At 41.6% G+C, this 55595-nt stretch carries 43 protein-coding genes, 1 tRNA gene and 1 riboswitch (1 of these 45 running past the window's edge); of the genes, 19 read left to right on the top strand and 25 right to left on the bottom strand.

Annotated features, from left to right (window positions below):
• Positions 1 to 185, top strand: a 185-nt coding sequence (locus tag B4A24_RS12180; protein WP_293945257.1) for a hypothetical protein, incomplete at its 5' end; no start/stop codon positions are given.
• Positions 186 to 263: 78 nt separating this feature from the next.
• Here B4A24_RS12180 and B4A24_RS12175 read toward each other — a convergent pair.
• On the bottom strand, positions 264 to 2903 hold the full coding sequence (locus B4A24_RS12175) for an alpha-L-rhamnosidase (protein ID WP_293945256.1): 2640 nt from the start codon (positions 2901 to 2903) through the stop codon (positions 264 to 266).
• A gap of 233 nt (positions 2904 to 3136) precedes the next feature.
• Positions 3137 to 3232, top strand: a riboswitch (TPP riboswitch).
• 59 nt (positions 3233 to 3291) lie between these two features.
• Here B4A24_RS12175 and thiS point away from each other — a divergent pair.
• From thiS to B4A24_RS12135, 8 genes are all read left to right on the top strand, one after another.
• The gene (gene thiS, locus B4A24_RS12170; RefSeq protein WP_172394380.1) at positions 3292 to 3498 is read left to right on the top strand and encodes a sulfur carrier protein ThiS; all 207 of its coding nucleotides are present in this window, start codon (positions 3292 to 3294) and stop codon (positions 3496 to 3498) included.
• A 46-nt stretch (positions 3499 to 3544) separates the two neighbouring features.
• Positions 3545 to 5359, top strand: a complete 1815-nt coding sequence (thiC, locus tag B4A24_RS12165) for a phosphomethylpyrimidine synthase ThiC (protein WP_293945254.1) — start codon at positions 3545 to 3547, stop codon at positions 5357 to 5359.
• Positions 5356 to 5967, top strand: coding sequence for a thiamine phosphate synthase (locus B4A24_RS12160; protein WP_293945252.1), 612 nt, complete (start codon positions 5356 to 5358; stop codon positions 5965 to 5967). Before thiC ends, B4A24_RS12160 begins: the two co-directional genes overlap by 4 nt.
• The gene (gene thiE / locus B4A24_RS12155) at positions 5931 to 6551 is read left to right on the top strand and encodes a thiamine phosphate synthase (protein ID WP_293945250.1); all 621 of its coding nucleotides are present in this window, start codon (positions 5931 to 5933) and stop codon (positions 6549 to 6551) included. Before B4A24_RS12160 ends, thiE begins: the two co-directional genes overlap by 37 nt.
• The gene (locus B4A24_RS12150) at positions 6548 to 7318 is read left to right on the top strand and encodes a thiazole synthase (protein WP_293945249.1); all 771 of its coding nucleotides are present in this window, start codon (positions 6548 to 6550) and stop codon (positions 7316 to 7318) included. Before thiE ends, B4A24_RS12150 begins: the two co-directional genes overlap by 4 nt.
• A gap of 10 nt (positions 7319 to 7328) precedes the next feature.
• A complete protein-coding gene (gene thiH / locus B4A24_RS12145; protein ID WP_293945248.1) occupies positions 7329 to 8453 on the top strand; it encodes a 2-iminoacetate synthase ThiH in 1125 nt (374 codons plus the stop codon).
• Between the two features lie 4 nt (positions 8454 to 8457).
• Positions 8458 to 9168: a HesA/MoeB/ThiF family protein gene (locus B4A24_RS12140; protein ID WP_293945247.1), complete on the top strand. Its 711-nt coding sequence runs from the start codon at positions 8458 to 8460 to the stop codon at positions 9166 to 9168.
• Between the two features lie 143 nt (positions 9169 to 9311).
• The gene (locus B4A24_RS12135; protein ID WP_293945246.1) at positions 9312 to 10553 is read left to right on the top strand and encodes a YaiO family outer membrane beta-barrel protein; all 1242 of its coding nucleotides are present in this window, start codon (positions 9312 to 9314) and stop codon (positions 10551 to 10553) included.
• On the opposite strand, the gene B4A24_RS12130 is transcribed toward B4A24_RS12135, so the two are convergent.
• The 9 genes from B4A24_RS12130 to B4A24_RS12090 all read right to left on the bottom strand — a co-directional run bounded on the left by B4A24_RS12130 (position 10550) and on the right by B4A24_RS12090 (position 24480).
• A complete protein-coding gene (locus B4A24_RS12130; RefSeq protein ID WP_293945244.1) occupies positions 10550 to 13972 on the bottom strand; it encodes a sulfatase-like hydrolase/transferase in 3423 nt (1140 codons plus the stop codon). The genes B4A24_RS12135 and B4A24_RS12130 overlap by 4 nt on opposite strands.
• The gene (locus tag B4A24_RS12125; protein WP_293945242.1) at positions 13966 to 15033 is read right to left on the bottom strand and encodes a hypothetical protein; all 1068 of its coding nucleotides are present in this window, start codon (positions 15031 to 15033) and stop codon (positions 13966 to 13968) included. Before B4A24_RS12125 ends, B4A24_RS12130 begins: the two co-directional genes overlap by 7 nt.
• A gap of 9 nt (positions 15034 to 15042) precedes the next feature.
• The gene (locus B4A24_RS12120; RefSeq protein WP_293945240.1) at positions 15043 to 15399 is read right to left on the bottom strand and encodes a response regulator transcription factor; all 357 of its coding nucleotides are present in this window, start codon (positions 15397 to 15399) and stop codon (positions 15043 to 15045) included.
• 4 nt (positions 15400 to 15403) lie between these two features.
• Positions 15404 to 19318: a response regulator gene (locus B4A24_RS12115; protein WP_293945238.1), complete on the bottom strand. Its 3915-nt coding sequence runs from the start codon at positions 19316 to 19318 to the stop codon at positions 15404 to 15406.
• A gap of 334 nt (positions 19319 to 19652) precedes the next feature.
• Entirely contained in the window at positions 19653 to 20807 is a 1155-nt protein-coding gene (locus tag B4A24_RS12110; RefSeq protein WP_293945236.1) for a TIGR03364 family FAD-dependent oxidoreductase, read from the bottom strand.
• 18 nt (positions 20808 to 20825) lie between these two features.
• On the bottom strand, positions 20826 to 22166 hold the full coding sequence (locus B4A24_RS12105; protein WP_293945234.1) for a DUF5690 family protein: 1341 nt from the start codon (positions 22164 to 22166) through the stop codon (positions 20826 to 20828).
• A gap of 193 nt (positions 22167 to 22359) precedes the next feature.
• Complete coding sequence (locus B4A24_RS12100; RefSeq protein ID WP_293945233.1) at positions 22360 to 22938, bottom strand: helix-turn-helix domain-containing protein; 579 nt, start codon at positions 22936 to 22938, stop codon at positions 22360 to 22362.
• A 122-nt stretch (positions 22939 to 23060) separates the two neighbouring features.
• A complete protein-coding gene (locus B4A24_RS12095; RefSeq protein WP_293945231.1) occupies positions 23061 to 23885 on the bottom strand; it encodes a glycoside hydrolase family 16 protein in 825 nt (274 codons plus the stop codon).
• A gap of 112 nt (positions 23886 to 23997) precedes the next feature.
• Positions 23998 to 24480: a nuclear transport factor 2 family protein gene (locus B4A24_RS12090; RefSeq protein ID WP_293945229.1), complete on the bottom strand. Its 483-nt coding sequence runs from the start codon at positions 24478 to 24480 to the stop codon at positions 23998 to 24000.
• A 396-nt stretch (positions 24481 to 24876) separates the two neighbouring features.
• Between B4A24_RS12090 and B4A24_RS12085 the strand changes: the two genes are divergently transcribed.
• From B4A24_RS12085 to B4A24_RS12075, 3 genes are read left to right on the top strand one after another with little or no spacing between them, the layout of a single operon-like run.
• Positions 24877 to 25809 (top strand): ring-cleaving dioxygenase, encoded by a 933-nt coding sequence (locus B4A24_RS12085; RefSeq protein WP_293945227.1) that lies wholly within the window; start codon positions 24877 to 24879, stop codon positions 25807 to 25809.
• Positions 25810 to 25843: 34 nt separating this feature from the next.
• Complete coding sequence (locus B4A24_RS12080) at positions 25844 to 26143, top strand: GNAT family N-acetyltransferase (protein ID WP_293945225.1); 300 nt, start codon at positions 25844 to 25846, stop codon at positions 26141 to 26143.
• Between the two features lie 11 nt (positions 26144 to 26154).
• Entirely contained in the window at positions 26155 to 26775 is a 621-nt protein-coding gene (locus B4A24_RS12075; protein ID WP_293945224.1) for an alpha/beta hydrolase, read from the top strand.
• 180 nt (positions 26776 to 26955) lie between these two features.
• Here the strand turns inward: B4A24_RS12075 and B4A24_RS12070 are convergent, their stop codons facing one another.
• Positions 26956 to 28242 (bottom strand): Gfo/Idh/MocA family protein, encoded by a 1287-nt coding sequence (locus B4A24_RS12070; RefSeq protein ID WP_293945223.1) that lies wholly within the window; start codon positions 28240 to 28242, stop codon positions 26956 to 26958.
• 387 nt (positions 28243 to 28629) lie between these two features.
• Between B4A24_RS12070 and B4A24_RS12065 the strand changes: the two genes are divergently transcribed.
• Positions 28630 to 28821 (top strand): cold-shock protein, encoded by a 192-nt coding sequence (locus B4A24_RS12065; RefSeq protein ID WP_077434921.1) that lies wholly within the window; start codon positions 28630 to 28632, stop codon positions 28819 to 28821.
• Between the two features lie 195 nt (positions 28822 to 29016).
• Entirely contained in the window at positions 29017 to 30147 is a 1131-nt protein-coding gene (locus tag B4A24_RS12060) for a DEAD/DEAH box helicase (protein WP_293945222.1), read from the top strand.
• A gap of 74 nt (positions 30148 to 30221) precedes the next feature.
• Here the strand turns inward: B4A24_RS12060 and B4A24_RS12055 are convergent, their stop codons facing one another.
• From B4A24_RS12055 to B4A24_RS12040, 4 genes are all read right to left on the bottom strand, one after another.
• The gene (locus B4A24_RS12055; RefSeq protein WP_422663677.1) at positions 30222 to 31508 is read right to left on the bottom strand and encodes a cation:proton antiporter; all 1287 of its coding nucleotides are present in this window, start codon (positions 31506 to 31508) and stop codon (positions 30222 to 30224) included.
• Positions 31501 to 32280, bottom strand: a complete 780-nt coding sequence (locus B4A24_RS12050) for a cation:proton antiporter (RefSeq protein WP_422663676.1) — start codon at positions 32278 to 32280, stop codon at positions 31501 to 31503. The genes B4A24_RS12055 and B4A24_RS12050 overlap by 8 nt, the downstream gene beginning before the upstream one ends.
• A gap of 406 nt (positions 32281 to 32686) precedes the next feature.
• On the bottom strand, positions 32687 to 33412 hold the full coding sequence (locus B4A24_RS12045; protein WP_293945219.1) for a LytR/AlgR family response regulator transcription factor: 726 nt from the start codon (positions 33410 to 33412) through the stop codon (positions 32687 to 32689).
• Entirely contained in the window at positions 33402 to 34136 is a 735-nt protein-coding gene (locus B4A24_RS12040) for a histidine kinase (RefSeq protein ID WP_293945218.1), read from the bottom strand. The genes B4A24_RS12045 and B4A24_RS12040 overlap by 11 nt, the downstream gene beginning before the upstream one ends.
• A gap of 313 nt (positions 34137 to 34449) precedes the next feature.
• Here B4A24_RS12040 and B4A24_RS12035 point away from each other — a divergent pair, with 313 nt between their 5' ends.
• Complete coding sequence (locus tag B4A24_RS12035; protein WP_172394402.1) at positions 34450 to 34668, top strand: hypothetical protein; 219 nt, start codon at positions 34450 to 34452, stop codon at positions 34666 to 34668.
• A 95-nt stretch (positions 34669 to 34763) separates the two neighbouring features.
• On the opposite strand, the gene B4A24_RS12030 is transcribed toward B4A24_RS12035, so the two are convergent.
• Positions 34764 to 35942, bottom strand: coding sequence for a thiolase family protein (locus B4A24_RS12030; RefSeq protein WP_293945217.1), 1179 nt, complete (start codon positions 35940 to 35942; stop codon positions 34764 to 34766).
• A gap of 384 nt (positions 35943 to 36326) precedes the next feature.
• On the opposite strand from B4A24_RS12030, the gene B4A24_RS12025 reads away from it, so the two are divergent.
• Both B4A24_RS12025 and B4A24_RS12020 read left to right on the top strand, forming a co-directional pair.
• Positions 36327 to 37505 carry an acyl-CoA dehydrogenase family protein gene (locus tag B4A24_RS12025; RefSeq protein WP_293945216.1) on the top strand — a complete coding sequence of 393 codons (1179 nt, stop codon included), beginning with the start codon at positions 36327 to 36329 and terminating at the stop codon, positions 37503 to 37505.
• Between the two features lie 32 nt (positions 37506 to 37537).
• The gene (locus B4A24_RS12020; protein WP_293945215.1) at positions 37538 to 39658 is read left to right on the top strand and encodes a 3-hydroxyacyl-CoA dehydrogenase NAD-binding domain-containing protein; all 2121 of its coding nucleotides are present in this window, start codon (positions 37538 to 37540) and stop codon (positions 39656 to 39658) included.
• 138 nt (positions 39659 to 39796) lie between these two features.
• On the opposite strand, the gene B4A24_RS12015 is transcribed toward B4A24_RS12020, so the two are convergent.
• The 8 genes from B4A24_RS12015 to B4A24_RS11980 all read right to left on the bottom strand — a co-directional run bounded on the left by B4A24_RS12015 (position 39797) and on the right by B4A24_RS11980 (position 49159).
• A complete protein-coding gene (locus tag B4A24_RS12015) occupies positions 39797 to 41248 on the bottom strand; it encodes a bifunctional 2-methylcitrate dehydratase/aconitate hydratase (protein ID WP_293945214.1) in 1452 nt (483 codons plus the stop codon).
• Between the two features lie 146 nt (positions 41249 to 41394).
• Complete coding sequence (prpC, locus tag B4A24_RS12010) at positions 41395 to 42546, bottom strand: bifunctional 2-methylcitrate synthase/citrate synthase (protein ID WP_293945213.1); 1152 nt, start codon at positions 42544 to 42546, stop codon at positions 41395 to 41397.
• A 77-nt stretch (positions 42547 to 42623) separates the two neighbouring features.
• Positions 42624 to 43502 (bottom strand): methylisocitrate lyase, encoded by an 879-nt coding sequence (gene prpB, locus B4A24_RS12005; RefSeq protein WP_293945212.1) that lies wholly within the window; start codon positions 43500 to 43502, stop codon positions 42624 to 42626.
• 415 nt (positions 43503 to 43917) lie between these two features.
• Complete coding sequence (gene prfH, locus B4A24_RS12000; RefSeq protein WP_293945211.1) at positions 43918 to 44538, bottom strand: peptide chain release factor H; 621 nt, start codon at positions 44536 to 44538, stop codon at positions 43918 to 43920.
• 7 nt (positions 44539 to 44545) lie between these two features.
• Positions 44546 to 45937 carry an RtcB family protein gene (locus tag B4A24_RS11995; RefSeq protein WP_293945210.1) on the bottom strand — a complete coding sequence of 464 codons (1392 nt, stop codon included), beginning with the start codon at positions 45935 to 45937 and terminating at the stop codon, positions 44546 to 44548.
• Positions 45938 to 46397: 460 nt separating this feature from the next.
• Positions 46398 to 47711 carry a PDZ domain-containing protein gene (locus tag B4A24_RS11990; protein ID WP_293945209.1) on the bottom strand — a complete coding sequence of 438 codons (1314 nt, stop codon included), beginning with the start codon at positions 47709 to 47711 and terminating at the stop codon, positions 46398 to 46400.
• A 519-nt stretch (positions 47712 to 48230) separates the two neighbouring features.
• A tRNA-Leu gene (locus B4A24_RS11985) sits at positions 48231 to 48310 on the bottom strand.
• A gap of 114 nt (positions 48311 to 48424) precedes the next feature.
• Positions 48425 to 49159, bottom strand: coding sequence for an SIMPL domain-containing protein (locus B4A24_RS11980; protein ID WP_172394412.1), 735 nt, complete (start codon positions 49157 to 49159; stop codon positions 48425 to 48427).
• Positions 49160 to 49252: 93 nt separating this feature from the next.
• Between B4A24_RS11980 and B4A24_RS11975 the strand changes: the two genes are divergently transcribed.
• Positions 49253 to 52081: a S9 family peptidase gene (locus tag B4A24_RS11975; RefSeq protein ID WP_293945208.1), complete on the top strand. Its 2829-nt coding sequence runs from the start codon at positions 49253 to 49255 to the stop codon at positions 52079 to 52081.
• 171 nt (positions 52082 to 52252) lie between these two features.
• On the top strand, positions 52253 to 54442 hold the full coding sequence (locus B4A24_RS11970) for a glutamine synthetase III (RefSeq protein ID WP_172394414.1): 2190 nt from the start codon (positions 52253 to 52255) through the stop codon (positions 54440 to 54442).
• Positions 54443 to 54536: 94 nt separating this feature from the next.
• On the opposite strand, the gene B4A24_RS11965 is transcribed toward B4A24_RS11970, so the two are convergent.
• Positions 54537 to 55595 carry the 3' portion of a TonB-dependent receptor gene (locus B4A24_RS11965; protein WP_293945207.1) on the bottom strand. It continues 1392 nt past the right edge of the window, so the window shows 1059 of its 2451 coding nt (coding positions 1393-2451); the start codon falls outside the window, past its right edge; the stop codon is at positions 54537 to 54539.

The raw sequence follows: 55595 nt of genomic DNA, 5'->3' as shown, positions 1-55595 counted from the left end.
CCGCCCTAGGTACAAGAAAGCCCATCAGTCGATGGGCTTTTCTTGTTATATATCCTATTCCTATTAATTCCCAACTTTCTTCTGATCAGCTTCGCCCTTTCCGGCAATTTTCATCGGGTTCGCTTCGGGATTTCATCGAGAAAATAGCCGGAGGGCCCGATGAAATCCCGAGCAACACTCGATGAAGTGCAGAAGTTGGTGCGAAGTTGGTCAGAACTTAATCCAAAGTCTTTAGCTAGCCAAAAGCCTATAATATGAATATTTTATTTCAATTCCAAATTTAAACGGTTCTGACCCGCTTCCAGGTGGATTGCCTTACCATTGCGCACATTCGCTGGTGGATAAAAGGTTGCTGTGGCATTTGCGGGTATCTCAATCTGATATTCGACTTTGTTTCCTCTCGCTTTCCAACTGGATATAATATTTCCATAGGGCGAATTGTAAGAAACAGAAGACTCCTTGAGCTCCTTCGGAAAAATAGGCTTTAACAGCACATGTTTAAAACCGGCCTGCGACGAATCTGGCAAAATACCGCCTATGGATTTAAAAAACCAGCCCCCGATTTCACCAAACATCATGTGATTGTCAGAGATATCCCGCGTTGCATTTAGATCCCAATTCTCGAGTAAGGTGGTCGCCCCATTGACAATCCACCAGCCCCAGGAGGGATAGGTATCCTGTACCGCAACTTTATATGCCGTTTCCCCATAACCGTTATCCTTCAATGCATTCAGGAGTGCTTTTGCACCCAACACGCCAACATCCAGATGAAAATCGGTCTCTTCTACCCTCCTATTTAAGTTGGCAGCGACTTTGGCTTTCATCGCATCTGGCACCACTCCCCAATATAAAGGTACGCTTAACTCTGTCTGTGTCCCGGCACTGTAGATCCCTTTTGCGGTATCCAAAAATTTGGCATTGATGGCATCTTTGATTTTTTGGCTTAATTGTTCATATTTCTGCTGGTCATCTGTTTTGCCAAACATTTTTGCAGCGGAAGCCAAGATCGTCGCATCCACATAAAAATAGACCGATGAAGTAAGTTCAAGATTAGACTGCGATTTGACTGGCACCCAATCCCCCCGGCCAAAGGTCGTCAATCCAGTAGGACTGATTTCATCCACATAATCCACATAACGTTTGATATTGTCATAGCAGTCAGCCAATAGGCTTGCATCACCGTAAAATAAATAAGTCTGCCAGGGAATAATAGCAATGGTACTTGTCCAGTCCAAGCCATTTGCCGTACCATAACCCCAGCCCCCTGTTGGGATGATATCGGGCAACACACCGTTTTCCTGCTGCTCGTCCCGATGATCTGCCATCCATTTCTCATAGACTGTAATACCGTCAAAATTATAATAAGCTGTTTCAATAGCGAGGTGACCATCCCCAGTCCAGCCATTTTTCTCCCGCTGTGGACAATCGGTGGGATACCCCATCAAATTGGATAAGTAGGCATTATTGGTTGCTTTCCATAATCCATTGATCAACGCAGAGGAGGTTGTCAGCTGGCCAATAGGACGCACATCGCTATGCATAAAATAGGCCGTAACAGCCGACTTATCCAGCACGATCGGCTCACTGCTGCTCACTTCGACGTAGCGGAATCCTTTATAGCCAAACTTTGCCATAAATTCATCCTCTTTCTTACCGCTCAGTGTCAAGATATCGGTTTGAAAGGGTTCCAGCTCTTTATTCCCACGATAATAAACATCTATATTGGACTGATCCAAGCGTCCATTTGCATGCAATCGTTCGCCATGTTTGATCTTGATCACAGTCCCGGCTTTCCCCCGCATCTTGACCTTTGTCACACCGGCCATATTCTGCCCCATATCAAAGACATAGGTGCTGTCATCAATCTTTTTTATTGATTTTGGGTCGTAGGATTTCACCAGGCGTATGGGCACGGTCTGCTGGGAGACAATATTTACGGAGGGAGGATTCCGATACTGAACGGTATGCCACTGTGCATCGTCAAAGGTTGGGGTATCCCAACCCGGTACCTCCAGACGCGCATCGTAATGTTCGCCCGTATAGATATTGTTGTAGCGAATAGGTCCTGCAGCAGTCTTCCAGGTTTGATCCGAACTTATTGTTTCCTCACTGCCATCCTGATAGACAATGCGCAGGTCCAAACAAAATGTTGGACGATCCCGCCAGGGCGCTTTGTCGAAATTCCATACAGCCAGAGGCTGATGATTATACCAGCCATTTCCCAAGACGATAGCGAGTACATTGTCTCCCTGTTGAAGTTGCCGGGTAACGTCTTCCACCACATATAAAGTACGTTTATCAAATCGGGTATACATTGGATCCAGCCTGTGGTCGCCGATTTTTTTGCCATTTACCGATAGTTCATAGAGTCCCGCTACCGCGATGTAAGCACGGGCCGACTTGATTGCTTTGCTTGTTTTAAAAGCTCTTCTAAAATAGGGAGCCGCCTGTTCATGGATATTGTGGTTATCACTGATCCATTTCCCTTTCCAGTTCTCTATCCCCATCATACCTGTTTCGAATGAGGCAATGGTTGACGTACTTGGATGTCCGTCTTTGTCCCAGACCAGGACTTTCCAAAAATACTTTGTCTGCGGTTTCAGTACCGTCCCATTGTAGTGGACCAACATAATAGAATTTGACTGCTTTCCACTATTCCAGCTACTGGGTTTATTTTTCACCAATGCCATTGAATCCGTGTCTACCATAATTTGATAAGCAGATTGCTTTGCTCCCTGTCGTTTATCATCGAGTTGCCAGCTTAGGCGAGGATTTAGTTTATCTACGCCCATTGGATTTGCGAGATGCTCACAGCTGAGGGCAACGGGGAGACATTCTTTTTTCTGCTGTGCATATAGGGCTGTGCCCATACCCAGCATTGTCATCAGTAAAATTTTTCGCATATTTAGTTTATACATATCGACCTTTTGTATCTCCCACAATAGAATTGAATGCATATCCTGAGCAATCATCGATGAATTCAACAAGATTACAAAAGGTGTTAAATTGTTTTAGTCGATTCAAAAACGAATATATTAATTATTTCCAAGATAGTAAACTGTACTGTCGTGTTAGGCGAAGTATTTAAAATTAAAGCTAATGTTTTGGATTTTTCATCAAAATAGTCCTATATTAGTTCCAACTTTAGGGGTGTCTGCATTTGCAGGCTGAGATTTTACCCTTATAACCTGATCCAGATCATACTGGCGTAGGGAAAAGTAAGCCGTCTTTCAAATACATTACTGTATATTGTTGTGGCCATTCCTAAAGTTTTACAAAAAATAAAAAGGAATGGAACTTACAATCAATCATCAAATCCGATTTTTCGACCCCGCACCAAACTCGTTAGCCGATCTTTTACAGGCTGAGCTTTCCGGTAAAACACAAGGTGTCGCCGTAGCGCTCAACAACCAGGTTATTCCCAAAAATGACTGGTCCAAAACCTACTTACAATCTAATGACCAACTCCTGCTCATCACTGCTACACAAGGTGGTTAAACTCATAGCAACATATTCAATTCAATATACCTAATTCCTCATTAACATGACATCAGAAAAAATCACACAGACAGCTTTTCCAAATTCCATTAAGGTTTTTGTTCCAGGAACGCTTTATCCTATCCAGGTCGCCATGCGCCAGATTTCATTGAGTCCCACCAAATTGAGCAATGGACAAATCGAAATGAATCCACCTATCACCATATATGATACCTCAGGGCCTTATACAGACGGGACACAGGAAATTGACATTCGTAAGGGACTTCCGCGTCTTCGCGAACAATGGATCCTGGACCGCGAGGATGTACAGCAGCTGGAAGGTATCAGCTCGACATATGGACAAGAGCGTCTGGCGGATAAAACATTGGACGAACTTCGTTTTACCTACAGCCATAAACCCAAGGTTGCGGCGCAGGGAAAAAATGTGACGCAATTGCATTATGCCAGAAAAGGAATCATTACGCCAGAGATGGAATATGTTGCCATTCGTGAAAACCAACGTATCGAGCAACTCGCCGACAGTACACCCGGTATGGATCATCAGCATCCGGGGGAGAACTTTGGCGCCCGAACAACCGGAAAATATATTACACCCGAGTTTGTCCGTGAGGAAATCGCTGCCGGTAGGGCAATCATCCCCAACAATATCAATCATCCGGAGAGTGAACCAATGATTATTGGTCGTAATTTTCTGGTAAAAATCAATGCCAACATCGGCAATAGTGCGGTCAGCTCCAGCATTGAAGAAGAGGTAGAAAAAGCAGTCTGGGCCTGCCGTTGGGGTGCCGATACCATCATGGACCTGTCTACAGGCAAAAATATCCACGAAACCCGCGAATGGATTATCCGCAACTCACCGGTACCGATAGGCACTGTTCCAATCTATCAGGCGCTTGAAAAAGTGAAAGGCGTCGCCGAAGATCTTACCTGGGAAATTTTTCGGGATACCTTGATTGAGCAGGCTGAACAGGGTGTATCTTATTTCACTATCCATGCCGGTGTCCTACTGCGCTATATTCATTTAACGGCAAAGCGCGTAACTGGTATCGTCTCAAGAGGGGGATCGATTATGGCAAAATGGTGTCTCTTTCATCATCAGGAAAACTTTCTGTATACCCATTTTGAAGAGATCTGCCACATCATGAAGCAGTATGATGTTGCTTTCTCGCTTGGTGATGGCTTGCGCCCAGGCGCTATTGCAGATGCCAATGACGCTGCACAATTTGCGGAACTTGAAACCTTGGGTGAGTTGACAAAGATCGCCTGGAAACATGATGTACAGGTGATGATCGAGGGGCCGGGGCACGTTCCTATGCAACTTATCAAAGAGAACATGGAAAAACAGCTGGAATGTTGTGACGAAGCTCCATTTTACACCTTAGGTCCGCTTACCACAGATATCGCACCGGGATATGACCACATTACCTCAGCTATTGGCGCGGCAATGATCGGCTGGTATGGCTGTGCCATGCTATGCTATGTAACTCCAAAAGAACATCTTGGACTGCCCAACAAAAAAGATGTAAAAGATGGTGTTATTACCTACAAACTGGCGGCACATGCTGCAGATCTCGCTAAAGGGCACCCCGGGGCACAGTACCGTGATAACGCTCTGAGCAAGGCCAGATTTGAATTCCGATGGGAGGATCAGTTCAACCTATCCCTTGATCCAGATACTGCCCGTGAATACCATGACGAAACGCTACCCGCGGATGCCGCCAAAGTAGCCCATTTCTGCTCGATGTGCGGGCCAAAATTCTGCTCCATGAAAATTACACAAGAAATCCGGGATACTGCCGCACAGGGCATGTTGGAAAAATCGCAGGAATTCATCGCTCAAGGAAAGGAAATCTACTTATGATTATTGCGTTGACAGCAGCGGAGGAAGTTGCCTCAGAAATGAATATCATCCATCATCTCTTTGCACATGGGCTTGATCTCCTGCATCTACGCAAATATCATTTTACGGATGAGCAAATGTATCAGTATGTCGCATCCATAGATGCGACATACCATGATCGATTGGTTCTCCACTCCCATCCGTGGCTGTCTGACGCACTTCATATAAACAGAATTCATTTCAATGCGCATCTTCGGCAAAGCGACCCATTCAACAGGCAGCATTTCGGGAACATTTATTCGACTTCGGTCCATCACATCAATCAGTTCAATGCCTTGGATAAAAGATGGAATTACGCCTTTTTAAGTCCATTATTTCCAAGCATTTCTAAAGCAGGTTATGGACAAGAAAATGCCCTTTTGAATCAACTTCCCTTGCGGACCAATTTGGATGTCCGCTTAATTGGGTTGGGAGGAATAACAACCGCAAATTGTCTACTTCCCATCCAAGCGGGAGCCGATGGAATTGCCTTATTAGGCGCCCTCTGGCAGGATACTGACCCTATTCAACAATTTAAAACATGCAAACAGCTATGCTCGAAAAATTACAATATATCTCCCAGGGACTGACACTGACAGACCAAAAGAACAATATCCTTAAAGCATTGGACGCCGGTGCCACCTGGATTCAGATCCGATGGAAACAAGCGGAAGAACCGGAGTTTTCATTACTTGCGAGTCAAATATTACATATTTGCCAACAGTTTGGTGCAAAATGCATTATCAATGATCATGTAAAACTAGCCAAGGAACTGGATGTCGATGGCGTACACCTAGGCTTAACGGATTGCGGTATAGCTGAGGCCCGCCAGTTATTAGGACCATCGAAAGTTATAGGTGGGACAGCAAATAGCTTGGAAGATGTACAACGTCGAATAGTAGAAAAATGTGATTATATAGGACTCGGTCCTTTTAAGCACACGTATACAAAACAAAAACTCAGTCCACTGTTGGGTATAGCTGGATATGAAAATATCATCCAGGAAATCCGGAGGCAGGAGCTTCCTCCTGTTCCGATATTCGCTATTGGCGGGATCAGCAGTCTCGAAGATATCCAACATTTAACACAGATAGGAGTTTATGGTGTCGCAGTATCAGGATTGGTCACTCAAACACCGAACATTATTTCATCCATTAAAAATCTTTTACCATGAGCACATTACAAATAGCAAATCGCAGCTTTGAATCCAGGTTATTTATGGGAACGGGCAAATTCGGTAATTTGAACGAAATGAGCACCGCCGTTAGTGCTTCCGGCTCACAGCTCGTTACCGTTGCACTTAAGCGTATCGATCAGCTCGCGGCGGATGACGAATTAACTGCTGTACTCAACTTAACAAAAATAGACTTGCTTCCCAATACTTCGGGTGCCAGAACAGCGGCGGAAGCTGTTTTAGCGGCTCAACTGGCCAGGGAAGCCCTGGAAACAAACTGGGTAAAACTTGAAATTCACCCTGACCCTCGTTATCTGTTGCCCGACCCAATTGAAACTTTACGTGCGACAGAGGCACTTGCAAAACTGGATTTTGTGGTCATGCCTTATGTTCATGCTGACCCCGTACTTTGTAAACGCCTGGAAAACGCAGGTACTGCAGTTGTCATGCCTCTGGGGGCACCGATCGGTAGCAACAAAGGGCTTCGTACATTGGATTTTCTGGAAATCATTATCGAAGAAAGCAATGTGCCGGTGGTCGTAGATGCCGGAATTGGTGCCCCTTCAGATGCTGCAAAAGCCATGGAAATTGGTGCCGATGCAGTATTGGTCAATACCGCAATTGCCATTTCCAATAATCCAGTGCACATGGCTGAGGCTTTTAAGCAAGCAGTCATCGCTGGACGCATGGCCTATGAAGCAGGTTTGGGCCCCATTACTTCACGGGCAGTCAGTTCAAGTCCGCTAACTTCATTTTTATTCGATTGATCCAAAAACCATGACTGATTTTAAAGAGATACTTGACCAATACAGTTGGGAAGAAGTCCAAACAAAGATCTATGGGACGTCCGATCAGGACGTACGTCGGGCATTAAACAAAGAGCATTTGACACTCAGTGATTTCATCGCCCTTATTTCACCTGCTGCAACACCCTATCTGGAGCAGATGGCCGTCAAGACACAACAGGTCACGCAGCGGCGGTTTGGCAAGACCATACAGCTCTACGCACCGCTTTACCTTAGCAATGAATGCCAGAATATCTGTACCTACTGTGGGTTCAGCATGGACAATAAGATTCGGCGCAAAACACTCAATAATACTGAATTGTTGCTCGAAGCGATGGCGCTTAAATCCATGGGAGTCAACCATGTACTATTGGTCAGTGGTGAAGCAAACAAGACCGTGGAAGTTAATTATTTCCTCCAGGCCATTGCGCTGTTAAAACCACATTTCTCACAGATTTCCATTGAGGTACAGCCCTTAGATCAGGTAGAATATCAATTGCTACAGGCCGCAGGAGTCTATGCAGTGCTAGTTTATCAGGAAACTTATCATCGGGAGGTATACAAGAAATACCATCCCAAAGGCAAGAAATCGAATTTTGATTACCGACTTGACACCCCCGACCGTATCGGGCAGGCAGGCATTCATAAAATTGGATTGGGGGTATTACTCGGATTGGAGGATTGGCGTGTAGACAGCTTTTTCACGGCGGCCCACATTTCCTATTTGCAAAAAAACTATTGGCAAACCCGATATTCAATTTCCTTTCCTCGGCTGCGTCCAGCTGTAGGTTCAGTTGCACCAAATTTTCATCTTTCGGACAAACATCTGCTGCAATTGATTTGCGCTTACCGCTTATGGAATGAAAATCTCGAGATTTCCATTTCTACCCGGGAAAATGAAAGTTTTAGGGATCATATTATCCCCATCGGGGTAACCACAATGAGTGCAGCTTCCAAAACAAATCCTGGGGGTTATGTCGTCGACCCACAAGCGCTGGAACAGTTTGAAGTCAGCGACGAGCGGGATATGGAGACAATAAAAAATCAAATCCGAAAAATGGGCTATTCCCCGGTAATGAAAGATTGGGAAAGTACATATTCAGGACTAATTCGTTAAATGGATGAAAGAGGATCTTATTTTCGAACGCTATAGCCGACAAATCTTTATCGAAGAAATTGGTGTCTCGGGGCAGCGAAAAATTATGAATGCCAACGTACTGATTGTTGGAGCCGGCGGGCTGGGGAGTCCCGTATTGCAATATCTGGCCGCTGCTGGCATTGGTAAGCTTGCTCTGGCTGACTTTGACCAGGTTGAACTCCATAACCTCAACAGGCAGGTGATCCATAGCGAAAAGCAGCTCCATAAAACCAAAGTCAGCAGTGCTGCTGACTTTATGCAACAGCATAACAGTACAATTGATTTCCGGCCCTTACAGCTAAAAATAGATGCTGGCAATGCAGTAGAAATCTTGCGACCCTATGATATCATTGTGGATTGTTGCGACAATTTTGAAACGCGTTATCTCCTCAATGAAACCTGTTTAAGACTCAACAAGCCTTTGGTGTATGGGAGTATATATGGATTTGAGGGTCAATTGGCCGTATTTAATTACAATGGCAGCAAAAATCTACTGGATTTATTTCCGACTGCTCCGCCATCGGAACAAGTACCTAACTGTGATAAAAATGGTGTACTGGGTCCATTGCCAGGGATTATCGGAAGCATGATGGCCATGCAGGTACTTAAAATAGCCGCCGAACTTCCTGTAGATTGTAATCAATTGACACTAGTGGACACTTTAAACTGGCGTTTTACGAAGCTATCTTTCTAAACATAAAGCTTAAACAGTTCCCTAAAAGGCAGGGAGCTCCGCATTTGTGATGAAAATTCTTTTATAAACAAGCATTTGAAAACAATAATTCCTAATATTAGTTTATATATTAGGAAGCTAATATGTCAACTATACAATCTGGAATGAAAAAAGTAATTTATCCATTACTATCCCTCGCTTTATTACCTTTATTTTCAATTGCCCAAGAGACAAAAATCACTGCTGATGATCTCTTCGCCAAAGCACGCAAGGTAGCCTTCGATTCAAAAGATTATCCGCAGGCCATTCAATTATCGAAACAGGCACTCCTACAGGCTCCAGATTATACCGACATCAGTATCTTTCTTGGGCGCCTTTACACCTGGTCAGACAAGATTGATTCAGCCCGTACGCTCTTTCATGAGCTCGATAAGAGAGATACAAAGGATGAAGACTTTTTTTTAGCCTACGCAGCGCTTGAGTACTGGAATGACCAGACTGAGAAAGCAACTCAGCTTACAGACAGGGGGCTAAATTACCACCCAGAATCACAGGATCTACTGTTGTTAAAAGCCAAGATCAACTACAGCGCAAATCACTATGGGGTCGCCGAAAATGCGGTTCACCAATTATTAAAGATTGACCCGAAAAACGCGGAAGCGCGATCATTGGCTAAGAACATTGAGGAATATACCGCTAAAAACGCCATCGGGTTAACCTATAATTTCGTCTATTTCGACAAACAATTTGATCACAACTGGCACATCGTTGGATTGAGCTATAAACGGGCTACCTCTATTGGATCTGTGATCTTTAGAACAAACTATGCCAATAAATTTGCCGCAAACGGTATACAGTTTGAAATGGAAGCTTATCCACGTCTATCCAAGATATTTTATCTCTATGTAGGTGCGGGGTACTCCAATAATGTTGGCATATTTGCAAAATACCGAACTGGCGTCTCGCTGTATGCCAATTTACCAAATAGTTTCGAAGGGGAAGTTGGGTACCGTCAACTCTATTTCAGCGACAATATCTGGATGTATACGGCCTCAGTCGGAAAGTATTATGAGAACTTTTGGTTCAATCTGAGAACCTATCTTACACCTGGTGAGGAAAATATCTCCCAATCGTATACCGGCACAGTACGGTACTACACGAAAGGCGCAAACGATTACATCGGATTTAGTGCAGGAACAGGGTTGAGTCCAGAAGAAAACCGAAATAATCTTTTGAACAACGCTTCCTACAAATTGAAGACTTTCAAAGTTGGTGCCGAATATAATTTTTCGGTCAGGCAAAATAACCTTTTTTCGATCTCCGGTACGTATTACAACCAAGAATTCCGACCAAAAGAAAAGGGAAATCAATTGGACGTCATCCTTGGTTATATCCGCAAGTTTTAGTCTTTCGGCAAAGTACCAAAGTAATTCGTATAAACACTGTCGGGCAGCAGGCGCTTTTGGGTATAAAATAGTTTATTTTTACGCTTAAACAAATCAAAGTGCCTGTACATCTCGTCTTTCATGTTATCCGGAGCGGGGTCTTCATTCAGGTTTCCATCCAGTTTATATAATTGTCCTTCCGAAAGGTGATAATTGCCCCGTACAAAATCGATCAGTTGACTTTTGCTCTGCATCATGGCTATCCCAGTTCCTTTTCCCGAAGTACCTTGATCAAGGCCCTGACCAATCCAGGTCACTTGTTGAGGGGTTTTGATGCCAAAATTTGCCCTATAGTAGGCCAACAATGAAGGAGCAACGTCAAAGTGGCTCACAATATTACGAAAGGTCTTCGCTTGTTTTAGCAATGGCGAATAAATCAATAACGGTACATGATACCGGTCAATTTTATTTTGCAATGGGATTTCAGGCATGGCATGATCGCCTGTAATAATAAAAATAGTATTTGCAAAATCCGGTCTCTTTTTATATGCTGCAAAAAACTTTTCTATCGCATCATCCAAATTTAAGACGGATACAAGTTGTGTCCGGTTTTCCTGGGCCCATTTTTTTTGCATTGGTGAGAAATCCATCGCTGCAATTCGTTGATCAAATAACCGCTCGTAATATCCTGTATTGTTGATCAAGAAAGGATTGTGCGTGGATAATGTCAAAAGCAGATGGAAATACGGCCTTTCCTGTAGCTTCTGTACTTCAAGCAATTTGCTAAACACCGCCTGATCTTCATAACCCCAGCTTTCGCCTCCTTTTTCAGGCAGTTTTTTATAGGGTGGACCAAAAGCATCCTGATCAATAAGCTTATCGATTTTATTATAGTCCATAAATTTTTTCATAAAATCGAAATTGGAATGCCCTCCATAAAAGAACCCCGTACTGAAACCATTGTGTTTCAATATATTAAAAAGATTAAAATGATTAGGCAATGTATCCTGTTCAAGAAAACCATGCACTGCGAATGGCAACGAACCCGTTAGCGTAGGCAAAACAGAAAATGTCCGTCCGGACGAACTTATGTTATTTTCCCAATACAACGATTGTTTTTTTAACGTGCCTATAAATGGCGTAAAATTACCGATGTAGCCATTTTCTGAACTATAAGCATGTCCTAGGCCTTCGATCACGAGGACGACCAGATTTGGAGCTCTTGTTGTTTTCTGTAAATAGGCTCCCAAAAAATCCTTCGTATCTTCCGTTTTCAAAAAAGGGAATTTACGATCCATTTCTTTTGGATCCACATCGTCATCATCTTGATAGAGCGCAGTCAACATTCCGGGATGCTCTTCAGCATAATTTGATAAATTGGATTCAAAAAAATAACGCCACTTGCTTCGACTAACATTGGCCACGAATTCATCCTTTGTAGCAGGAGTGCCCAAAATCAAAGCCGAAGAAATAAAATAGGATACAGCACCCAACGACAGGAGTGCAATCCCTACATAGGCCTTTTTAAAGGTTCGCTTATTGGCAATCCAAAGCGGAATCCAAGTCGTCACAATCAGTAACAAGAGTAAGGCGATATTTTTAAAGCTCAACATGCCGCTGGCTTCCAAAATCTGCTTCATCTCTTCGGAGCTGTAATAAAAGAGATCTGCACCAAGCAGATTTCTTGATTCTCCAAAGTACAAAAACAGGATAAATTGGATGACAACGATAGATGAAAACGAAACAACCAATAGGAATTTGGCCCAAAAACTGCTGAGGAATTGAAACAATAAATACCCGAAACCTACACAGGCTAAAGCTTGAAAAGCAAACAGCAAGTTATCAGCAAGCAGGTATTTACCCGCATCTGCAATTTCTGCAAAACGTCGGCCATACCACCACCATTCCACCCCAATAGATAACATGTATAACACAAAGAAAACCAGCATCACGGGGCTTATACCCTGCAATGCTGAAGCGAATCGCAGACCGATATATTTCCAAATGGACTCGTTTGCCTCTTTTTGCTGAAAACCTTGTCTAGTCATTTCACCCCAGCCATGCTGTTTACGGAAGTAATCGACCACGCCCTGTACACTGGCTTTAACGACAATAGGGTGAAAATATAGCGGCTCAAGTATAGCGGTTGCGATAAGCGTGGAAAGGTCTCGTTTTTTTGTATACACTTGGTGACTAACCAGATCCACTAGGATAGCATAGATCGAATAGAGTACTCCAGCGGCAATTACCAAACCAAATAAGGCGAAGAAAAAAGGCCAATTGATAATACCGAGAATAAAAAAAACCGCGAAAACAATGTAACCTGTAAATTCGACCACTGGCCCCAAAAACTCAAAGAAAAACCAATAAGGCATACTGATCATACCAAAACGGCCATATTTAGGATTAAACATCAGTTTGCGATGCTTCCATAACGTTTCCATGGTACCCCTCATCCAGCGGTTACGCTGTTTACGCAAGACCTCTTTGGATTCAGGCACTTCGGTCCAACATAAGGGATCTGGAATATTGACAACTTTATAGGCTTGCTTTTGCTCTTCCATATAGCGTCGCATCCGAACGACAAGTTCCATGTCTTCGCCCACCGTATTTTTGTCATATCCCCCGCAAGCAAGGACGATCTGACGGTCAAAGGCACCAAATGCCCCAGAAATTAGGATCAGTCCCGAAGCCCTGGACCAAGCCATCCGCCCTAAAATAAAAGCACGGATATATTCCAGCGCCTGTGTGCGTCCTAACCACGATTTTGGCAGGTTGACATCCACGACAGATCCATTAACCACATGACAGTTATTAGCCAAACGTATGACGCCCCCGCAAGCGATAACACGCTTATCTGTTTGTTCCAAAAAAGGCTTAGCTAGTTTTAATATGGCATCTTGCTCAAGAATACAATCTACATCAATACAAACAATGTAATCACCGGATGAGATATTGACGCCAACATTAAGTGCATCCGCTTTACCACCATTCTCTTTATCAACCACGATAAGTTTTTTAAAAGCAGGATTTTTACTTTTATAAATTCCTCTTATTTTCTTGGTCTTAATATTTCCCTGAACAAAAAAGGAAGTTGGCTCGAGCTGATAAGATGCGATCAGTTTTTGTATGGAGTCATCCTTACTGCCATCATTCACAATGATAATTTCCAAGTTATGGTAATAGAGAGACAATAATGACCGAACATTTTCGACAATCGTCATTCCCTCGTTGTAAGCTGGAGCGATCAAGCTAAAAGTAGGTGCATTGGGATTTGTGGCAATAATACTATAATCCGTAAAGGTATTATTATGTTTGTAACGAAATACTGCCCCATAAGCATATAGACCTATCCACGTGTAAATAAGGAATACCGCAGCAGAATAAAGCAAAAATAGCCAAACTAAAATTTCATATACAATATGGGAAAATTCTAACATTTTTTCTCTTGCAAAGCGTGTTTAATAATTTGTTGAAGCTGGTCGTATGTATCTGCCCGCTGCGAAATTTCTTGTAAATAATATCTTTCCCCTAAAACGACGAGCACTTCTGCCGCAGCGATTTTGATAGAGACCTCCTGATGATCCCACAATTGTTGCCTCAAAAACCCTTCACTTTCTCTACTCCTTGCGACCTTCATGGATTTTAAAATTTCGAGCTGAACTTCAATTGGCTGTTGATCAAAGCAGGCTATAAACTGTCCGACCGTCATGCTGTTTTCAATGGCTTGCATCGTTCGTATAGCCTGCACACGAACGGCAGTGGCGCTATGGCTGAGCAATTCATAGATCGCCGTATAATAGGTCATTAATCTAAATTTTCTAATCAAGCGAAGGGTAAATATAACAACGGAGTCATTTTTACTCTTTAACCACACATCCACCTGTAAGTCAGATTGTTCAGGTATTTTATGGATGGAGTATAAAAGACGGAGTTGCTGCCAATCTGATAAGGGTTTATCAAAATGCTCCAAAAACCCGAGACCTTCATAACCCTTAAAGCTCACCATTGCATATTGCGCCTCTTGATAAACGGCCGTACGATCATCATTTAGCTTGGCATTAATTTCTGGAATTGCTGCTTCAACATTCATCGTAGCCAGTTCCCGTATACCACCAGCGACAAGATAATCTTTCCGCTGACGAAGTTTTCGCCAAGCTTCATCTTCTAATTTAAACTGATGAAACAACGAATGAATAGCTTGTTTGGCTGCCCCTGAAAATTTTCGGTCAGAGTCGACCAGCACATTCAAAAAAAGCGTCCGGAATGATGGCTCTTTCAAATGCTTACTGAATGCACTATCCTGTTCGCTATTTCCCTCACCGCCAACAATCGTCTCCATAACCTTATACTCGATAATTTGCTTCCACAAATGACGGTAATGTAAAATTCTATAGCTATAAAAACTATAGGCCAATACCGAAATAATCAGTAGCAATACCAGGATCAAGACGACGATGATCGCCAAGATAAGTTCGTGTAGCGCGATATCATAATGCATAGTTTAACGCTATTTATCTGTTAGCCGTTTTATTCTCAACATCAACTCATTTGGACTAAATGGTTTAACCATAAAGTCGGAAGCACCAAGGTCGAAGGCATCCACAACAACCTCTTCCTGTCCCATGCTCGACAATACAATGACCGGAATCTTTTTTCCGATACTTTTAATAGCTGAAAGAATTTCTATTCCAGAGGCAAAAGGCATCATGATATCAGTCACCACCAAGTCTAAATCCAATTCACTGATTTTTTCGATGGCCTCGCGGCCATTTCTGGTTAAAACTACTTCGTGGCCTTCTTTTATTAATTTGTGTTCTACGGTGCGTAAAATTAACTCGTCGTCTTCGGCAATTAAAATCAACATAGTCCTATCTATTTAAAATTTTTGTAATCAAATCCAACCCGGTCTCCATCTCTTCTTCAATAGCCACAAAGGCTTCTGACAGATCGGTTTCAGACGAAATATTGGTTTCCAATTCTTTCGTCAATTGTGCAAGCTTAATGAGTCCAGCCGTTGAGGAGGTTCCCCTCAATTTATGTAAAAGTTCCTTAATACGCTTCAGGTCATTGTCGCTTTTTACCGCTGCAATTTGTGCTTTGGAGGCAGTAATCTCTTTGATGACCAAGTCAAGGAAGAAGGATAAAAATGCAGGATCATCGCCGGCTTGTTCATTTAAACGCTGCATATCCAAATGCATCGCTAAATCATCTGTTTCTGTTCCTGGTGCTTCAGAAACTTCGACTGATAACATAGCCTGTTGTAACGCATTGAACAAGTCCTGCTGCCGAATGGGTTTAGCCAAAAAGTCAGACATACCAGCCGCTAGACAGCGCTCCCTTTCTCCAGAAACATTACCAGCCGTAATACCAATAATCGGCGTGTTTTGATATTGCTGCATCTGGCGGATTTTTTTAGTTGCTTCGATACCGTCAACTTCCGGCATTTGCACATCCATCAGGATAAGGTCAAAATATTTCTCTTCACAAGTCCGGATCGCTTCTGCTCCGTTTGACACCTCTGTCAAAATTGCATCCGGCATAATACTGGCCATCATTCTTAAATTTAAGGCCATGTTTACGGCGTTGTCGTCAGCCAGCAAAACTTGGATCCCCCTACCGTAAGCATTTGCATTTAGCGATGGATTAGCTTTCGCCTGTCCTATTTCTTCCTTGTTCTGTTGGATTGCTCTGCGCAAGGTCTGATATAATTCGTCCGATTTAATGGGTTTCAGTAGGCAAAACGAGCGTTCTTCCTGTCTAAATGCTGAAATTACCTCGTGTTCTTCAGAAGACGTATGCAATACAATCAATGGAATGCCCTCTCCCTGGTGCCGAAAGAGTTCCTTAATCTTTTCAATGGTTTCAAGTCCAGATAAAATAGGCATATGATAATCCATTAAGATCACATCGAATCGTTCGCCTTTCATTAGCAATTGCAATGCTTCCATGCCATTTTCCGCCAAGACAGATTCAACCTGCTTATAAGCAAGCATGTGTTGCAGAATAATACGGTTGTTGGCATTATCATCCACCACAAGTACTCTATTTAATGGCAAATCTGCATCTTGGCTTTCCATATCTTCACAGGCAACTTCAATATCAAAGTAGAATGTCGATCCTTTTCCTAATTGACTGGTTAGGTTTAACTTGCTACCCATATACTTTAATAAATTATTAGAGATGGTCAGTCCTAGCCCAGTTCCGCCATATCGTTTGCTGACAGAACTGTCCTCCTGGGTAAATGCATCAAAAATACGCAGCTGTTTTTCCTCAGGTATTCCTATTCCCGTATCACGCACCTCAAAGCGCAGACTTAGTTTATCGCTTTCATGATGGAGTCTACTTATTTTAAATTCGATTTCACCCTTTTCCGTAAACTTAACCGCGTTGCCCAATAAATTAATAAGGACTTGTTTAATACGCGCTTCGTCAACCCATATAAAGGCCGGCAATCCTTGTTCGATATTCAAAAGCAATTCGACTTCTTTTCTTTGCGCTTGGTATAATACGACATTAATCACTTGGTTTGCGATATCATATACATTATATTTATCGACAAAGAGCTCAAGTTTTCCGGACTCAATCTTCGAAAAGTCCAGAATATCGTTGATGATATTCAACAAACTGTTGCCAGATTCATTAATATACCCTAGATATTGCATTTGGGTATCATTCAAAGGAGTTTTCAGTAATAAATCTGAGAATCCAATTACGCCATTCAATGGCGTGCGAATTTCGTGACTCATGTTCGCCAAAAATTCGGATTTGGCTTTACTCGCCAAATCTGCCAATTCTTTTGCGCGTTTTAACTCTTCGTTGATATGTACAGATTCCGTAATATTCTGCGTGAAGATAATTATTCCGCCTATACTTCCATCCGTCAGGTGCCATGGTCTTACCTCCCAGTTGAAGTGTTGTGGTTCGGCAATTCCGCCGACCTGAATAACTTCGTCTACATTCTTATAGGGTATGCCCTGCAATGCATCTTGATAGATTTTCTTTCGCTGATCCGGAATATCAGGAAAAAGTTCAAACAGGTTTTTAGTGATCAATTGATTTTCATCCTTATGAAAATCTTCAATCCATTGATTGCTCAGCGACACATAATTAAAATCACGGTCAAACATCGCAACGGACGCGGGCACGTAATTTACAAAGGCACGCAACATGGATTCTTTACGTTCCAGTTCCAAATACAGCGATTTACTCTTATCAATATCCTGAATGATACCAAATACACGCTTACAGACATCATTCTCAAATTCAGGGATTCCTTTTACCCTGACCCAGATTGTTTCTCCATTCTGTTTTAACAGGCGAAGTTCCGTATCATAGGGTCTTCTATTACGGACCGATTCTTCGAATATATGCCGCAGTGCTAGTTGGCTATCCGGTTCATAAAAGCCAATAGCGTGTTCAAAATCAGGTGTAAAATGCGGATCAACACCATGAATTAATTTTGTTGAGTCGGACCAATATACTTTATTTTCAGCGAGGTTCACTTCCCATCCACCGACTTGAGCAACGGCATTGGTCTGTTCTAGAATCTGTTTGGTATGCAGTAGATCGTTCTCGAGACGCATGCGATCAGTCATATTTAATGCCGTACTGACCACATAGGGTTTGCCCTCTTCATCAACCTCCACCATATTATGATAAAGCCAATAAATATCTTCACCGTCTTTTGTCTGTAAGACCATCATTGCGGAGTCCTCTTTATTCTTAGCGATACGCTTTAGGTATTCTTCAACCAGTCCCACGTGATGGGGTGGAACCAATTTCCTCAGATTAAGCGACTTAACCTCCTGCTGTTCGTATTTAAGCATCGCCCTACCTTTTTCATTCACAGCGAGAATATTCCCCTCCATATCATGCATACTCATAAGCCCGATTGCGTTCTCAAAAAAACTTCGGAATCGGCGCTCCGAATTCTCCAGTTTCAGTTTTTCCTGCCGTTCTTTTGTAACGTTACGGCCAAAGGCCAGAATTTCATGATTGATGGCGTCATATTTAAAGTGCCATTCGATAATCACTTCACTGCCATCCGCTATAAGCGTCAAAGAGGTAGATTGAATATCATAATCCACACTCAGGATCTTTTTTAAATCAGCTGCTAAGATCTTTGATTCATCCTGCAGTAATGTAAACAAGGATTTCCCAATGCTATCGAGCCTCGGGATCCCTAATATGTTGGTAAAGGCTGGATTAACATCTTTGATTTGACAACTTTCATCTAATACACAAATCACATTATTCGTTAATTGGAAGATTTCGGAGAAATAACCTGCCTGTCGTTTTCTTTTTTTTCCCAGAAGGATTTTAGTCACTCCTTTTCCTAATTCTTCCAGGAGATGACGTTGTTTATCAGAAAGTGACTTGGGTTGAAAATCTATGACACAAATGGTTCCCAGCGCGTCTCCGTCATCATCTAGAAGCGGTATACCAGCATAAAAACGAATATTGCCTTCACGTATCAACGGATTAGAGGATGAGCGCGGATCTTCAAAAGTATCTTCGATAACAAGCACCTCTTTACTCATTATAGTGTATTGACAAACGGTATTCTTTCTCTCAACGGTATCCAGCTCCATGCCCACACAACTTTGTATACGTTGTGTATGCTCCTCCATCATGGCAATCAATGCAGCTGGACAATCTGTTATCAAACAAGCAGCCTGGGCAAATACATCCAATTCTGGCTCTTTCCCTAATCCCATTAACTCATAGGACTTTAATTTCTCTATTCTTTGCTTCTCATTTTCGGGGAAATTTTGACTTGCCATAAATTGCTATTTGTTATATATGGTTTATTGTGTTCGTGAAGTTAACAAAAACATTGTTGCACACATAAATAATAAGGAAATATCATTAGATACGTTCTCTAAAGGAACAATCCTAATTCAAAATAGTTGGTTCTAGAAATGAAGATTAGCTTAATATCATTGTTGTCGTTTGATCGATCTTCTTAAGAATTAAGTTTTTTCTAAAGTAAAGTGTACTTTAAGCTGCAGAAATATTGACCATTACACGATCAAGAGATAAATGTATAAAACGACTTAAAAACAAAAGGTCCTACAATTGTTTAGTAGGACCTTCTTCTCCGAGAACACAGTGATATTAAAAAAGATGCTCAATATTACGTTCAGCATATCCGGCACTGGCCGTCATCCCTTTACCTCCGATACCGGTACGCACATGTATTCTTGGACTGACATCAACTTCGAGAATGTGGTCTTTATGCTGCGCGTAGAAACCTGACCAAGAGGAAGCAATCCAATCTTGCTTCATCGGAATAATACGGTTAGCTTCGGCAATCATGAGCTCATTGACATAGGTATCAACAGCAAACCCCAAGTCATCCAATCGATTTCCAGCCGCATATTCATGTGAATCGCCCACGATAATACTGCCATCCGTCGCCTGTTTAAACAGAATATGTATACCGTATTTACGCAATTCATTGTAGTGTTCAGGTACTGGAATAGAACCGAATGATGGGCAATATTCTTCAAAGCTTTCATACCGGCGAATTGTTAATCCCGTCAGGATATTTCCAGGTAGCTGGAGCTGATGCAAAGGTTTTGTACGCATCATTTGCAATTTGCTAATTTCGAGACCACTATCGTCAAACAAAGAGCGATATAAGATCTTAAATTCGTAGCCATTACAAATAATGATTTTCGCTCCCTCAAAAACTTCGAGGCTACTTGTTGTCAAGCGTGCCTTTTCATTGGCATCTTCACAAGCGATAACAGTTGTATCATATTTAAGCGTATATTTTTCGAATTTTGTCTGCATATAGATATGCAACTGACGGATCATTGTTTCGGGTTCGGCACTCAGCTCCTGATCAAAAACAATAGCTTCTTGAACGTAATCGGCACTCATAGCTGGATATTTTGCCAGAATTTGCGCTTTGGACCATAGGGCGTGTTCATATCCCTTCGTTTGATAATGTGCAGACAGCTCGTGAATGACCTGAACTTCGTCAGCATCAGAAGCAATATAAATACTGCCATTGTTCCGAATGGATATATCCATGTCCTGCTGGATGGATTGATATATTTCCAATCCGCGGACACCGTAATCAAACCATTCCCCCGCCATCCCTGATGGCACAACCTGTCCGAAGTTGCGCACGGTGGATCCAACAGGAAAATTATCCTTTTCCAGCTGGAGCACTGTTAAGCCTTTTTTCAACGCATGATATGCATGAAAAGTTCCCAAGATACCACCGCCGACAATAATTAAATCGTATGTATTTGTTTTCATTCTTTAAAATAATTAGCATTAACTTATTTGTACTTCGCCACTCCCCGCTTGCCAGGGCTGAACCAATTCATCCTCTTTCTTCGTTTTCATCTGCTCTCTCTTCCGAACGAAATAAACTAACGAAAAGATCCCCAAAATAGCACCTATAATGGACGCTAGATAAACCAGCTGAATAAAATAAGCACCCCAAGTGACTGAATTTGGTAAAAATTCTTTATTCATTAAAATTAAAAAGCTCCCTAGATAGCCAACGGAATCAGCCATATACATGACAAAACCAATATTACTTTTCATACGGTAAGTCGCAATCATGCGTTCAAAAAATATGGCATTATAGGGAATATAAGCCATATATAGCCCCAAACCGACGAGTAACATCCAACTGAGCCCCCCAATCCAATGCATGGAAAATAAATAAGTCGAAAGCCCAGCGGTAAGAAAGCCCAAAATAATCATATAATGGATCAACCTAAATGCCTTCAAATTGTCTTTTACCATAATTAAACAGCCTATTAAAATCAAGACAATCAAAGCAATCGTTCCATCAACTTTTGCAAATATCCCGGCTCCTTTCAGATGCAGCATCTGCCAGATCTCTATCTCAAAATTATCGCGAACGTCACGTAAAATCGTCAACATTGTATAAATAATAATGGTCAGAATAATGCCCGGCATAAATACCTTGAAAAAATGTCTACGCATGCCGGCATCCATCGCTACACGTTCGGTCCGCAACTGCTTATCTTGCGCAGTTGGGCCTGGCGCATTTTCCAGAATCCAAATACACAGGACAAAGGGTATAAAAAAGAGCATACCTGTGAAAAAAGGCATCCAGAATTCATTGACATGAAAAGTGGACATGAGCCATTTTCCTACCGTTTTAATAAAGCCGGACGCGAAAATCAAGCTGACAGACATCACTGCGCCCATAATTTCCGTATATCGTCTACCTTCCAGATAGCTAAATACCAAACCCCAAACCATTCCCAATGGGAAACCATTGATAAAAAGAAAGAGTACATTCCATGGTTTGGGGAATAGTGCAAAAGCCAATAAGCCAATCCATGAAATACAAATTAGAGTAAGTAGATAACGTCCTCGATTCCGATGTTTGCTCTCTGAGATAAATTTAATCCCATAGAATTTAGAAAACAGATAACCCAACATCTGAATAATAACCATACACACTTTATAATCTATACCCAAAATAGATTCATTGGCAAAAGCCGAAGCCGTAAACGATTTTCGGAATGAATACATACTTGTATAACATAAAAATGCTGTAATAGCCAGTAAAAAGGCTACTGACCGTTCGTCTAACCCTGCTATCCGTTTTTTTATTAGCTGGTTCAAATCCATGATTTAGAATTGCTGACGGACCTCATTGTCCGCAATCAAAAGTAAATTCTGGAAATTAACACAACACTAAACTTTTGTTAAGTATTTATAAACAAATATAAGTAACCGAACTGACATTGTACAACCATCAATAAAAAAGCATCAATGAAAATTTTCATTGATGCTTTTTTATTGATGTGTTAACGGAATGGAATTACCGTTTATTTTCGAAGAAATATATAATGAGCATTAAAGCCTTTTCCTTCCCTATATTACGAGGTGTATGTGAAAGCCGCCCATTAAAGAATATGGAATCTCCCTCTTCCAGCTGAATACTTTGATCCTGAAAGATATATTCAATTTGTCCGCTGATGATATATTTATACTCATAAGCTTCCGTCTCTACCATCGGGCGTTGTGCATCGGGCAACAGTTCCAGAAGTACAATATCCATCGTGGAACTCTCTATTGCTGAGGTGAAAATACGTTTGTAGTGAAATCCAAGGGCATGCTCTTTTTCGAAGGATGTATAGCTATCCTTTTTTCGGACAACAACCGGCCCTGCATCCAATTCGGAATTAAAATCTTTAAAGAATTCATTCAGATCAACATCCAGTGCATTAATAATATTAATTAACACCAACAGAGAAGGTATGGTCCGGTTATTCTCAATCTGTGATATCAGCCCTTTGCTTACTCCGGCCTTATCAGCAACTTCCTGTATGGTAATCCCCTTCTCCTTGCGGATCTCTTTTATTTTATGACTAATCTTAAATATTGTATTATCTTCCATAATTGGGATCAAAAATAAACATTATTTTTCTGCTCGGTATGTTAAGTTTTTGTCACTTAATTTCGACTAAAATCCCATCTTACTGGTACACAGCATTTCTTCTAAATCTTAGTTCCTGTTTATTATTGGTAAACCTTGACCCAATCTATCCGCATTTCGACCGGTAGCTGCTTCAAATCCACTTTCCCTACCCAAGTTCCGCCAAGCTGCTGATCAATCAACAGGTAAAAAGGTTGATCGTAGGGCCATTGGGACTCATCGACACCAGATATCCGTGGATAGGTAAATGTATCCACACCATTCAGCTGAAATACAATCCGATCTGGATACCAGCTGATACCATACACATTGTAGTCCTCCGCATTGACTTTTGCGGTTCCTGAATGTTTGGGATTATCCTTCTGTCCTAAATTCAACGTATAATGTGAATGGGTAGTTTGATAAATAATATCATCAAAATTAAGGTGCTCCATGATATCAATTTCACCATTTCGCGGGTACCGCCCATATTTATCCAACTCGGCAAGCATCCACATAGCCGGCCAGGCGCCTTGGGAACTGCCAAGTTTGGCTCTTATTTCAATACGTCCATATTGGAAAGCAAATTTTCCTTTACTCCATATTCCTCCGGTAAGAAACGGTCGTGCATCTTTCTGCTGGTCGGTATTTTTGATTGCTTTCAGAATCATTTCTCCTTTTTCCCATCCAAAACAAGCATCATCCTGACTCATGTGCCGATTCCAGTCTGATCCCCCTGCTGGAATCCGGCTCCATTTGCTTGTATCCAAATTTGATGAATTAAAATTTTCCTCCCACACAAGCTTCCATTTTTTCGTCTCCCGCCCAGGGTTTTGTAAATACACATATGGATTTTCTTTTGGGGTGTGATGGACGCTACAAGCGGAGATAAGGATATAAAAAAGGCCTGCACCTAAGATTCGCTTCATTTAGATTAATTATTTTCTACTTAATAAATGTTACCTTATTTAGGATAGTGTATTAAATATAGGCTTTTTTTATAAAGGAACAGCATTCTTAAACCAAAAACACGCTAAAAGATTAAAACATGGGATGACTGTTGGCAGACTCTTTGGGTACATCTTGCTGTGCATCCCAGTGTTCAACAATCTTTCCGTTTTCTAAACGAAAGATGTCTATCGTTGATTTAAGACTGCCATCAGCATTTTTATTTTTAAGGTGGATAAAAACCAGATCCCCATCGGAAGCAATATGCTGTACATCAATCTTGGTTTTTGGCTGCCCTTCAAACCACTTTGCAGCAGCAGCCTTAAATGCGGCTGCACCATCCGCTACCGCCGGATTGTGCTGAATATATTCCGGGGCTATATAACGGTCGACGGCAGAAAGGTCTTTATCTCCGAACATCTGCTGATAAAAATCCAATACAATTCGTTTATTCTCTTTGTTGATATCCAACTGCGTCTGCCCTTTCTCCTCCTTAGCCTGTTGGCTCTGCTGGCATCCGTTAAATAGAAGAGCTACGATTGCTGCCGACAGTATAAATTTTGTACTTGTTTTCATTGTTTGGATCTATTTATAACATAAAAAAAGAATTGATTACATTCCCAGCCCGGTATTTACTGTATCCAATAAACAACATTTGGCCCAAAATTTTGTTTTCAAAACAATCGTCCTTTACGCAAAAATTGACCATAAAATATGGCATGATAATTGAAAATCATCTCGTAGTACACTATTCAGAAATATACATTTCATAAATTTAGGTTAATAATTGGTTAGGTTAAAAACACCTGAAGTCTCCAACTTCCGGTGTTTTTTGTTTGCGAGCTGATTATTTTAAAAGTTACCAACAAATTAAAACAAAAAATCAATTCCTGTTTTTTATTAATCTAGTTCAATGATTTTGTTTTTCAGCTGCCGTAATTTTACAACAGTTAAGAAAATAAAAAAACAATTATGAATAATAAAATATTAGGACTGCATCATATTACCGCGATAGCTGATAATGCAAAACGAAATCTTGATTTTTACACAAAAGTCTTAGGACTTCGACTTGTAAAGAAAACTGTCAATTTCGACGACCCGGGCACCTATCATTTTTATTTTGGAAATGAGCAAGGCAGCCCAGGCACCATTCTTACATTTTTCCCTTGGGAAGGTATTGGCAAAGGTACACAGGGTGCTGGAATGGCGACCCACATTGGTTATGCCGTCCCAGAGGGTAGCCTTGTATTCTGGAAAAACAGATTAACAGCGCACAATGTAGCTTTTCTGGAAGATGAAATTTTCGGAGAAAAATTAGTCTCATTTACCGATCCTGATGGATTACAAATACAATTTATTGAACCGTTGACGAAAGATGATAGAAGTGTATGGACAACGGCAGATATCAATAGTGAAAATGCATTAAAGGGATTTCATAATATAACCCTCTCCTTAAAACAAGCTGATCCTACGCTAAAAGTTCTAACAGATATATTAGGATACGCAGTACAAGGACAAGAGAACGGACGGTATAGGTTAAAAACCGACAGCATAGCCACTGCGAACATCGTAGACATTCTCGCAGACCCGAATCTCCCTTTCGGCCGTAATGCTGCTGGTACGAATCACCATGTCGCATTTCGGGTAAAAGACGATAACATCCTAATGGAATATCGCGAAAAGGTGCTCTCCGCAGGTCTGGATATTACACCAAAAATCAATCGGGATTACTTTTTCTCGCTTTACTTTCGTGAACCGGGAGGTGTATTATTCGAAATCGCAACAGATAATCCCGGATTTACTGTTGATGAACCCCTAGAAAGTCTCGGTACAGCGCTTAAATTACCAAAACAATACGAAAGCCACCGGCCACAAATCGAAGCGACTTTACCAAAATTAGATTAAGAATAACATAAACAATATTAAATACAGTAATACAATGGAAAGAACAGAAATTGTACTGGATAAAAATCAGCGTGGTGAACTTCAATTATTCTCCGATGAAACAAAAGCTGGTTTAATGAGCATTGCCATTATAGATGGAAGATTGGTCGTCTACCATACGGAAGTCGATGAAGCCTTTGAAGGTAGAGGATTTGCAAAAATATTATTGGAAAAATTGGTGTCCTATGCACGGGAAAGTGCGATGCAGATTGTCCCTTTATGTCCTTACGTAAATGCACAATTTCACCGGCACCCTGACACCTATGCCGATGTATGGTTTAAGAAAACAATATAGGAAGGAAAATCATGCGTCATTCGAATAACATCAAAACAGCAGGACATAGTCTAGAAAATGCAAAAAAAGCATTGATCATGATACATGGCCGTGGTGGCAATGCAACAGATATCCTGAGCATGTCGGCTTATCTCAATGTAGGCGATTATGCATTACTCGCCCCACAAGCAGACAATTACACCTGGTATCCACATTCATTTATGGCGCCTGAACAAAATAATGAGCCCTGGTTAAGTTCGGCAATTGAAGTCATTGAAAATACGGTGCAACTTGCTTTGGACAAAGGAGTGCAAACGGAAAATATCTATTTTTTTGGTTTTTCACAAGGTGCCTGCCTAACACTTGAATTTTTGGCGCGTAATGCCAGACGGTACGGCGGTGCGGTCGCCATTATTGGGGGACTAATCGGTGAGAAAATTGATTCAGATAAATATATGGGAGATTTTGAGCAAACACCAATATTTATTGGCACCAGCGACCCAGATTTCCATGTTCCGCTGGAACGTGTCAATGCAAGCGTTAGTATCCTAGAAGCCCAGCATGCTAATATCAAACTCGCTGTATATCCTAACTTTGGTCATTCCATTAATCAGGAAGAGATCCACATCGCTAACGAGTTTGTTTTTCACTAGGTGCATCCAGCCCCTTAGTATTCTTATCGAAACAAGGATCAACAGGCCGCTCAATATCTAGGGCATATCCTGCGTTTAAGCTTCTAAAATTATTTCAGCTTAAACGCAGGATATACATTGGTCAACCTAAATACCCTGGCGATTGAGCAATCTCTTCAATAAATCCTTTTTTCTACACACTTAAACTTTGGGGTATTTATAACCGTTATGATAGACTGAAGCTAGGTATTTATTTGCTTCTTCATCATTAAAACGCTGTTTTTGTTTATCCCAATAGAGCTTTTTTCCCGTCCTATAGGCGATATTTCCCAATTGCGAAAAAATAGCGATATGGGCTCCGGCTTCAAGTGGAGCATTCAGTATGAGGGGATTTTTCTTGCGAATGGCGTCCACGAAGTTGGCCATATGTTTCTCCAAACCATTGTCGACAGAAGGCTGCAAGGCGACAGCCTCCATTCTTCCCTTCTCAGGGATTACTTCCCAGCCGCCGCGATTTAGGACCAAAGTTCCGTTGTTGCCAATAAATGCTACGCCATGGTTGCGGTTATAAGGCCCTAAATCTATACCCTTTGCATGCTCCCACTGAACATTAAAGTTGTCAAATTCGTATACTGCAGTCATAGTGTCCGGTGTCTCGCCGGCATCATCCGGAAAGGCAAACTTGCCACCGGAAGCCATAACAGATTTCGGGTCAGAAACTTTCATCCCGAGCAGAGCATAATCCAGCATGTGTACCCCCCAATCGGTCATTAGGCCGCCAGCGTAATCCCAAAACCATCGGAAGTTGAAATGAAAATGATTACTATTAAAAGGTCTTTTTGTGGCCGGCCCTAACCAATTCATATAATGTACCCCCACAGGTATGGGTCCATCGGGCTGAATCGGAATGCTATTTTTCCAGCCTAGATAAGACCAAGCCTTTACCAATCGTATTTTCCCTAGTTTACCCGAATGTACAAAATCAATGGCGTCCTTAAAATGCTGCTGGCTACGTTGCCACTGGCCAACCTGGACAATCGCATTATTTTTAGTTGCGCCCTGCAGCATAAGCTGACATTCCCGAATGGAATTACCAATGGGTTTTTCAATATAAATATGCTTTCCGGCATTTACAGCATCGATCATTTGGAGGCAATGCCAATGGTCAGGGGTCGCGATGATTACTGCATCTACATCCGGACTAAGCAGCATTTTTTTATAATCGACATAGGTTGCCACCTTGATATTTCTATCCTGAAGTTCTTTCGCCCTTTTACTTAAGATATTTTCATCTACATCACAAAGCGCTGTGCAAATCACACCACCCTGCTTTAACAAGGCGTTAAGGTCAGACCAGCCCATACCGTTGACCCCGATCACGCCCACCCGGAGTGGTTGATCAAATAAGCTGGCGGCCTGGCTCTTGAGCATCAATGTAGAGGCGGCTAAAATACTGGAAGTTCGGATAAAGTCTTTTCTATTCATCATCTGTTGGTTTATACGCGCAATAGTTTAAGTTATTAATGAAAATACAAAATTCAATTTAAGCCTATATTATAAACATTGTAAAATATATATCGACATTCGAAACGATCAGAATAGCGGTGTTCTTTAGAGCGTTCCTTGAGCATACGGATAAAATCGGTCGATCTGTACTTACTGATCATTTGCTCTTATAGATACCCCTGTTACAGAGCGAAGTAATTGATATTTCCTCTACTGCCTTTGAATTCAAACAAAAAGCACTCTCAGTTCCATTTAAAGGTTGATTAGCTATAGATAAATATTGAATATGAAAAAAAACTTTGTTATTTCAACGAAAAATAAAAGATTAGTCATTTATTATACCTACCTTGCAGAACTTAATTAAAAATAATGAATACAGGTAAAATTAAATTTTTCAATGAAACTAAAGGTTTTGGTTTTATTACACCAGAGGATGGTAGCGCAGACGTTTTCGTACACGTTTCTGCTCTTAAGAACCAAGTATCTGAAGGCGACGTTGTAACTTATGATGTAGAAAGAACTCCAAAAGGAATCAACGCTACAAACGTAAAATTGGCGTAATCCAAAAAATACACTTTCTTGTTAATGGGGTAATTCTTAATGATTTATCCCATTTCTTTTTCGTATTCTTCCCTTGTTATTTTCATTATACATATTCATAGCAGATGCTGCAAAAAATGCATCTAGTCGCTTATTGAATACTGATAAAATTATATAAAGGGTCTTACTTTAAGCTTATTTTCCTAGTCATATTTAATGGAATTCAAACAACTCAATTTAATATCTCCTCTCCTCAAGGCAATCTCTGAAACAGGATATACAACCCCCACAGCAATACAACAAAAAGCTATCCCCGTCATATTAGATGGCCAGGATCTTATTGGTTGTGCACAAACAGGAACGGGAAAGACAGCGGCATTTGCCCTACCTTTGTTACAACGTCTATCCGAAAAGAATATACATGCTGATGGTAAGACAATGCCCATCCGTGCCCTGATCCTCACCCCCACACGTGAGCTTGCTATTCAGATAGGTGAGAATATCAATTTATATCGAAAACACCTAAAGCTAAATTATTGCACCATTTTTGGCGGTGTCAATCAAGATAGACAGGTCAAAGAAATCAAAAAAGGTGTGGATATTTTAGTTGCAACACCGGGTCGACTATTGGATCTGATGAATCAGAAATTGATTTTCCTGGATAAAATTGAGGTATTAATCCTTGATGAAGCTGACAATATGCTTGACATGGGCTTTATCCATGATATTAAAAAAATCCTGGCAAAAGTACCCGAGAAAAGACAGACGCTGTTTTTTTCGGCGACGATGCCGCCCAATATCCGTAAATTTGCCCATGGTATACTACATAAGCCTGTTGAGGTGGATGTAACTCCCGTAAGCTCGACCGCTGAAAAAGTGAATCAGTCGGTTTACTTTATTGAGAAAAAAGAGAAAATAAGATTGCTGACGACCTTGCTTAAACAGTTCAAACAAGATCGTACGATTGTATTTTCGCGCACAAAACATGGTGCTGATAAGATCGTCAAATTGTTGGCCAAAAATGGACTACGCGCAGCTGCAATTCATGGTAATAAATCACAAAATGCGCGACAAAAGGCACTGGGAGAATTTAAGGAAAATCGACTGAAAATTCTGATTGCTACCGATATCGCCGCACGTGGAATCGATATCGAGCAATTGCCGATGGTCATCAATTATGACTTGCCTAATGTGCCTGAAACCTATGTACATCGCATTGGCCGGACAGGTAGAGCGGGTCTAGAAGGTAATGCCATTTCTTTTTGCGATGTGGAAGAGAGACCTTATCTCAGTGATATTGAAAAATTGATCGGATTGAAAATCAAAGTGAATAAGGTAGCAAAATAGCTTCCAGTTCTATTATTACAACATATACAAATCGGGCCGAAACTATTTTGTTTCGGCCCGATTTGTATATATTCTTATTTTTTTCGATCAGCAAGTAGCAAGGTGGACGGCGTATGGTGGAGCCAATCCATCTTTTTATTTACAATCTTATGCCAACAAGGTAAACTAATCAGCATTAGGTCTTGCTGTGCCCACAAGTCAGCATCGAGATTCTTCTCTTCCAATATGGTCAAATGATTGGGCACCAGTTGTTCCAGCTGTCTTAGCCTCTCCCGGAAGCTTTCTTGCTTGCGCAAGATTTGATCAAAATCCCATACCATCACCTGTGCATCTGAATGATGAATTAAGCGCTGGATGATCGCTGTTAGGAATTCATCATTTTTCAATAGTATTGGAACGATAACACGACGGGCCTTGACAAAATTTTTGTCAATCAAAATTCCTACCATCGCATTGACTTTGGCATTGATCTGCTGATTTCTGTCAAAAGCAGTAAACGGTGATTCGGCATTTGTCACGGTATGGAACAATTTCTCTGGATTGATAATTCGTGACGTAAAATCCAAAAATCGCCCCAAAAGACTTCCTTCATATATCGATTCACTTACGCCTAGCAAAAGTAGATCCTGGCGCTGTTCATTTGAAGTCTGAACAATTTCGCTATCAATGTCACTGGAAATTTTGAAAATCGTCTGGATAGGCTGTTCTAAATTTGCTGCAACCTCCTTTATTTCCCGGAAACTATCCTGTTCCTGTGTTTCAACTTCGTAATGATGAAGTTCATTGGAGGGCTCGATGTGCAACGCGGTAATCTCGGCCGTGTTTTTGGACTTTAAAGTAAGTGCATCCGCCAGATGAAGCAATGAAATTCCCGTATTACTCTTCGCGAATGACAGTAGGATCTTAAATTTTGATTTATTTTGAATTTCCTGTTGGATCGAAGGCTTCTTGAGCCGATATAGATAGTTGATCAAGTCAAGCGAAGGTCCGGTCATAAAAGTAGTGATCAATGCCATAACGACCATCATTGAGAATAGTTCGGCGCTGAGTACGCCAAGGTCATACCCGATATTCAATACGATCAGTTCCATGAGCCCCCTAGTATTCATCAGTGCACCGATGCTTAAGCTGTCTTTCCAGCTTTGTCCAACAAAGCGGGCAGCCAATGTGCTCCCTGCAAATTTACCGATTACGGCAACCAAAATAATCACAGCGGTTATCATCCATAGCTGTGGATCATTCAATAAACCGATCTGTGTACGAAGTCCAGTGTATACGAAAAATAGTGGTAGCAACAAAAGTGTGGATACATCTTCAATTTTCTCAATAAATGCTGTTCGGAAACGACTACTTTCAGGCATGATGGCGCCCGCCATAAAAGCANNGGCCCCCCGCCATAAAAGCACCGAATAGCGCATGTATGCCGATGACTTCAGTTGCATAGGCAGAAAATAAAAGCACAATAAAAAAAATAGCGACAACAGGTTTGCTCAAACCTTCACGCGTACCTTTTACTTCTCCCACCCGCATAAGGAAAGGACGCACAATTTTTATCATTAGTAATACATAAGCTATTGCCAATGCTATCGTATACAAAGCACTGGCAAAATCCCCAGCTTTCACAATCGCAATTACCACAGCCAAAATACACCAGGCCGTAATATCATCCGCAGCAGCGCAGGTAATGACCATCGCACCAAGCTTACTTTTCTGAAGCCCCCGCTCCTGTACAATCCTAGCCAAGACAGGAAATGCAGTAATGCTCATTGAAATACCGATAAACAAACTATAGGACAAAAACTCTACCTGAGCAGGTGGATGATATAGGTATAAAAAATAGGCCAGGGAAATCCCAAGAGTAAAAGGAATAACGATACTCGCATGGGAGATCACCACGGCGTCATGTGCTTTATTCCGCAGCACATTCAAGTCCAGCTCCATCCCGATAATGAACATAAATAAGATCAATCCAATCTGGCTTAAAAACTGGAGGTTACTTAAGGACTCTACTGGAAATAAGGTATGTGAGAATTCAGGGAAATAAAGTCCCAATAAGGAAGGTCCTAGAATAATGCCGGCCAGCATTTCACCAATAACGACTGGTTGTTTAATCTTGATACATATCCACCCCATCACGCGGGCGGCAATGATAATCGTCACAATCTGTGCAAGCAGTATAGCTAATGGATGCTGAAGACTGTGCAACAGGGTAGATTTAAAATCCGCCCAGGCACCCTGACTTGTTTTTGCACCGGTAAGTAGCTCCTGGCTTTGCAACTGTGTACCCAAATGGATCACCCAATACATCACTATAAGTAAAGTACCGATTAAGGTCACATAAAAAATCGTATTCTTGTATTTCTTCATCTTTTCGCTTTAAATAAAATTGTTGTAAATAGCAGATACATGTCCGTCCGAAAGTTGACTATCCATCAATTCGAGCAAACAACCACAACAAAAATAAAACTCTATAGCCGCTTTAAATATTACTGGGGACTAAGAAACGGAAAATATGTAATGAACTCGATGAATTTTGTAATCAATCAAATTTCTCGATGAATGATTTTTTATAAGATTCTCCCAAGCTAAAAAGAATAGGCAATTCCTGCTCATCAATCAGGTTACTGGTGATCACATCAGCCGAAAAGAATTTCACAATTTTGAGGGCGATAATTTCCTTTTTGCTGATACGGATAAAATCTTGCTCGGGCAAAATGGTTAGCAACTTGTCGAAGCTGATATTTTTCAATAAAATGGAGGATCGATCCGACAGGAATACCGTCTTATCCCGACTGTCTACTTCTGCAATTTGAATATAGTCTACCTGATTAAAATGGAGTATTGCTTTTCCCTTATTTGTATTAAATTGAGCGAAGGGAGAAATGTCTGTTTGTCGATTATTTATGGTCTGTTCAACCTTTAAAATCGCTTGCTGGAGCCGTGGCAAAGATATTGGCTTACGCATATAATCGACTGCGTTGATATCAAAAGCATCACTGGCGTACTGTTTATACGCTGTCGAAAAAACAATGGGATAATCTTCCAGTACCTTCGCGATATCAAAGCCGTTAAATTGAGGCATCTCAATATCCAGGATGCAAAAATCAAAATCTAAACTTTTGTATTCGTTGAGTAATACAGCTGGGTCATTAAAGGCCCTGACAACCTCTAAGCCCGGAATTTGTTCACAGAGCATCTTCAAAAATCGCAGACTGGGCAGTTCATCATCCAGTAAGATGCATTTCAATGCTTTTTCAATTCTCATACAATCTGATCTGAAGGTAAGCGTTATAGACATCATTTTCTACGAAGCGCTTTAATTCATGCCTATCCGGATAATAGAGCATCAACCGTTCTTCCAAAGTCTTGCTTCCTATTCCCCCCTTAGTTTTGTACAAGGGAGACCGCTTCGATATTTTATTGCTGACGGTCAATTCCAACAAACCGTTACGAAAACTAAGCACTATAGAGATAAAGGAGTCGCTATGGTGAAAATCGGCGTGTTTAAATGCATTTTCAATAAGATCTACGGTCATCAATGGAACCAGCGCAGGACGCTCCAATAAAGACTCGTTCAATTCGTCAATATCAAATTTAACACGCATATCAAACAAAGGGCTTAACTTGACCTTGTTGACTTCAATTAGATTACGTGCAAATTCTATCTCGGCTTTTGGAGAGACAAGTTCCGCTTCACTTTCATATAATACATAGTCCAACACCATCGCCAACTTATCCATGGTATAGTAGGTTTGATAGGCATGGGAAAGAATGCCATTGAGCGAATTTTTCAGCAGATGTGGGTTTAGACGATTGCGATGCACATGATCCATTTGCTCATTATCCATGCGTTGAAAAAGTTCTTTATGCCGCAGCTCCTCCACGCGCAGCTTATTGTATTTCCGTGTCAATAATATATAAAAAATCAACAGGACAATAAAAGCTACAAGCAGTGATACAATGAGTATGTTGGAAAGTTCAGTAGTCATGATTCCTATCAAACTTAATTAAAATTTTATTAGCAATGAAAACATTCCGTTACATAAAGCCACATTTGGCTTTGTTTATTTGAATACAATCGATCCCAAATTTAATATAAGGAAAGGTATTTATTGACTGTAAAATTTACATGTATTGATTACAAAAATTAACAGTTTCATTACAATTTAGTCACTTTAAACTATTAATTTCAGATTATTCTTCTTATATTGAGAGTATTGTAATTAGCCGATCAAATGATTGTCTACGCTATTTTGGTTAAACCTGCCTGGTTTATTCTAACTGGGCTTAATATGAAACACGATGGAAAAGCTCATTTTCGAAACTAATGCACAACATCCCAGTCTTGTAGATAAGATCAAACAAGCTGTAGAGAAATTAAATGGTATCCACGAATGGAAAATAGACCTGGATTCTATTTACAACCTGCTCACCATTGAAGGCATCCGGCTCAACCCAACACAAATAGAGTCCGAACTTGCTCTTCATGGTATTGAGGCGAGTCGCCTATATGAGGAATAACTCCGGTCTATATTCTGGCACTTTGTCCTCAAAAAACAGGCTTCGTCCAGATCAGGAATTACGGATATAAACCAATTCTTGATCTGGACGAAGCCCTACAATTTTTTAATAATCATTCCAGAGGCCCCGCCCCCACCGTTGCAAATGGCAGCGAGGCCCATCGTGCCACCTTCCTGTTGCAATATACTGGTCAATGTGACTATTATCCTTGCCCCGGAACAACCCAATGGATGGCCGAGCGACACTGCTCCCCCATAGATATTCACCTTATTTAATGGAATATCCAATATTTTCGCGTTCGCTAGTGCTACCACAGAAAAAGCTTCATTAAATTCAAAATAATCAATATCGTCCTTTGTCAATCCAGCTTTTTTTAGCAACTTATCCGTTACTAGGCTCGGGCTGGTCGTAAACCATTCTGGTGCTTGTTCAGCGTCGGCATAGGCAACGATTTCGGCCAGGGGATGTAAACCCAATTCCTTTACCTTCTCTGCGCTCATTAATAATACTGCAGCAGCACCATCACTCAAGGTTGACGCATTCGCTGCTGTCACAGTGCCATCTTTCTTAAAAGCAGGTCGTAATTCGGGAATTTTATCGAAATTGACTTGGGAAAATTCTTCATCTCTGGAGATCGTCTGTTCGCCTTTGCGTCCTTGAATGGCAACCGGACTTACCTCCTTCATAAATTTATTTTTTTGCCATGCTTCAAGGCTTCGTTTGTAAGAACCTATGGCATACTGATCCTGTTCTTCTCTTCCGATCGCATATTTTTCGGCACATAGCTCAGCAAAACTTCCCATTGCTTCATTCGAATAGGCGTCACTTAAGCCGTCCCGCTGCAAGCCATCGACAAAACTTTGGCTTCCGAACTTCGCTCCCCAGCGCAAGGCACTTGCGTAATAAGGCACTCTGCTCATGCTTTCCGTCCCTCCAGCAACTACCACATCTGCATCACCCAACAGAATAGACTGTGCTGCAAAAGCAATGGCCTTCATGCCACTTGCGCATACTTTATTAACCGTCGTTGCTGGCACCCGATCAGGTAAACCCGCGAGACGGGCCACTTGACGGGCCGGCGCCTGCCCCAAATCGGCTTGTAGAACACTCCCGATCAGAATTTCATCGACTTGATCTCCAGCAAGACCAACCTCGTCTAACACCGCACGGATAGCATGGCCCCCCAACGCTGTTGCAGAAATGGATGACAATCCACCACCAAAACTTCCAATTGGCGTACGCTTAGCCGCAACAATAAATACACTCTTTGACATATTATTCTGTTTATAATTGTTTACGTTTGAATTCTATAGAGGTAGCGCCCACCATACCCTTGAATGCATCGTCAAAAATGGGCCATCATTCCTTTCTTAAAGATAAAAAATATAAAACAAACAAGAGAACCTTCTTATTCTATTTTACAGGCAAAAACAGAATAAATAGAAAAAAAATAGACTATAAAGTTCCCTACTTAATATATTTTACAAAAAATAAACAATAAATATTTGTAGAAAAGCCATCACTTTTCATTAAATTCGAGTAGACACTCCACTTTGTTTAACAAGGGCGATGTTGTTCTACGATAAAGCAATAGATGAATCGCTTTCAGTCTACTATCGCGTAACTGAAATCAATAACCAAAAGTAAAACAAACAATTATGCAGGCAAACAAACTCACAGCCGAACACCAGATTTTTCGCGAAACCATTCGGGCATTTGTTTACAAGGAAATTACCCCCTATATAGATCAATGGGAACAGCAGGGCAAAATAGATCGAAATATTTGGAAAAAAATGGGTGATATGGGTTTTATGGGCCTCAATTACCCAGAAGAGTATGGTGGTCTGGACGTGGATTTTTATTACTCGCTGATTCTGTGCGAAGAACTTTCCTATTGTTTTTCAGGAGGATTCACGATCTCAGCCTTAGTCATCCAGTATATGTCAGCTCCCTATTTATTAAAATATGCATCTGAAGAATTGAAAGAACGTTATCTCAAGCCGGTTATTGCCGGTGATATGGTCAGCGCTGTTGCCATCACCGAGCCGGGGGCTGGATCTGACGTCAAACAGATTAAGACGACAGCCGTTCGATCGGGTGATCATTATATTGTCAATGGTTCCAAAACCTTTATCACCAATGGTTATTATGGAGATTTTTTTATTACTGCGGTTAAAACGGCTCCAGACAAAGGAACTAAAGGCATCAGTCTATTGTTAATAGAGAGAAATGCGGCTGGTGTCTCGGCAAATAAGATCAATAAATTAGGCTGGCATGCCTCCGATACGGCCGAATTGGGCTTCGATCAGGTACAGGTTCCGGTATCCAACCTTATTGGTATTGAAAATGAAGGCTTCGGTTATCTCATGGCGGGTTTACAATTAGAACGCTTAACAGCTGCTATACATAGTCTCGCAACAGCGGATTCCGCTTTACAGTATACCCTGAATTATATCGGTCAACGGGAAGCATTCGGCAATAAGCTCCATGACTTGCAAGCCATCCGACACCGCATTGCTCAAATGGCTGCTGATATCGCAATCACAAAAGCCTTTGTTTATCAATGTTGCGATCTTCAAAACCAGGGTGAATATGCCGTCCAAGACTGCTCCATAGCCAAACTCCAAGCCAGTGAACTCGCCATTCGGATGGTCAGTCAATGCTTGCAGCTATTTGGCGGCTACGGATTTACCGAAGATTATAAAATTGCGCGCTTGTATCGGGATGTACGTGCGGGAACAATCATCGGTGGCACGTCAGAGATTATGTTGGAAATCATCGCGAAAATGACAATTGACAAGATAAATTATCAGTCCAACAAACCTAATCTAGCATAAACATTTTCAATTCACAAAAGCAAATCAATATAATGGATTATAGCACGCAGTCCTATTTTGACATACAATATGACGAGCAACATATTGTCACCATAAAACCATTCGCCGAGACAGCAAGCGACGAAACTGGTATTCTAGATCGTATTCAACAGTTTGTAGCCCTAGCAACAGATCTTCTTCTTCAAAAAGAGGTTCGCGGATTGATCTATAGCTGTCCGCTAAACAGCAACCAGATGGATTATCTTCCATTATTCAATCAGGTACTCAGCGGCCGATTTGATCCCGAGATCATATTAAAATCCACCCTGCAAGCACTCCAATGGAAAAGCTTGGGTAAACCCATAGTCTCCATCTTTAACAACAGCTGTACAGGCATTGGTCTAACAACGATGCTTTGGTCAGACTACCGAATCGCAGGCCCTGGAATAAAAATCGGCTTTCCCGAAAGTAAATTTGGACTATTCACAGGCTTTGGCACAACCATCTGTCTACCACAGCTTATAGGCTCTACCAATGCACTGAACTTGTTGACACAAGCCAAACTTATCCCAGGCCAAGCGGCGCTTGAATTGGGTTTATTGAACGAAATCGCAACCGATTTTGATCTGTGCTTACTGCAAGCGAAAAACTGGATTCTTGAAACTTCAAAGCAATCTGTTTCTGCTACCTATTCCGCTATGCCATCAGCAGAATTTGAAGTGGCCTGCTCCGCTATTTTAAAGAAAACAAGAGGATTATTGCCCGGCAGCAATGCTGTCGTGGAATTGCTAAAAACAAACCCCGCTTTATCATTAACTGATTCTGTGGCGGCTGAAACAACACGCTATCATCAGGTATTAAGTGCACCGGAACCCCTCCATATGGTCAGGACGCTGCATGAAGGAATTCTAAAAGCACAGCATCCCGGCCGGATAAAATCACTTGGAGATTATAAGGTCAAAAAAATAGGAATTCTGGGGGCAGGTATGATGGGATCCGGTATTGCCTATGAAGCCGCCAAAGCAGGCATTGCAGTGGTTTTAAAAGATGTGACTATCGCACAGGCCGAGCAAGGAAAAACCTATTCGACCAAACTTTGCGACAAACGGCTTGCCCAGGGACAGATGAGTAGCATACAACAACAGGAACTTTTATCCAATATTCAACCCAGTGCGCAAGTTGCCGATCTTGTCGGTGCTGATTTAATTATTGAAGCGGTATTTGAAGATCTGGAGCTAAAAGCTAAGGTTACCCGACAAAGCCAGCCCTATCTCGCCGAAAATGGATTTTTCGCTTCCAATACGACTTCGCTGCCCATTACGGCATTGGCCACTGCAACGGTTCGGCCGGAGCGTTTCATCGGCATGCATTTTTTCTCTCCTGTAGACCGTATGCCCCTGGTTGAAATTATATGTGGTACACAAACCGATCAGATTACATTGCAAAAGGCAATTGCAGTAACGTTGCGCTTGGGCAAAATTCCCATTGTCGTGCATGACGGCCCAGGTTTTTTTACATCGCGAATTTTCTTCCATTATTTACTGGAGGCAATCACGATGCTGCTGGAAGGTGTTCCTGCGATTCAGATCGAAGAAGAAGCCATACAGGCAGGATTTGCTGTTGGCCCATTAGCCGTGCTGGATGAGATTTCATTGGAATTGATGGTGCATGTGTACGATCAATTTCCGGCACTCCATAACAGTCAGCGCCGTGCCTATGCCCACTTACACAAAATGATTGCCAATGGCAGAAAAGGTAGAAAATCAGGCCATGGATTCTATGACTACGACCCTGTTTCTAGAACGAAAACAATCTGGCGGAATCCTGCTCTACCGATTTCTGAGGAATCCTACTCAGCCGATATAATACGTAAAAGACTTCTCCACGTCATGGCTTTGGATAGCTACCGCTGTCTGGAAGAAGGCATATTGGAACAAACCATAGATGGCGATATCGGTTCAATCCTGGGCGTGGGATATGCTGCACATACCGGAGGGGTATTCGGCCATATCGACCTAACAACACTCCCAATCTTTATTGAGGAGTGCCAGTCGTTTCTGCCATTTGGCGAACAATGGGAAATCCCCCAATCATTAAGAGAACTTGCCAATAGAAATTTTAACTTTTATACGGGTTTTGATTCAAACTGGACAGGAAAACAGCCCGTGAATTAAACTAACAGCATTTTATTAAGAAACGTGGGATCAAGCAAGGTGTCTGCCTGAGGCTAAAGCTCATATAGTAAATAACAAGCGCTAAAAAGCCATTAACCGGTAGTAACTCACTTACAACCGGTCAATGGTTTCTTGTCCTTATCGGGCCAGAAGATCCATCAGTTCAGACACATCCAGATCAATGAAGGTATCGTAATCCAAGGTCACTTCGAGCAATTGTTTTTGTTGTTTTTCAGAAAAAACACGAGCAAGATTCGTTTTATACTTTTCGATAAGTTTAGGAATTCCTTCCTCCCGACGTCGGGGATGTCCAATAGGATATTCCACAACCAGCTCCGGCAAAACTGTCCCATCTTTCAAGACGACCGTAAGCGCATTGGAGATCGCCCTTTTCTGTGGATCATGGTAATCCATTGTAAATTGAGGATCTTCTACACAGGAAATTTTATCACGCAAGGCATCAATACGGGGGTCTATCGCAATATGGTTTTCATAATCCTCTGCCGTTAAACGCCCAAAAATTAAGGGTACCGCAACCATATATTGAATGCAGTGATCACGATCGGCTGGATTATGTAAAGGTCCCTTCTTGTCGATAATGCGGATAGCTGCCTCATGCGTGCGAATGGTAACACGCGCAATATCTGCACTACTTTTCCCAAATTCCTTTAGCTGCTGATGAAGCTGCATCGCTGCTTCGGCAGCTGTCTGTGCATGAAATTCAGCAGGAAAAGAGATTTTAAACAGGATATTTTCCATCACGTAAGAGCCGTAATCACGTTGAAATTTAAACGGATTGCCCTTGAATGAGACATCATAAAAGCCCCATATAGGTGCTGTTAACACAGAGGGATATCCCATTTCACCAGTTTTGGCGATTAAAGCAAGGCGTACGGCACGCGAAGTGGCGTCTCCGGCAGCCCATGATTTACGGCTTCCTGTATTGGGCGCATGACGATAGGTGCGCAGGGCCTGCCCATCGACAAAGGCCAGTGATACGGCATTGAGCAATTCTTCCCTACTGAGCCCCAAAAGCTTACCAACAACGGCCGTAGAAGCAACCTTCACTAAAATGACATGATCCAAACCCACTTTATTGAAAGAATTTTCAAGCGCCAATACGCCCTGAATTTCATGGGCCATAATCATTGCTTCAAGCACCTGCTTGGCCTTTAGGGATTTTTCGCCTGTAGCGATCTGTGTTCTGCTCAACCAGTCTGCTGTAGCTAAAATACCGCCGAGATTGTCCGATGGATGCCCCCACTCTGCCGCTAACCAGGTGTCGTTAAAATCCAGCCAGCGGACAATAGTACCAATATTAAATGCAGCTTGTATGGGATCCAACTGATAACTTGTCCCCGGCACTTTCGCACCATTGGGAACAATCGTACCTGGCACAACTGGCCCCAGTAATTTGGTACAGGCCGGATAAGTCAGTGCCTCTAGCCCACATCCTATGGTATCCAAAAAACAGTAGAATGCTGTATTCCATGCAACTTTACTTTCAATCTTGTAATTTAACACATAATCCACTATGGCCTCCAGGACCTGATCGGGCTGTGGTCGCTCATTTGATATCGTTGAACTCATTTTTTTCTTATAAAAGCTATCGTTTTTTCAATTTATTTATTTCAGAAACTGCCCGTGCCCATCAAACGAAGGAGCATCACGACGCACTTTCATCAGGGTTGTAGGCAGTTTCTCCAATTTTTATTCACTGTGTTATCTATACCAATTTATCGTTCTGAGATCGGTACAAAAGGCCTGTCGTCAGGACCGATATAATTTGCACTTGGTCGGATGATTTTCCCATCTTGTCGTTGCTCAAACACATGGGCAGACCACCCTGTAATACGTGAAAGCACAAACAATGGAGTAAACATTTCAGTGGGAATCCCCATCAGGTGATAGGAAACGGCCGAATACCAATCCAAATTAGGGAACATTCGTTTTTCTTCCCACATCACTTTCTCCAGCCGTTCGGCAATCAGGTACAATGTCATATCACCGGCCTCCTCGGATAATTCCTTGGCGACCTGCTTGATCACCTGATTTCTTGGATCTGAAATGGTATAGACAGGATGTCCAAAACCAATAATAACTTCTTTATTTTCCAGTCTTTTCCGAATATCAGCTTCGGCTTCATCCGCATCAGCATAGCGGCTCTGGATCTCAAAAGCAACTTCATTTGCGCCGCCATGTTTTGGCCCCCGTAAAGCCCCGATTGCGCCGGCAATACAGGAGTACATATCGGATCCCGTCCCCGCAATTACCCGTGCGGTAAAGGTAGAGGCATTAAATTCATGTTCAGCATATAAGTTAAGTGAAATCTGCATCGCCTTCACCCACGATTTAGAAGGTACTTTACCATGTAGCAAATGCAAAAAGTGCCCCCCAAGGGTTGCAGCATCGGTTTGCACCTGAATTTCACGTCCATTTTGACTAAAGTGGTACCAATAAAGCAAAGCCGAAGCCATGGATGCCATTAAACGATTGGCAATGTCCCTAGCACCTGCCAAAGCATGGTTATCCTTTTCAGGATTCACACTTCCAAAAAATGAAACATAGGTACGCAATACATCCATGGCATGTGCAGTAGCGGGCAACTGCTTTAGTACCTGTTGTACCGTAATCGGCAGACCCCGCTGATTCACTAACTGATTTTGATAGGTCGTTAACTGCGCCTGTGTAGGAAGACTCCCATAAATCAACAGATAAGCGACTTCTTCAAAAGTGGCCTGATGTGCTAAATCTAAGATATCGTAACCCCTATAATGGAGGTCATTACCACTTTTTCCAACTGTACTCAAAGCTGTATTCCCGGCAGGTACACCGGAAAGGGCGACGCTTTTTTTCGGTTTAAAACCCGTTTCGTTTGTCTCTTTCATCGGAATAAATTATACATTTATAGTAAGCGTGTCTTTTAAATATTAAATGTGCGCATTCACTCGGCTTGGGGTCTTAGTCATTTGGTATTGAACAATTGATCCAAGCGATCTTCGTAAGTATAGTAATCGATGCTCCGATACAATTCTTCACGCGTCTGCATGCGATCTACTACAGCTGCCTGACCACCATCCTTACGAATATGGTTATACACATCGGTCGCCGCCTTATTCGCCGCGCGGAATGCAGACAATGGATAAAGCACGATGGACACATCCGCATGACGAAGTTCGTCGAGATTAAACAATGGCGTTTGCCCGAATTCGGTAATGTTAGCAAGTATCGGGAGCCCAGTTATCCTACTGAACTGCATATACTGGTCCAGGTTGTGCACAGCTTCGGCAAAGATAAAATCCGCACCAGCCTCTTTATACGCCAAGGCCCGTTCCAAGGCCTTTTCCAAGCCCTCAGAAGCCAAAGCATCGGTACGCGCACCAATGACAAAATGCTGATCTGTCCGCGCATCGACAGCTGCTTTCAGGCGGTCTACCATTTCATCTTTTGAAACCAGCTCCTTTCCCGGGCGATGGCCACAACGTTTGGCACCCACTTGATCTTCCATATGTACTGCTGCAGCTCCGGCTTTAATCAGACTCTTTATTGTCCTTGCGACATTAAAAGCTGAAGGACCAAACCCCGTGTCAATATCGACCATCAAAGGGAGCTTGCATACATTTGTAATGCGATCTACATCAATTAATACATCCTGAAGTGTTGTAATACCCAGATCAGGAATACCGAGTGATCCCGCAGCAACACCGCCCCCAGAGAGGTAGATGGCTTTGAAGCCAGCTTGCTCAGCCAAAAGCGCATGATTCGCATTGATTGTTCCAACGACTTGTAAGGGGGTTTCATGCTTGATTGCTTCCCGAAAAAGGAAGCCTGGAGAATCTATCATATCATTGCAATTTGAAATTCCACAGCTCATTAGTCCGGCAAGATAAACCCTATTAGGGACGCGATGAGCAATATTTAAGTTTATTTAGTTTGAACAACAGATAATTCGATCGTTCATCCTAAAGATACTAATTATCATGGCATTTCAACAAATTATTTTCTACCTTTCAAGTCTTTAGCAGAAGAAAATACGGTTTCATCCAAGCACTTTTAATCGTGCGCACAGCTCTCTCCTTAAAAACAGGTCGATAGTTACCGCCATAAACAATATGAGTCCGGTATTTGGCCGGACTCATAGGATCAGCATCGTTGTTTAAACGATGCTGTCCACTTCATTACATAGCACAGGGCATGATATAAACAGCTTAAAGGTGGCAAAAAAATCACATTTAATGCCAAACGGCATCATAATCCGGTCATTGCTCTTTAAATTTCGGTCCGGAGAAAATACGTTTAGAATCCCCTCGCCGGACATCAATCTGATTTTTCCAGGACTGATTTTTCCCTGCATTTTTCTGCAACCGTTCCAGCTCCAGCAATCGTTCTTCCAAACGCAAAACAGCAATTTCTTTATTTTGCAATTGGGAACGGGTGTCCATTACCTGTACCATCAGTCCTGTCGGAAGGTGAGTCGCGCGAACTGCTGAACTCACCTTGTTTACATGCTGTCCACCTGCGCCACTGCTGCGCATCGTCTGAAATTGCACATCCTTCAAGTTCATTTTCGCGACAGCTTGTACTGGAGACCAGTTCTTGACCTCCACAAACCAATTTTTACGTCTATGGCCAGGCCGAAAGGGACTTGGACAGATCCAACAGATCGTTCCTATCCAGCGATCAATAAATACGGTACTTATCTCCCCTGTCACTTTTAACACCAATGAACAGGGAAGTCCATCGATCTCTTCGACTTCCAGTGTCTCCAGCTTCACTCTATATTGATTCGCTTCTGACCGCATCCTTTCCAACACTAGCTTTACGGCAAGATTACATTCCCTCGGCCCTCGTCCAGAAGTCAATAAAATATACTTTTCCATGTTCCTCCTATTTATCCATGCGAACAATCTTGGGACGAAATGTTCCAAGTACATTAACCAACTCCTGCTGTAGGCTCATCACCCGGTGAATATCCTTGTAAGCATGTGGAGCTTCATCCAATGCGCCCCCGATCAGTTCCACATCATGTTTCTCCAATTCCTTAAGCATGGCACTTTTGGTGAAGCTACTTTTGCAGGCTGCCCGTGACATCATGCGTCCGGCTCCATGCGATGCCGATTGCAGGCTCAACGGATTGCCCCGCCCCTCGACGATAAATCCGGGTGCAGTCATGGAGCCCGGGATAATCCCCAGCACTCCCTCCCCGGCGGGTGTCGCCCCTTTGCGGTGAACAATATATTCTTTTCCATCCACAGTTTCCTTCCAGGCAAAGTTATGGTGGTTTTCGATGGTCAAAACAGGCCGTTCCCCCAAAGCCTTTGCCAAACGCCTGTGGATATCCTCATGACAGGCCCGCGCATAATCACCCGCTAAATTCATCGCTAACCAGTACTCTTGCCCTTCTTGACTGTCCAGATCCAGCCACGCCAGATGTTGCACATGACGCGGTAAAGGACACTGCTTTGCCGCCAGATCGGTATACTGTTTGGCAATATTTGCGCCCAATCCCCGCGATCCACTATGTGACAGGGTCGCCAGATAAGTGCCCGGGGTCACTCCCCACTCCGGGCGGACAGCATGCAGCTCAACCACGCCAAATTCAACGAAGTGATTACCGCCACCTGAGGTCCCGAGTTGTTTGTACGCTTTATCCAACAATGATTTCAGCAGTGGGATATCTTTAAATTCGGACCGGCTAAAAATCGCATGATCCTGTTTCTCCCGATGCGTATCGTACATACCGAATTGGGTATTTTCTTTCAGTATATTTCGCAACTGGAATTCTCTTCCTTTGAAATAACTTGCCGGTAGATCAAAGATAGACAGGCTCATCCGGCAGCCGATATCCACACCCACCCCGTAAGGTATCACGGCATTATCTGTTGCCAGCACCCCGCCGATCGGCAGCCCATAGCCCATATGTGCGTCTGGCATCAATGCCCCCCGATATGCTATGGGTAACTTCAACGCTTCATACAACTGCTTTTTGGCCTGTTCATCAATTTCATTTTCACCAAAAATGGTAAAGGGAGCCATCTGTTTATTTAGCTGCCACATACGGGCTTCAACCGGCTGAATCAAACCTTCGGCAAGCTTAGCCCAAATTGCATCCGTCCTAAATTTTTCAGGTGCCTCGAGCACCGTTTTTACTTCCAAAAGGATATTTTCCTTCTTTTCTCCTTTTCGATAGCGTGTTATTAGCCCTAAGGCTACTTGTATTATATTATGCTGTGGAAAACCGATTTTAACAAGGTCTTTCCCCGATAATTTACTTCCCATATTTTTTAAAATAATTTAATATGCTAACTTATCCAGCTCAGGGATAAGCATTTTAAAATATCCGGGTTTTCTTTTCTTGAATAAACAGTCTACCGACAGTGGGGTCATCACATTTTATAGCATGAACAAAATGACATGCAAAAACAGGTCGGTTAACCTATATGGGCCGACACAAAAAATCGACCGATAAAAAACAGACCCGGCATAGCCCGGCTAAATAGAAAATAGAAGGAAATAAAAAACCCGAATGATCTTCGGGCTTTTTTTCATGTCGCAACGAATACGTTATAAGTGAAGAAAAGCACGAAGAATGCTTCCAGCAAATCCATTTGCCGTAAAAGCGTCTTTTGTTTTTATCTTAGCGACCAACATAGTTCTTCGTCTTTTAAATTGTTTAAAAATTAATATCAGCGGCAAAGGTAAGTAAGTTAAATTCAATTTTCCAAATTTTGAAGAAACTTTATTTTGAATTAAAAGGCAGCGGATCTTCTAGAAAGAAGGTATAATCGAGTTCCTGCCCAGCTCTTTCTATCTTAAAGCGGATCTCTTTGCCTTCCTCTGATTTGAAAAGTGTATGGATCGCTTCCAAGGTATAGGAAGACGCTGATCGACCATTGATCTTTAACACTTTATCATCCGGCTTTAAACCTACGATTGCCGCAGGAGAATCTGCCCGGACGGTTGCGATTTTGTACAAATTTTTCAACACAAATCGGTATTGTATCCGATTGTCCATGCGAACTTCGGTTCCGCCGTCTTTTTTTAGGTAAATAGGCACCTCCTCCTTTTCATATTTAATGCCGTCATGAATGATTTCCAGGCCACTCATATTCAAATAATAGAATTTATCAAAGTTCCTATTTTTAACAAGGTAAACAGCGTTATTGGGATAATCGAAAATTACCTTAAATCGACGCAGAAGTTCGTTTCCAACAGAGCCGATTCGTTCATTGACAAAAGTCGCATGCTGGGTCGAACTCAATTCAGGATAAGCCACTAGTGGATAGTCCATAGTAAAGGGACCAAGTTCCAACGATTTGATTCGATTTCTTTTTCCGTAAATTTCACCATTGAAGCCTTGCCCAATATAATCGTAAATAAAAGGTGGTTTGATGGCAAAATCGTTTAATTTGCTCGGGATAAGCATCAGCGCGTCGCTATTGCCCATGTCAATCAATACACGACCTTCGATATCTGTGGAATCCTGATTAAAAGCGATCGAAATATAGGGTCTGTTATTTAAAATATCCAGCGGTATACGCTGCATTTTAGCAAGTCCCTTAGGATATTCTCCTTTCTGATAAAGCGTAACCCGATGTTTCAAAAAATCCATTTCAACCACATGATCGTTAAAAAAACGGCTTCCCATGATACCATTTATTTCAACGCCTATACGGGTAGAAATATCAATATGTGCATTTTTAAGGATATAGATGGGTTGATCTGTATCTTCATAGACACCAGCAATGTTAACATTGTTATTTACAGACAGATAACCATCCAATCCTTCGTCCTTCCCCAGGCCTTGAAATTTATTAACAAAGACAGCACTATCTATAGATTTAAGGGTCTCCCCAAATATCATAGTCTCTTTGACCCCTGTATCCAACAAGAAGTTCATGGCATAGCCGTTGACCTGTACAGGGATAATAACGAGGTTATGGACAAATAAAAAAGAGAACTTAGCCTTCTTTCTTTCTTTCAGAACAAAACGATCCTGCCCCAATGCGAAAACGGAACAGAATAATGCTAAAGATAAAAATACTGCTTTCATCCAAGTTTATATTTGGTATTTCCAATTTAAACAAGAAATCCCATAATAAAAAAGGTTTACACAAAAAAAGCTGTATATATCTTTTCATCAACTTTATTAGCGTCTATTCGAGCCTTATCATCACTTTGCTTGCAACAACATACTACTTGCTTTGCTGTTTCTCTACCGTTTGAAGCTTATTTTATTGCCATTATTCCAAAGAAGTAGTAAAGAAATGGCAAAGAAATGGTAATAAACAAGCAAAGAAACATCGAGAAAATAGCAACAAATAAGCAGAGAAACAGCAAAGGAATACCAAAGAAAAAGCCCTATTTTCCTTTAACGTTTAAGATGATTTTCCAATCATATAGATGCATCATCTGGTGAGTCAAACTAGATATTACGTCTATCATCTTCTAAATTTCGAAGATCATTGGCTTTAGCAATAGTTAGGTTCTATTCAACAAGCATCTTACGGCATAATTAGAAAAGATTCTGCTTGCAAAAAGCCCTCTCTACGTGACGTAAAGAGGGCTTTTGTACCCGGAGCCGGAGTCGAACCGGCACGGTTTCCCACTGGTGTTTGAGACCAGCGCGTCTACCAATTCCGCCATCCGGGCATATCCGTTTGGGATGATGCAAAAGTAGGTTTTTTATTGACAAAGAGAAAACTTTTTGAACAAATTTCTCGTCAAAACCAATATTATACTGAAATACAGTCAAATAATTTTTCGTTAATTACTCAAAAAACTCGCCCTGACCGTTATATTCGCTGTTTTCTTTCGTGAAGTTGTATTAAAAGCACCTCCGGAAGAATATTCCTCATTGTCATTTTGACCTGTTATCTGAAAAATACCCAGATCAGCTTTTACTAGACTACCTAACCCGGCATTCGATTCTTTAGCGATATTATCCGCACGTTGGTGTGCATTCTTCGAAGCTTGGGAAATAAGTTCCAATTTTAGGTCCTCTAATTTTGAGTAGTAATAATTTGGGGTGCTCGAACTCAACTCTATTCCTTTCGAGATCAATGTCGATATCTCCCTTGAAGCATTGTCTACCTTATTCAGATCCTTGGATTCCACACTTACCGTCTGTGACAACGTATAGCCTGAAAATGTATTATACCCATTGCCTTTCCCATCGGTATGGTATTCAAAGTCTTTGGCGATATTTACAGCTTCAAAACGAATTTCGTCCACCTTAATCCCTTGCTGAACTAAAAAATCGCGTACCAGATCACGATCTGTTGCCAATTGGGCCGAAGCAGCACTTAATTCGAAGTTCTTTCTGCTAAATGTGGCGTTCCATTTTACCAAATCCGATTCAAAGTCCTTCTTAGCATTGCCATTTACAGTAATAGTCTGTGTGGATTTAAATTTATACCGGTAAGCATTGCCCAATATCCACGCAGTAAGGAGCACAACTACGCCTACTATGATAGAAACAATAATAGATGATGATTTCATAACCAGTTTTTTATATTTACGTAACAATGAATATACTAAAAAATCGACGTTTTTTTATTTTTTATAGATAAATTGCGACAAAAAGATTTAAACATGAATAAGAAAAATATCTGTATCCCATTCTGTTTTCTTGCGGCCTTCGCTGTCCACGCACAAAAGAAACCATTGGATCATACGGTATATGATAGCTGGCAAAGTATATCATCTCCCTATATCAGTAAATCCGGTAAATTCGTACTCTATCAAGTTTCTCCACAAGAGGGCGATAATCAACTCTTCCTAAAAACAAAAGAGAACAAAGAATTGATTCAGATCTCACGGGGATATAACGGTAAATTGACGGACTCAGAAAACCACTTAATCAGTTTAATAAAAGCACCCTTTGCCGTAACACGCGAGGCAAAAATCAAAAAGAAAAAAACAGAGGATTTTCCCAAAGACTCTTTGGCTATTTATAATTTAACAACTTCTTCACTCGTTAAATTTGCACAGGTCAAGTCCTTTAAGATTGCGGAACAAAATAGCAATTTTGTTTCCTTCCTTTTTGACAAAGAAGCGAACGAAAAAACAAACTCGTCCAAAAGCCCAGCAGATTCTACGCAAAACAAAAAAAATACAACGGATAAAAAGAAGAAGACAGTTGCGACATTAGCTTTATATGATCTCAATTCGGGAGATTCGGTCCAATTCTCTTTAGTCGATCAATATGAATGGAACAAAAACGGAACGAAACTTGTCTTTTCAAAGAAAACGGATGCGAAAGACAGCTTATCTAAAGAGTCTGGTGTTTATCTGTATGACATAGCTACTAAAAATCTGAAGAAAATATCAACGGGCAAAGGTGAGTACAAAAACTTCCGTTTTGATGAGACAGGTAATCAATTGGCTTATTTGGGAGATCTTTCCAAGGAAAAAGCGATGGTTAAAAATTACAACCTCTATTATTATACGAACAGCATAGATACTGCACAGTACTTAGCGACCAAAAATAGCACAGGCATTCCTAAAAATTGGGCTGTTAGCGGAGATGGGAATATCCGATTCAGCAAAAATGGCGAAAAACTTTTCTTCGGCATCGCCCCGATACCGCGTGTCAAAGATACCACATTGGTCGATTTTGAACACGCCAAAGTCGATGTATGGGGCTGGCAGGATGACTACTTACAGCCTATGCAATTGGTTAACTTGAAAAAAGATCTTTCCAAAAATTTTTTAGCGGTCACCTATCCCAAGAACAATCGTACTGTTATTCCGCTAACGGATGAAACCTTCAACGCAACAACGCTTACACCGGATGGAAATGCAGAATATATTTTGGCACGTACAGATTTTGGCAAGCGGATCGAAAGTCAGTGGAAAGGAGGCACAAAAGAGGATATCTACCTTGTTTCGACGAGAACAGGTCAAAGAGAACTCATTCTCTCCAACTTCTCGGGAAATGTAACCTTAAGTCCAGATGCGAAATATATCGTTTATTTTGATGAAGAGAAAGGGAGCTGGAATTCGTACCAGATCAGTTCGAAGAGAAAGACCGTATTAAATGAAGGTATCCCAGCCTCTTTTTCGGATGAAGAGAACGATATGCCTACGCCTGCCCAAGGGTATGGCATGGCGGCCTGGAGTCCAGATTATAAAGGTATCTATGTCAACTCGCGTTATGACATCTGGTATTTTAATCTGGATGGATCCAATAAATCCATCCTCACCAACGGTTATGGCGCGGCCGCCCAAACAACATTACGATATCTACCTTTGCGACGTGAAGAGGACCGTGATCAGCCATTGACATTGGATTATAAAAAAGGAGGTTTCCTGACATCATTTGATAACAAAACAAAGGAATCTGGTTTTTATCAATTTAAAGGTCAGCACAACGACCCCAAAAGGCTCTTTGTTGAGCCAAAGACATTTAAAAATATAAATGCCTCCGCTGACCAACAAACCATTCTTTACACAAAAGAAGATTATGTCAGTTCACCGAATATCTATATCAATAGTATTAAGTTCAAAGACGAATTGCAGCTGTCGGATATTAATAAGCAACAGGCAAACTATAATTGGGGCACTGCCGAACTCGTCCATTGGACCACACCGGCAGGCCATCAGGCTGAAGGTATTCTTTACAAACCGGAGAATTTTGATCCGGCAAAGAAATATCCGGTCATTGCTTATTTCTATGAGAAGCTTTCAGATGGTCTATACACCTACCAACCACCCGCCCCCACTCCTTCGCGGCTGAATATCCCGTACTTTGTGAGCAACGAGTATTTGGTATTTGCGCCTAATATCAGTTACGAAACTGGACATCCAGGAAAGTCAGCAGAAGAGTATATCAATTCCGGCATGCGTTATTTAGCGCAAAACTCCTGGGTGGATAGCACCAAAATGGGCATTCAGGGACAAAGTTGGGGGGGCTATCAGGTCGCACACCTGATTACGCGTACCAATATGTATGCTGCAGCATGGACCGGAGCTCCGGTTGTCAACATGACTTCCGCCTACGGGGGAATACGCTGGCAGTCGGGCATGTCGCGTCAATTCCAATATGAGCATACACAGAGTCGTATCGGTAAAACACTATGGGAAGCACCCGAACTGTACCTAGAGAATTCGCCACTATTCCATTTAGATAAGGTAAACACACCTGTTGTTATTATGGCCAACGACAACGATGGAGCTGTGCCCTGGTACCAAGGCATCGAAATGTTTACCGCATTGCGCAGGCTAAACAAGCCGGTCTGGATGTTGAACTATAATGGCGATGAACATAATTTAATTCAACGACAAAACAGAAAAGACATACAGATCCGCGAAAAGCAATTCTTCGATCATTACCTAAAAGGTGCTCCAGCGCCAAATTGGCTAAAGAAAGGAGTACCTGCCACCTTAAAAGGAATAGACTGGGGACTGGATTACAACTAAAAATACACAAGATAGGTCGATTTATCTGAATCGACCTATTTTTTTTAACCAAAAACCTACCACAAATACATATTTTATAAAAAAAATCAAAAAAAATTTCAGTTTTCCGTAAAAACACAATATTTTTGAAAAACAAAATCAACAAAACTGTAATTTAATTATAAAATACAAATGTCGAACCTAAGATTCAAAGCAGTAGAGGCAGCGGGCTCACGCCAGATTGCACAATTTGAAAAAGTTGAAACTAAAAAAGCAACTGACATCTACGGAAAGAACGTTTTTTCCGTGAACAAAATGAAAGACTACCTTCCTAAAAACTCATATAAGGAGTTAGTTGCATCCATTGAAGAGGGACAGATTATTTCTAGAGATTTAGCTGAGCACATTTCGCAAGCAATGAAGACTTGGGCACTTAATCACGGCGTTTCTCACTACACGCACTGGTTTCAACCACTGACAGGTTCGACAGCGGAAAAGCATGATGCATTTTTCGAACCAGATGAAAATGGCGAAGCAATCGAAAAATTCACTGCTGATGCTTTGGTTCAGCAAGAGCCAGATGCTTCATCCTTTCCAAATGGTGGTATCCGTAACACATTCGAAGCTAGAGGATATACAGCATGGGACCCATCTTCACCAGCATTTATCTACGAAACGGGTGCTGGTAAAACACTTTGTATACCCACAGTATTTGTTTCTTATACTGGTGAATCATTAGATTATAAAGCTCCTTTACTAAAAGCAATCAATGCCGTTGATAAAGCTGCAACTGACGTAGCACAATATTTTGACAAATCAATCACAAAAGTAAACGCTTCTCTTGGTATCGAGCAAGAATATTTTTTAGTTGACCTATCTTTATACAATGCACGCCCTGACCTTCAATTAACTGGCCGTACGTTATTTGGCCACATGTCTGCTAAAGGCCAACAATTGGAAGATCATTACTTTGGTGCGATTCCAGAGCGTGTATTAGCTTATATGGTTGATCTAGAAAACGAAGCACTAAAACTAGGTATTCCATTAAAAACGCGTCACAATGAGGTAGCACCCTCACAATTTGAGTGTGCACCAATGTACGAAGAGATCAACTTGGCAATTGACCACAATCAATTGTTGATGAACGTGATGGAGCAAGTTGCTTTGAGACACAACTTCAAAGTATTGTTACATGAAAAACCATATTCTGGTGTAAACGGTTCCGGAAAACACAACAACTGGTCTTTGATTACCAATACGGGTATCAACCTATTGTCTCCGGGCAAAACGCCTAAAAATAACTTGATGTTCCTGACATTCTTTGTCAATACTATCAAAGCCGTATTTGAAAATGCAGATTTAATGCGTGCGTCTATTGCAAGTGCCAGCAACGACCACCGTTTAGGTGCAAATGAAGCTCCGCCAGCAATTATTTCGATCTTCTTGGGTTCTCAATTAGATGAATTGTTGGAAGAAGTAGAATCAGCTCGTGTAGCGAAAAAAGTAAAAGCTGAAGCTAACTTGTGGCACGGCATCCCTAAAGTTCCAGAATTGAAGCTGGATAACACGGACCGTAACCGTACCTCACCTTTCGCATTTACTGGTAACAAGTTTGAGTTCCGCGCCGTAGGTTCCTCAGCAAACTCTGCCCTACCAATGACGGTATTAAATGCCATCGTTGCTGCACAATTAATCGAATTCAAAGCTGAGGTAGACAAACAGATCAAAAAAGGTACGAAAAAAGACCTTGCGATCTTAAATGTTGTCCGTAAATACATCAAAGATTCTAAAGCAATCCGTTTTGAAGGAAATGGATACAGCGAAGAGTGGGAAAAAGAAGCAGCAGCACGTGGTCTTTCAAACATCAAATCTACACCTAAGGCATTAGACGTTTATGTAAAAGAAGAGTCATTGGCTTTATTTGAGTCATTGGGTATCTATACAAAACGTGAATCAGAAGCTCGCCATGAAATCTTGTTAGAAAACTTCTACAAGAAACTTCAAATTGAGGCCCGCGTTATTGAAGAAATGGTTAATAACCAAATCGCACCTGCATGTTTCACTTACCAAAATGAACTAATCGAAAATGTAAAAGGTCTTAAAGACCTAGGACTTGCGCAAGCAGCATTTAGTTCACAGCTGAATTTTGTGGAGCGTATCTCAACACACGTAAACACCATTCTGGAACAAGCTGAAGCCATGCGTCAAGAACGTAAAAAAGCAAACCAGATCGACGATGTACGTGAACGGTCAATCGCTTATGACGAATTGGTAAAACCATATTTTGACGTGATCCGTTACCATGTCAACAAATTAGAAAAAATCGTTGACGATAAAAAATGGCCTCTTCCAAAATTGAGAGAGATCTTATTCTTAAGCTAATCGCTTCATACAAAAACAAGAAGAGCATTCCGGCTGGAATGCTCTTCTTGTTTTACTATACGGACAGTTAGTTTGAACAAAACCCTACCGGCCGCTATTTTTTCAAACGGTTATCCTCATCATTATTTCCGGCACGCTTATTCACGGATTTAATATTGATGTTTCCAAAACGGTAAGAAAGTGAAAGCCGGATCACTCTACTATCATACCCATTGCGAATGCGATAATCTCCGTTTTCCTGAACACTAGACAAGCGACGCTGACCTCTGGTATTCAAAATATCGTTGACAGCCAACTTGATATTCAGCTTTTTGTCGAAAAATGTTTTCCCTGCTCCAAGATCGACCCCATAGTAAGATTGAAAACTAAACACACCATAGACAGCCGGAGAGAAATAATTTGCGGTCAGTTCCACATTGGTTGTCTCTCCAATACGGATATCATGATTGGAGCTCACCTGAAAAGATAGTTTTTCCAATTGCCGCTGAGCACCCGAACGCTCGTCAAAATTATATTTGCTGTAGAACGCAGTCAAGTTGTTGGAAGTAGTCCACCATTTAAGTACTTTAACCGGTATATTGATATTCATATTGTAATAGTCGAAATAGGTCAGGTTTCGATCTGTCTGTGCAATGGCTTTGGTTTCTGAATTGCTTTCAATTACCTGAGTGATCGCATCGTTGGTCCTCTTATAGCCAAGGCTCAACAAATAACGCTCTTTAAAGGTGTAATTCAATTCATAGGAGTTGGTATATTGAGGATTCAAATAAGGATTACCGTATTGATAGGTATATTGGTCCAGGTAGTAGATAAAGGGATTCAACGCACCATAATCCGGCCGGTCTATCCTTCGGCTATAACTTAGACCAAGCTTATGATTATCGCTGATCTGTTGCTGTATAAATACCGTTGGAAAGAAATCCGTATAATTACGTTTTGTCTGCTGTCCTAAGGTGACTGAATTGCCCAATGAACTGGTATTTTCAACACGGAGACCCGTTTGCACAGAAAACTTTCCAAAGGACTTATTCAAGGTAAGATATGCCGCCGCAATGTTTTCGTTGTATAAAAACTGATTACTCTGATCTTCATTTCGGACAAATTCCCCAGTTGTGTTTTGATCCTCGTAGACCAGATTATTATCTGTTTTTAC

Origin of the sequence: Sphingobacterium sp. UBA7249 (assembly GCF_002472835.1) — a bacterium.
In the GTDB taxonomy this organism is placed as follows: domain Bacteria; phylum Bacteroidota; class Bacteroidia; order Sphingobacteriales; family Sphingobacteriaceae; genus Sphingobacterium; species Sphingobacterium prati.
Note: the sequence above shows the minus strand (reverse complement) of the source record. Positions and strands in the feature narration are given on the sequence as shown.

Bases quoted from the DNA above. Each gene is read 5' to 3' on its own strand.
- B4A24_RS12160 (WP_293945252.1), top strand. From the start codon at position 5,356: ATGATTATTGCGTTGACAGCAGCGGAGGAAGTTGCCTCAGAAATGAAT.
- B4A24_RS12175 (WP_293945256.1), bottom strand. From the start codon at position 2,903: ATGCGAAAAATTTTACTGATGACAATGCTGGGTATGGGCACAGCCCTA.
- B4A24_RS12045 (WP_293945219.1), bottom strand. From the start codon at position 33,412: ATGAGAATTGAAAAAGCATTGAAATGCATCTTACTGGATGATGAACTG.
- B4A24_RS12120 (WP_293945240.1), bottom strand. From the start codon at position 15,399: ATGTTGATTTTAATTGCCGAAGACGACGAGTTAATTTTACGCACCGTA.
- B4A24_RS12055 (WP_422663677.1), bottom strand. From the start codon at position 31,508: ATGCCTGAAAGTAGTCGTTTCCGAACAGCATTTATTGAGAAAATTGAA.
- B4A24_RS12015 (WP_293945214.1), bottom strand. From the start codon at position 41,248: ATGAGTTCAACGATATCAAATGAGCGACCACAGCCCGATCAGGTCCTG.
- thiS (WP_172394380.1), top strand. From the start codon at position 3,292: ATGGAACTTACAATCAATCATCAAATCCGATTTTTCGACCCCGCACCA.
- thiC (WP_293945254.1), top strand. From the start codon at position 3,545: ATGACATCAGAAAAAATCACACAGACAGCTTTTCCAAATTCCATTAAG.
- B4A24_RS11970 (WP_172394414.1), top strand. From the start codon at position 52,253: ATGTCGAACCTAAGATTCAAAGCAGTAGAGGCAGCGGGCTCACGCCAG.
- B4A24_RS12130 (WP_293945244.1), bottom strand. From the start codon at position 13,972: ATGTTAGAATTTTCCCATATTGTATATGAAATTTTAGTTTGGCTATTT.
- prfH (WP_293945211.1), bottom strand. From the start codon at position 44,538: ATGGAAAAGTATATTTTATTGACTTCTGGACGAGGGCCGAGGGAATGT.
- B4A24_RS12100 (WP_293945233.1), bottom strand. From the start codon at position 22,938: ATGGAAGATAATACAATATTTAAGATTAGTCATAAAATAAAAGAGATC.
- B4A24_RS12030 (WP_293945217.1), bottom strand. From the start codon at position 35,942: ATGTCAAAGAGTGTATTTATTGTTGCGGCTAAGCGTACGCCAATTGGA.
- B4A24_RS11990 (WP_293945209.1), bottom strand. From the start codon at position 47,711: ATGAAAGCAGTATTTTTATCTTTAGCATTATTCTGTTCCGTTTTCGCA.
- B4A24_RS12135 (WP_293945246.1), top strand. From the start codon at position 9,312: ATGAAAAAAGTAATTTATCCATTACTATCCCTCGCTTTATTACCTTTA.
- thiE (WP_293945250.1), top strand. From the start codon at position 5,931: ATGCTCGAAAAATTACAATATATCTCCCAGGGACTGACACTGACAGAC.
- B4A24_RS12095 (WP_293945231.1), bottom strand. From the start codon at position 23,885: ATGAAGCGAATCTTAGGTGCAGGCCTTTTTTATATCCTTATCTCCGCT.
- B4A24_RS12040 (WP_293945218.1), bottom strand. From the start codon at position 34,136: ATGACTACTGAACTTTCCAACATACTCATTGTATCACTGCTTGTAGCT.
- B4A24_RS12090 (WP_293945229.1), bottom strand. From the start codon at position 24,480: ATGAAAACAAGTACAAAATTTATACTGTCGGCAGCAATCGTAGCTCTT.
- B4A24_RS12025 (WP_293945216.1), top strand. From the start codon at position 36,327: ATGCAGGCAAACAAACTCACAGCCGAACACCAGATTTTTCGCGAAACC.
- B4A24_RS12035 (WP_172394402.1), top strand. From the start codon at position 34,450: ATGGAAAAGCTCATTTTCGAAACTAATGCACAACATCCCAGTCTTGTA.
- B4A24_RS12125 (WP_293945242.1), bottom strand. From the start codon at position 15,033: ATGCATTATGATATCGCGCTACACGAACTTATCTTGGCGATCATCGTC.
- thiH (WP_293945248.1), top strand. From the start codon at position 7,329: ATGACTGATTTTAAAGAGATACTTGACCAATACAGTTGGGAAGAAGTC.
- B4A24_RS12020 (WP_293945215.1), top strand. From the start codon at position 37,538: ATGGATTATAGCACGCAGTCCTATTTTGACATACAATATGACGAGCAA.
- B4A24_RS12065 (WP_077434921.1), top strand. From the start codon at position 28,630: ATGAATACAGGTAAAATTAAATTTTTCAATGAAACTAAAGGTTTTGGT.
- B4A24_RS12115 (WP_293945238.1), bottom strand. From the start codon at position 19,318: ATGGCAAGTCAAAATTTCCCCGAAAATGAGAAGCAAAGAATAGAGAAA.
- B4A24_RS11975 (WP_293945208.1), top strand. From the start codon at position 49,253: ATGAATAAGAAAAATATCTGTATCCCATTCTGTTTTCTTGCGGCCTTC.
- B4A24_RS12080 (WP_293945225.1), top strand. From the start codon at position 25,844: ATGGAAAGAACAGAAATTGTACTGGATAAAAATCAGCGTGGTGAACTT.
- B4A24_RS11980 (WP_172394412.1), bottom strand. From the start codon at position 49,159: ATGAAATCATCATCTATTATTGTTTCTATCATAGTAGGCGTAGTTGTG.
- prpB (WP_293945212.1), bottom strand. From the start codon at position 43,502: ATGATAGATTCTCCAGGCTTCCTTTTTCGGGAAGCAATCAAGCATGAA.
- B4A24_RS12150 (WP_293945249.1), top strand. From the start codon at position 6,548: ATGAGCACATTACAAATAGCAAATCGCAGCTTTGAATCCAGGTTATTT.
- B4A24_RS12105 (WP_293945234.1), bottom strand. From the start codon at position 22,166: ATGGATTTGAACCAGCTAATAAAAAAACGGATAGCAGGGTTAGACGAA.
- B4A24_RS11995 (WP_293945210.1), bottom strand. From the start codon at position 45,937: ATGGGAAGTAAATTATCGGGGAAAGACCTTGTTAAAATCGGTTTTCCA.
- prpC (WP_293945213.1), bottom strand. From the start codon at position 42,546: ATGAAAGAGACAAACGAAACGGGTTTTAAACCGAAAAAAAGCGTCGCC.
- B4A24_RS12110 (WP_293945236.1), bottom strand. From the start codon at position 20,807: ATGAAAACAAATACATACGATTTAATTATTGTCGGCGGTGGTATCTTG.
- B4A24_RS12085 (WP_293945227.1), top strand. From the start codon at position 24,877: ATGAATAATAAAATATTAGGACTGCATCATATTACCGCGATAGCTGAT.
- B4A24_RS12070 (WP_293945223.1), bottom strand. From the start codon at position 28,242: ATGATGAATAGAAAAGACTTTATCCGAACTTCCAGTATTTTAGCCGCC.
- B4A24_RS12075 (WP_293945224.1), top strand. From the start codon at position 26,155: ATGCGTCATTCGAATAACATCAAAACAGCAGGACATAGTCTAGAAAAT.
- B4A24_RS12060 (WP_293945222.1), top strand. From the start codon at position 29,017: ATGGAATTCAAACAACTCAATTTAATATCTCCTCTCCTCAAGGCAATC.
- B4A24_RS12140 (WP_293945247.1), top strand. From the start codon at position 8,458: ATGAAAGAGGATCTTATTTTCGAACGCTATAGCCGACAAATCTTTATC.